The sequence below is a fragment of the Pseudomonas sp. 51_B genome (assembly GCF_017491595.1).
Lineage (GTDB): Bacteria > Pseudomonadota > Gammaproteobacteria > Pseudomonadales > Pseudomonadaceae > Aquipseudomonas > Aquipseudomonas promysalinigenes.
On the sequence record NZ_JAFGYW010000006.1, the window covers coordinates 171,778 to 225,219 of the forward strand.

General features: G+C 59.7%; 54 protein-coding genes and 1 pseudogene (1 of these 55 only partly in view). 20 read left to right on the forward strand and 35 right to left on the reverse strand.

Features of this window, described 5'->3' with window-relative positions; all coding sequences use genetic code 11:
- From atpG to rpmH, 16 genes are all read right to left on the reverse strand, one after another.
- A protein-coding gene (gene atpG / locus J5M56_RS10155) for a F0F1 ATP synthase subunit gamma (protein ID WP_054893005.1) crosses the window boundary here: on the reverse strand, window positions 1–30 show its 5' end (the start). It extends 831 nt beyond the left edge of the window; only the first 30 of its 861 coding nucleotides appear in the window; the start codon lies at window positions 28–30; its stop codon lies off the left edge, out of view.
- Window positions 31–78: 48 nt separating this feature from the next.
- Window positions 79–1,623, reverse strand: a complete 1,545-nt coding sequence (gene atpA / locus J5M56_RS10160; protein WP_060477642.1) for a F0F1 ATP synthase subunit alpha — start codon at window positions 1,621–1,623, stop codon at window positions 79–81.
- Window positions 1,624–1,644: 21 nt separating this feature from the next.
- A complete protein-coding gene (locus J5M56_RS10165) occupies window positions 1,645–2,181 on the reverse strand; it encodes a F0F1 ATP synthase subunit delta (protein WP_060477643.1) in 537 nt (178 codons plus the stop codon).
- Window positions 2,182–2,193: 12 nt separating this feature from the next.
- A complete protein-coding gene (locus J5M56_RS10170; protein ID WP_003253189.1) occupies window positions 2,194–2,664 on the reverse strand; it encodes a F0F1 ATP synthase subunit B in 471 nt (156 codons plus the stop codon).
- 56 nt (window positions 2,665–2,720) lie between these two features.
- Window positions 2,721–2,978: a F0F1 ATP synthase subunit C gene (gene atpE / locus J5M56_RS10175; RefSeq protein WP_003097235.1), complete on the reverse strand. Its 258-nt coding sequence runs from the start codon at window positions 2,976–2,978 to the stop codon at window positions 2,721–2,723.
- 144 nt (window positions 2,979–3,122) lie between these two features.
- The gene (atpB, locus tag J5M56_RS10180; protein ID WP_060477644.1) at window positions 3,123–3,992 is read right to left on the reverse strand and encodes a F0F1 ATP synthase subunit A; all 870 of its coding nucleotides are present in this window, start codon (window positions 3,990–3,992) and stop codon (window positions 3,123–3,125) included.
- A gap of 16 nt (window positions 3,993–4,008) precedes the next feature.
- On the reverse strand, window positions 4,009–4,416 hold the full coding sequence (locus J5M56_RS10185; RefSeq protein ID WP_207936722.1) for a F0F1 ATP synthase subunit I: 408 nt from the start codon (window positions 4,414–4,416) through the stop codon (window positions 4,009–4,011).
- Between the two features lie 149 nt (window positions 4,417–4,565).
- Window positions 4,566–5,438, reverse strand: a complete 873-nt coding sequence (locus J5M56_RS10190; RefSeq protein WP_186476115.1) for a ParB/RepB/Spo0J family partition protein — start codon at window positions 5,436–5,438, stop codon at window positions 4,566–4,568.
- Window positions 5,439–5,447: 9 nt separating this feature from the next.
- Window positions 5,448–6,239, reverse strand: coding sequence for a ParA family protein (locus J5M56_RS10195; protein WP_060477646.1), 792 nt, complete (start codon window positions 6,237–6,239; stop codon window positions 5,448–5,450).
- Window positions 6,240–6,257: 18 nt separating this feature from the next.
- Entirely contained in the window at window positions 6,258–6,908 is a 651-nt protein-coding gene (rsmG, locus tag J5M56_RS10200) for a 16S rRNA (guanine(527)-N(7))-methyltransferase RsmG (protein ID WP_207936724.1), read from the reverse strand.
- Window positions 6,905–8,797: a tRNA uridine-5-carboxymethylaminomethyl(34) synthesis enzyme MnmG gene (mnmG, locus tag J5M56_RS10205; RefSeq protein ID WP_207936726.1), complete on the reverse strand. Its 1,893-nt coding sequence runs from the start codon at window positions 8,795–8,797 to the stop codon at window positions 6,905–6,907. The genes rsmG and mnmG overlap by 4 nt, the downstream gene beginning before the upstream one ends.
- Window positions 8,798–9,353: 556 nt before the next feature.
- Window positions 9,354–10,724: a tRNA uridine-5-carboxymethylaminomethyl(34) synthesis GTPase MnmE gene (gene mnmE / locus J5M56_RS10210; RefSeq protein WP_207936728.1), complete on the reverse strand. Its 1,371-nt coding sequence runs from the start codon at window positions 10,722–10,724 to the stop codon at window positions 9,354–9,356.
- A gap of 86 nt (window positions 10,725–10,810) precedes the next feature.
- Window positions 10,811–12,487 (reverse strand): membrane protein insertase YidC, encoded by a 1,677-nt coding sequence (gene yidC, locus J5M56_RS10215; RefSeq protein ID WP_060477650.1) that lies wholly within the window; start codon window positions 12,485–12,487, stop codon window positions 10,811–10,813.
- Between the two features lie 2 nt (window positions 12,488–12,489).
- Window positions 12,490–12,735, reverse strand: coding sequence for a membrane protein insertion efficiency factor YidD (gene yidD / locus J5M56_RS10220; RefSeq protein WP_081016618.1), 246 nt, complete (start codon window positions 12,733–12,735; stop codon window positions 12,490–12,492).
- Window positions 12,728–13,132 carry a ribonuclease P protein component gene (gene rnpA / locus J5M56_RS10225; protein WP_207936763.1) on the reverse strand — a complete coding sequence of 135 codons (405 nt, stop codon included), beginning with the start codon at window positions 13,130–13,132 and terminating at the stop codon, window positions 12,728–12,730. Before rnpA ends, yidD begins: the two co-directional genes overlap by 8 nt.
- 13 nt (window positions 13,133–13,145) lie before the next feature.
- Window positions 13,146–13,280 carry a 50S ribosomal protein L34 gene (rpmH, locus tag J5M56_RS10230; protein WP_003253163.1) on the reverse strand — a complete coding sequence of 45 codons (135 nt, stop codon included), beginning with the start codon at window positions 13,278–13,280 and terminating at the stop codon, window positions 13,146–13,148.
- A gap of 582 nt (window positions 13,281–13,862) precedes the next feature.
- Between rpmH and dnaA the strand changes: the two genes are divergently transcribed.
- The 4 genes from dnaA to gyrB are packed head-to-tail and all read left to right on the forward strand — an operon-like array spanning window position 13,863 to window position 20,089.
- A complete protein-coding gene (dnaA, locus tag J5M56_RS10235; protein ID WP_186476111.1) occupies window positions 13,863–15,401 on the forward strand; it encodes a chromosomal replication initiator protein DnaA in 1,539 nt (512 codons plus the stop codon).
- 40 nt (window positions 15,402–15,441) lie between these two features.
- On the forward strand, window positions 15,442–16,545 hold the full coding sequence (gene dnaN / locus J5M56_RS10240) for a DNA polymerase III subunit beta (protein WP_060477653.1): 1,104 nt from the start codon (window positions 15,442–15,444) through the stop codon (window positions 16,543–16,545).
- A gap of 15 nt (window positions 16,546–16,560) precedes the next feature.
- Window positions 16,561–17,664, forward strand: coding sequence for a DNA replication/repair protein RecF (recF, locus tag J5M56_RS10245; protein WP_060477654.1), 1,104 nt, complete (start codon window positions 16,561–16,563; stop codon window positions 17,662–17,664).
- Window positions 17,665–17,668: 4 nt separating this feature from the next.
- Window positions 17,669–20,089 carry a DNA topoisomerase (ATP-hydrolyzing) subunit B gene (gene gyrB, locus J5M56_RS10250; protein WP_060477655.1) on the forward strand — a complete coding sequence of 807 codons (2,421 nt, stop codon included), beginning with the start codon at window positions 17,669–17,671 and terminating at the stop codon, window positions 20,087–20,089.
- Window positions 20,090–20,146: 57 nt separating this feature from the next.
- Here gyrB and J5M56_RS10255 read toward each other — a convergent pair whose 3' ends face one another.
- Both J5M56_RS10255 and J5M56_RS10260 read right to left on the reverse strand, forming a co-directional pair.
- The gene (locus J5M56_RS10255; RefSeq protein ID WP_207936730.1) at window positions 20,147–20,557 is read right to left on the reverse strand and encodes an RcnB family protein; all 411 of its coding nucleotides are present in this window, start codon (window positions 20,555–20,557) and stop codon (window positions 20,147–20,149) included.
- Between the two features lie 130 nt (window positions 20,558–20,687).
- Window positions 20,688–21,983, reverse strand: coding sequence for a sigma 54-interacting transcriptional regulator (locus J5M56_RS10260; protein WP_207936732.1), 1,296 nt, complete (start codon window positions 21,981–21,983; stop codon window positions 20,688–20,690).
- 222 nt (window positions 21,984–22,205) lie between these two features.
- Here J5M56_RS10260 and J5M56_RS10265 point away from each other — a divergent pair, with 222 nt between their 5' ends.
- From J5M56_RS10265 to J5M56_RS10275, 3 genes are read left to right on the forward strand one after another with little or no spacing between them, the layout of a single operon-like run.
- Entirely contained in the window at window positions 22,206–23,090 is an 885-nt protein-coding gene (locus tag J5M56_RS10265; protein ID WP_186476109.1) for an MBL fold metallo-hydrolase, read from the forward strand.
- Between the two features lie 31 nt (window positions 23,091–23,121).
- Window positions 23,122–24,387, forward strand: coding sequence for an FAD/NAD(P)-binding oxidoreductase (locus J5M56_RS10270; RefSeq protein WP_207936734.1), 1,266 nt, complete (start codon window positions 23,122–23,124; stop codon window positions 24,385–24,387).
- On the forward strand, window positions 24,384–25,202 hold the full coding sequence (locus J5M56_RS10275) for a sulfite exporter TauE/SafE family protein (RefSeq protein WP_207936736.1): 819 nt from the start codon (window positions 24,384–24,386) through the stop codon (window positions 25,200–25,202). The genes J5M56_RS10270 and J5M56_RS10275 overlap by 4 nt, the downstream gene beginning before the upstream one ends.
- Here J5M56_RS10275 and J5M56_RS10280 read toward each other — a convergent pair.
- Complete coding sequence (locus J5M56_RS10280) at window positions 25,191–26,078, reverse strand: LysR family transcriptional regulator (protein WP_060480538.1); 888 nt, start codon at window positions 26,076–26,078, stop codon at window positions 25,191–25,193. The genes J5M56_RS10275 and J5M56_RS10280 overlap by 12 nt on opposite strands.
- Window positions 26,079–26,197: 119 nt before the next feature.
- Here J5M56_RS10280 and J5M56_RS10285 point away from each other — a divergent pair, with 119 nt between their 5' ends.
- Together J5M56_RS10285 and J5M56_RS10290 are read left to right on the forward strand one after the other, a co-directional pair.
- Window positions 26,198–27,844 carry a GMC family oxidoreductase N-terminal domain-containing protein gene (locus J5M56_RS10285; protein ID WP_207936738.1) on the forward strand — a complete coding sequence of 549 codons (1,647 nt, stop codon included), beginning with the start codon at window positions 26,198–26,200 and terminating at the stop codon, window positions 27,842–27,844.
- Window positions 27,845–27,941: 97 nt separating this feature from the next.
- Window positions 27,942–29,561 carry an MFS transporter gene (locus tag J5M56_RS10290; RefSeq protein ID WP_207936740.1) on the forward strand — a complete coding sequence of 540 codons (1,620 nt, stop codon included), beginning with the start codon at window positions 27,942–27,944 and terminating at the stop codon, window positions 29,559–29,561.
- A 167-nt stretch (window positions 29,562–29,728) separates the two neighbouring features.
- On the opposite strand, the gene J5M56_RS10295 is transcribed toward J5M56_RS10290, so the two are convergent.
- The 4 genes from J5M56_RS10295 to glyQ form a co-directional block, all read right to left on the reverse strand.
- On the reverse strand, window positions 29,729–30,499 hold the full coding sequence (locus J5M56_RS10295; RefSeq protein ID WP_207936742.1) for a lysophospholipid acyltransferase family protein: 771 nt from the start codon (window positions 30,497–30,499) through the stop codon (window positions 29,729–29,731).
- 63 nt (window positions 30,500–30,562) lie between these two features.
- Window positions 30,563–31,090, reverse strand: a complete 528-nt coding sequence (gmhB, locus tag J5M56_RS10300; protein WP_060479094.1) for a D-glycero-beta-D-manno-heptose 1,7-bisphosphate 7-phosphatase — start codon at window positions 31,088–31,090, stop codon at window positions 30,563–30,565.
- 3 nt (window positions 31,091–31,093) lie between these two features.
- Window positions 31,094–33,145 carry a glycine--tRNA ligase subunit beta gene (gene glyS / locus J5M56_RS10305; protein WP_207936743.1) on the reverse strand — a complete coding sequence of 684 codons (2,052 nt, stop codon included), beginning with the start codon at window positions 33,143–33,145 and terminating at the stop codon, window positions 31,094–31,096.
- Entirely contained in the window at window positions 33,142–34,089 is a 948-nt protein-coding gene (gene glyQ / locus J5M56_RS10310) for a glycine--tRNA ligase subunit alpha (RefSeq protein WP_060479092.1), read from the reverse strand. The genes glyS and glyQ overlap by 4 nt, the downstream gene beginning before the upstream one ends.
- Before the next feature lie 83 nt (window positions 34,090–34,172).
- Between glyQ and J5M56_RS10315 the strand changes: the two genes are divergently transcribed.
- Together J5M56_RS10315 and J5M56_RS10320 are read left to right on the forward strand one after the other, a co-directional pair.
- Window positions 34,173–34,724: a DNA-3-methyladenine glycosylase I gene (locus J5M56_RS10315; protein WP_060479091.1), complete on the forward strand. Its 552-nt coding sequence runs from the start codon at window positions 34,173–34,175 to the stop codon at window positions 34,722–34,724.
- 40 nt (window positions 34,725–34,764) lie between these two features.
- Complete coding sequence (locus tag J5M56_RS10320) at window positions 34,765–35,652, forward strand: lysophospholipid acyltransferase (protein ID WP_186476102.1); 888 nt, start codon at window positions 34,765–34,767, stop codon at window positions 35,650–35,652.
- An 85-nt stretch (window positions 35,653–35,737) separates the two neighbouring features.
- Here J5M56_RS10320 and J5M56_RS10325 read toward each other — a convergent pair whose 3' ends face one another.
- The 5 genes from J5M56_RS10325 to def are packed head-to-tail and all read right to left on the reverse strand — an operon-like array spanning window position 35,738 to window position 40,265.
- Complete coding sequence (locus J5M56_RS10325) at window positions 35,738–36,052, reverse strand: hypothetical protein (protein WP_186476101.1); 315 nt, start codon at window positions 36,050–36,052, stop codon at window positions 35,738–35,740.
- Between the two features lie 9 nt (window positions 36,053–36,061).
- On the reverse strand, window positions 36,062–37,435 hold the full coding sequence (gene trkA, locus J5M56_RS10330) for a Trk system potassium transporter TrkA (RefSeq protein ID WP_060479088.1): 1,374 nt from the start codon (window positions 37,433–37,435) through the stop codon (window positions 36,062–36,064).
- A 23-nt stretch (window positions 37,436–37,458) separates the two neighbouring features.
- On the reverse strand, window positions 37,459–38,769 hold the full coding sequence (gene rsmB / locus J5M56_RS10335) for a 16S rRNA (cytosine(967)-C(5))-methyltransferase RsmB (RefSeq protein ID WP_186476100.1): 1,311 nt from the start codon (window positions 38,767–38,769) through the stop codon (window positions 37,459–37,461).
- Complete coding sequence (gene fmt, locus J5M56_RS10340; protein ID WP_186476099.1) at window positions 38,766–39,698, reverse strand: methionyl-tRNA formyltransferase; 933 nt, start codon at window positions 39,696–39,698, stop codon at window positions 38,766–38,768. The genes rsmB and fmt overlap by 4 nt, the downstream gene beginning before the upstream one ends.
- A gap of 60 nt (window positions 39,699–39,758) precedes the next feature.
- Window positions 39,759–40,265, reverse strand: a complete 507-nt coding sequence (gene def, locus J5M56_RS10345) for a peptide deformylase (protein ID WP_003260000.1) — start codon at window positions 40,263–40,265, stop codon at window positions 39,759–39,761.
- A 206-nt stretch (window positions 40,266–40,471) separates the two neighbouring features.
- Here def and dprA point away from each other — a divergent pair, with 206 nt between their 5' ends.
- Entirely contained in the window at window positions 40,472–41,569 is a 1,098-nt protein-coding gene (dprA, locus tag J5M56_RS10350; RefSeq protein ID WP_207936750.1) for a DNA-processing protein DprA, read from the forward strand.
- A gap of 44 nt (window positions 41,570–41,613) precedes the next feature.
- The gene (locus J5M56_RS10355) at window positions 41,614–42,171 is read left to right on the forward strand and encodes an L-threonylcarbamoyladenylate synthase (protein WP_060479098.1); all 558 of its coding nucleotides are present in this window, start codon (window positions 41,614–41,616) and stop codon (window positions 42,169–42,171) included.
- A gap of 115 nt (window positions 42,172–42,286) precedes the next feature.
- Here J5M56_RS10355 and J5M56_RS10360 read toward each other — a convergent pair whose 3' ends face one another.
- The gene (locus tag J5M56_RS10360) at window positions 42,287–43,264 is read right to left on the reverse strand and encodes an NADPH:quinone reductase (RefSeq protein WP_207936751.1); all 978 of its coding nucleotides are present in this window, start codon (window positions 43,262–43,264) and stop codon (window positions 42,287–42,289) included.
- 135 nt (window positions 43,265–43,399) lie between these two features.
- Here J5M56_RS10360 and hemF point away from each other — a divergent pair, with 135 nt between their 5' ends.
- A complete protein-coding gene (gene hemF, locus J5M56_RS10365; protein ID WP_060479083.1) occupies window positions 43,400–44,311 on the forward strand; it encodes an oxygen-dependent coproporphyrinogen oxidase in 912 nt (303 codons plus the stop codon).
- Between the two features lie 25 nt (window positions 44,312–44,336).
- On the forward strand, window positions 44,337–45,161 hold the full coding sequence (gene aroE / locus J5M56_RS10370; protein WP_207936752.1) for a shikimate dehydrogenase: 825 nt from the start codon (window positions 44,337–44,339) through the stop codon (window positions 45,159–45,161).
- 117 nt (window positions 45,162–45,278) lie between these two features.
- On the opposite strand, the gene choX is transcribed toward aroE, so the two are convergent.
- Together choX and betC are read right to left on the reverse strand one after the other, a co-directional pair.
- The gene (gene choX, locus J5M56_RS10375) at window positions 45,279–46,202 is read right to left on the reverse strand and encodes a choline ABC transporter substrate-binding protein (protein WP_207936753.1); all 924 of its coding nucleotides are present in this window, start codon (window positions 46,200–46,202) and stop codon (window positions 45,279–45,281) included.
- Window positions 46,203–46,216: 14 nt separating this feature from the next.
- Window positions 46,217–47,734 (reverse strand): choline-sulfatase, encoded by a 1,518-nt coding sequence (gene betC / locus J5M56_RS10380; RefSeq protein ID WP_207936754.1) that lies wholly within the window; start codon window positions 47,732–47,734, stop codon window positions 46,217–46,219.
- Between the two features lie 108 nt (window positions 47,735–47,842).
- Between betC and J5M56_RS10385 the strand changes: the two genes are divergently transcribed.
- Complete coding sequence (locus J5M56_RS10385) at window positions 47,843–48,742, forward strand: LysR family transcriptional regulator (protein WP_207936755.1); 900 nt, start codon at window positions 47,843–47,845, stop codon at window positions 48,740–48,742.
- Window positions 48,743–48,765: 23 nt separating this feature from the next.
- Window positions 48,766–49,098 (forward strand): DOPA 4,5-dioxygenase family protein, encoded by a 333-nt coding sequence (locus J5M56_RS10390; RefSeq protein WP_186476092.1) that lies wholly within the window; start codon window positions 48,766–48,768, stop codon window positions 49,096–49,098.
- Window positions 49,099–49,180: 82 nt separating this feature from the next.
- Here the strand turns inward: J5M56_RS10390 and trpA are convergent, their stop codons facing one another.
- Together trpA and trpB are read right to left on the reverse strand one after the other, a co-directional pair.
- On the reverse strand, window positions 49,181–49,990 hold the full coding sequence (trpA, locus tag J5M56_RS10395) for a tryptophan synthase subunit alpha (protein ID WP_207936757.1): 810 nt from the start codon (window positions 49,988–49,990) through the stop codon (window positions 49,181–49,183).
- Window positions 49,987–51,204: a tryptophan synthase subunit beta gene (trpB, locus tag J5M56_RS10400; RefSeq protein ID WP_186476090.1), complete on the reverse strand. Its 1,218-nt coding sequence runs from the start codon at window positions 51,202–51,204 to the stop codon at window positions 49,987–49,989. The genes trpA and trpB overlap by 4 nt, the downstream gene beginning before the upstream one ends.
- A gap of 110 nt (window positions 51,205–51,314) precedes the next feature.
- Between trpB and J5M56_RS10405 the strand changes: the two genes are divergently transcribed.
- Window positions 51,315–52,211, forward strand: a complete 897-nt coding sequence (locus tag J5M56_RS10405; RefSeq protein WP_186476089.1) for a LysR family transcriptional regulator — start codon at window positions 51,315–51,317, stop codon at window positions 52,209–52,211.
- Here J5M56_RS10405 and J5M56_RS10410 read toward each other — a convergent pair.
- A complete protein-coding gene (locus J5M56_RS10410; protein WP_060479074.1) occupies window positions 52,208–52,531 on the reverse strand; it encodes a DUF883 family protein in 324 nt (107 codons plus the stop codon). The two genes, J5M56_RS10405 and J5M56_RS10410, sit on opposite strands and share 4 nt — an antisense overlap.
- A 149-nt stretch (window positions 52,532–52,680) precedes the next feature.
- On the opposite strand from J5M56_RS10410, the gene J5M56_RS10415 reads away from it, so the two are divergent.
- Together J5M56_RS10415 and J5M56_RS10420 are read left to right on the forward strand one after the other, a co-directional pair.
- On the forward strand, window positions 52,681–52,896 hold the full coding sequence (locus J5M56_RS10415) for a dodecin (protein ID WP_060479073.1): 216 nt from the start codon (window positions 52,681–52,683) through the stop codon (window positions 52,894–52,896).
- Window positions 52,897–52,999: 103 nt separating this feature from the next.
- Window positions 53,000–53,221 carry a DUF1161 domain-containing protein gene (locus tag J5M56_RS10420; protein WP_186476088.1) on the forward strand — a complete coding sequence of 74 codons (222 nt, stop codon included), beginning with the start codon at window positions 53,000–53,002 and terminating at the stop codon, window positions 53,219–53,221.
- 36 nt (window positions 53,222–53,257) lie between these two features.
- On the opposite strand, the pseudogene J5M56_RS10425 reads toward J5M56_RS10420, so the two are convergent.
- Window positions 53,258–53,442: pseudogene (locus J5M56_RS10425) on the reverse strand (LLM class flavin-dependent oxidoreductase); the annotation flags it as partial.

The window sequence follows — 53,442 nt, forward strand, 5'->3', positions numbered from 1 at the left end:
CTTACTGCGAATCTCTTTTGCGCCTGCCATGTATCACCTATCAGGTTAGCAAGCGGGGGCCGGAGCCCCCGCTGCGGCTTACCAGGTCTGGGTGGCCTTGAACTTCTCGATACCGGCTTTCAGGCCTGCGTCGATTTCGTCGTTGAAGTCACCCTTCACGTTGATCTTCGCCATCAGTTCGGCGTGATCACGGTTGAAGTAGGCGATCAGTGCTTGCTCGAAGCTGCCGATCTTGGAGACTTCCACGTCAGTCAGGAAACCACGCTCAGCGGCGTACAGCGACAGAGCCATGTCCGCGATGGACATTGGCGCGTACTGCTTCTGCTTCATCAGCTCGGTTACGCGCTGACCATGCTCCAGCTGCTTGCGGGTCGCTTCGTCCAGATCGGAAGCGAACTGGGCGAATGCAGCCAGTTCACGGTACTGAGCCAGTGCGGTACGAATACCACCGGACAGCTTCTTGATGATCTTGGTCTGAGCGGCACCACCTACGCGGGATACCGAAACACCGGCGTTCACTGCAGGGCGGATGCCCGAGTTGAACATGGCCGATTCCAGGAAGATCTGACCGTCGGTGATGGAAATCACGTTGGTCGGAACGAACGCGGAAACGTCGCCAGCCTGGGTTTCGATGATCGGCAGGGCAGTCAGGGAACCGGTTTTGCCAGTCACTGCGCCGTTGGTGAACTTCTCGACGTACTCTTCGGAAACGCGCGACGCACGCTCCAGCAGACGGGAGTGGAGATAGAACACGTCACCTGGGTACGCTTCACGTCCTGGTGGACGGCGCAGCAGCAGGGAGATCTGACGGTACGCAACGGCCTGCTTGGACAGGTCATCGTAAACGATCAGGGCATCTTCACCGCGGTCACGGAAGAACTCGCCCATGGTGCAGCCGGCGTATGGCGCCAGGAACTGCAGCGCGGCGGATTCCGAAGCACTGGCAACGACCACGATGGTGTTGGCCAGGGCGCCGGTTTCTTCCAGCTTGCGAACGATGTTGGCAACGGTGGAGCGCTTCTGGCCGACAGCAACATAAACGCAGAAAATACCGGAGTCTTTCTGGTTGATGATGGCGTCGATGGCCATGGCGGTCTTGCCGATCTGACGGTCACCGATGATCAGCTCACGCTGGCCACGGCCGACAGGGATCATGGCGTCGACGGACTTGTAGCCAGTCTGTACAGGCTGGTCTACCGACTTACGCCAGATCACGCCTGGAGCCACTTTCTCGACTGCGTCGGTCTGGGTGTTGCCCAGAGGACCTTTGCCGTCGATCGGGTTGCCCAGGGCGTCAACGACGCGACCCAGCAGTTCCTTACCAACCGGAACTTCCAGGATGCGACCGGTGCACTTGGCGCTCATGCCTTCGGCCAGGGTGTCATAGGCACCCAGGATCACTGCACCTACGGAGTCTTGCTCCAGGTTCAGGGCCATGCCGAATACGCTGCCAGGGAACTCGATCATTTCGCCGTACATGACGTCGGCCAGACCGTGGATGCGCACGATACCGTCGGAAACCGAAACGACGGTACCTTCGTTACGGGCTTGGGAGCTCACATCGAGGTTGTCGATGCGGCCCTTGATGATTTCACTAATTTCGGAAGGATTGAGTTGCTGCATTGCTCTGCTGCCCCTTCAAACTCAAGATTTCAATGCTTCGGCCAGTTTCGCGATTTTGCCGCGAACAGAGCCATCGATTACCAGGTCACCTGCGCGGATGACGACGCCGCCAATAAGGCTGGCATCCTCCGACGCGTGCAGGCGCACTTCCTGGCCTAACCGTGCACTGAGAACCTTGGCGAGTTTGTCTTGCTGTTCTTGGTCCAACGCGAAGGCACTGGTGACTTCCACGTCCACGGATTTCTCTTGCTCGGCCTTGTACAGGTCGAACAGAGCGGCAATCTCCGGCAGAAGCAGGAGACGGTCGTTTTCCGCGGCAACATGAATGAAATTCTGTGCCTGTGCATTGAACTTGTCACCGCACACGTCAATGAACGTGGCGGCCTTTTCTGCGCTCGTCAGTCGCGGGGCCTTGAGCAGGCGCTGCATGGTCTCGTCTTGCGAAACCGCAGCAGCCAGGCCGAGCATGGCTGACCAATTGGCCAGTTGCTGATGGGCCTGGGCATGCTCAAAGGCAGCCTTAGCGTAAGGTCGGGCCAACGTGGTCAGTTCTGCCATGATCGCCCTCGCTTAAATTTCAGCGGCCAGTTTGTTAACCAGCTCCGCATGCGCGTTTTGATCGATTGTGGCGCCAAGGATCTTTTCGGCACCGCCAACGGCCAGGGCACCCACTTGGGCACGCAGGGCGTCTTTAGCGCTGTTAAGTTCCTGTTCGATCTCGGCCAGAGCCTGAGCCTTCACACGGTCAGCTTCGACGCGGGCCTGTTCACGGGCTTCCTCGACAAGCTGAGCAGCGCGTTTCTTGCTTTGCTCAATGATTTCGGCTGCCTGGGCTTTAGCTTCACGCAGTTGCTGACCCGCTTTCTCTTGGGCCAGCTCCAGGTCGCGAGCTGCGCGGTTGGCAGCGTCCAAACCGTCGGCAATCTTCTTTTGGCGCTCTTGCAGGGCAGTGATGACCGGAGGCCATACATACTTCATGCAGAAGAGTACAAAAATCAGAAAAGCAACGGATTGGCCAATCAGGGTTGCATTAATGTTCACGCCAACACCTCGCTCGGTCTTAATTCATACAGCCATCAACTCGTAGTGACGAGTGATTAGCCGGCGATCTGACCAACGAACGGATTCGCGAAGGTGAAGAACAGAGCGATACCAACACCGATCATGGTTACGGCGTCGAGCAGACCGGCAACGATGAACATTTTGACCTGCAGCATCGGAACCATCTCAGGCTGACGAGCAGCGCCTTCCAGGAATTTGCCGCCCAGCAGGCCGAAACCAATGGCGGTACCCAGAGCACCCAGGCCGATCAGCAGAGCAACAGCGATAGCGGTCAGACCAACTACAGTTTCCATCTTTCCTCCCGACTTTTACGTCGTATTGGTTAGGTTTTTAGTTTGAAGCGGTAAAACAAATCGTTTGGTACAGCATGCCCTTGCGGACTTTTTAAGCCCTCCCCCCAAACAGGCGGGGAAGGCTATCAGACACGCCAGGCGGTCTTAATGGTTATCTTCGTGAGCCATCGACAGGTAGACGATGGTGAGCATCATGAAGATGAAAGCTTGCAGGGTGATGATCAGGATGTGGAACACAGCCCACGCCCACTGCAGCACGATACCCAGGCCGCTCAGCCAGAGGATGCCGGCGCCGAACATCACCGCGATCAGGATGAACACCAGCTCGCCGGCGTACATGTTGCCGAACAGACGCAGTGCCAGGGATATCGGCTTGGCGATCAGGGTGACGAATTCCAGCAGGAAGTTGACCGGGATCAGCAGGATCTGCACGAAGATGTTCTTGCTGCCGAACGGGTGCAGGGTCAGCTCACCGATGAAGCCGCCCAGGCCCTTGACCTTGATGCTGTAGAAAATGATCAGCGCAAAGACGCAGAAGGCCATGGCCAAGGTCGCGTTCGGGTCGGTGGTCGACACGGCGCGGAACGGAATGTGCGGATCACCGGAGATCAGGATGGCCAGCTGAGGAATCCAGTCGACCGGAACCAGGTCGATGGCGTTCATCAGGAATACCCAGACGAAAATGGTCAGCGCCAGCGGGGCAATCACTGGGCTACGGCCGTGGAAGGAGTCCTTCACGCTGCCGTTGACGAAGTCCACCAGTACTTCCACGAAGTTCTGCAGGCCGCCTGGTTGGCCGGAAGTCGCCTTCTTGGCCGCCATGCGGAAGATGAACAGGAAGATCAGACCCAGCGCGACGGACCAACCCAGGGTGTCCAGGTGGAACGCCCAGAAGCCCATTGCCTTGGCTTCTGCAGCCGAATGGGCGAAGCCCCAGCTGCCGTCTGGTAGTTGACCGTAGGTCAGGTTCTGCAAGTGGTGCTGGATATAGCCCGAAGCGGTTTCTGCTGCCATGGTTGCCTCAAACGCCCTAAGGTCTCGAAAGTCTTTTATTCATCAGCAGGGGCGCGAACCAGCTGACCAAAAGGGTCAACACGAAGACGCCGAATACTGCTAACGGCGCCAGTGGCTTCACTCCTGCGAAGGTCAGTGCAAATAGCACTGCCGTCAAAATCATCTTGCCCGCCTCGCCCGCGTAAAACGACTTGACGATGGCTTGTGCCGCCCGAGCTCCGCTAAAGCGAAAAGCCTTCCAGGCGAAATACACATTGGGTAGCCAGGCAATCAAACCTCCGCAAAGGCCTGAATATCCACTGACCGCCCCTTTCCACTGCCACAACACCACGGTTGCCAGCAGTAGTACGACGAATTGAGCCAGCAGTACCGGAAAAACCGCCCAGCGATGGAAAGGCAGGCGGTTTGGCGTGCGGATTTCCATCACAACTGCTCCTCGGAAGTCGACCAACAAGTCAGTAACGACTTGGCATAATTTGTGCCGACAAAATGCGCGCAGAGTATAGGGGTGGATTAACCCCTATTCAACTCTTGGGTAGTGATTTCCGACTGTTCGCTACAATTGCAATTGTTTCAGCGGATGTGTGCGAGCACACCTTGCAACTCGTCAAGCGAGTTATAGCGAATAACCAACTGGCCTTTGCCCTTGTTGCCATGCCGTATCTGCACGGCAGAGCCCAGGCGCTCTGCAAGCCGTTGTTCAAGGCGTGCGATGTCCGGATCAGGTTTACCCGGCTCTACCGGTTCAGGCTTGCCATTGAGCCATTGACGCACCAGTGCCTCAGTTTGGCGCACGGTGAGGCCACGTGCGACAACATGACGCGCCCCCTCTTCCTGACGATCTTCCTCAAGCCCGAGCAAAGCACGGGCATGGCCCATCTCCAGATCACCGTGGGCGAGCATGGTCTTGATCGCTTCCGGCAGCGAAATAAGCCGCAGCAGGTTGGCCACGGTCACTCGCGATTTGCCCACGGCATCAGCGACCTGTTGCTGGGTCAGTTCGAATTCCTGTTGCAGGCGCTGCAAAGCCAAGGCTTCTTCCAGCGGGTTGAGATCTTCGCGTTGAATGTTCTCGATGAGCGCCATGGCAATGGCGGCCTCGTCCGGTACTTCGCGCACCATGGCCGGGATAGTGTCCAGGCCTGCCTGCTGTGTGGCACGCCAACGGCGCTCACCAGCAATGATCTCATAGCGGCTACCGTCGATCGGGCGCACCACGATCGGCTGCATCACCCCGTGGTTGCGGATCGAGTGGGCGAGTTCTTCCAGTGCCTCGGGGTCCATGTCACGGCGTGGCTGGTACTTGCCACGCTGAATCAGTTCCACAGGCAGGTGTTGCAATTCTTTCTGGTCGATCTTCACAGCCTGCTCTTCGAGCGCGCTGACGGACGGACCACTGAGCAGTGCATCCAACCCACGTCCGAGACCTCGTTTCTTAACGGCCATGCGGATTCCTTAAGTTGTCTGTGCAGTGCGTGACTGACGGCGTTGACGGCGTACCAGTTCTCCGGCCAGGGCCAGGTAGGCCAGTGCGCCACGCGATTGCTTGTCGTAGGCCAGCGCCGGCATGCCAAAACTCGGCGCCTCGGCCAGGCGGATGTTGCGCGGAATGACAGTGTCGTACAACTGCTCGCCAAAGTGTTCCTTGAGCTGCGCCGAAACATCGTTATTCAGGCTCAGACGCGGGTCGTACATGGTCCGCAGCAGACCCTCGATCTTCAATTGCGGGTTCAACCGTGCCGCAATGCGCTTGATGTTATCCACAAGGTCGCTAAGACCTTCCAGCGCGTAATACTCGCACTGCATCGGGATGATCACGCCATCGGATGCCACCAGCGCGTTCAGCGTCAGCATCGACAGCGACGGTGGGCAGTCGATGAGAATGTAATCGTAGTTGTCACGGATAGGCGCCAGCGCGTTACGCAGACGGCTTTCTTTGACCTGCATTTCCAGCAGCACTACTTCCGCAGCGGTCAGGTCCCGGTTGGCCGGCAGCAGCTGAAAGCCACCATGCTCGGAGTAGTGCATGGCCTGGGCAAGGTCGCATTCCCCGATCAGCAGGTCATAGACCGAATGCTCGAGTTCGTGTTTGTCCACACCGCTGCCCATGGTCGCATTGCCCTGCGGATCGAGGTCGATCAGCAGCACACGACGCTTGGTCGCGGCCAGCGATGCTGCGAGATTGATACAGGTGGTGGTCTTACCGACACCACCTTTCTGGTTCGCGATTGCGAATACCTTAGCCATTGTTGCGTGTGTTCCCAATCAAGCCTTGCGGCGCAGTATCAGCAGATGGCGCTGGCCCTGGCAACCTGGAACGGTCAGGGCCTGCTCGCTTTCCACTGTGAAGTCTGCGGGCAATGCTACCAGTTCGTCGGCAGGATGCAGCCCCTTCATTGCAAGCCATTGCGTCCCGGTGTCGCCTAGATGGCGGGTCCAGTTGGTGAAGTTCTCCATACTGCTGAAGGCGCGCGAGATGATTCCGCTGAATGGAGAGGACGGCGTAAAGGCCTCCACTCGGCTGTGGATAACCGTAAGGTTGTCCAACTTGAGCTCCATTTTGACCTGAGTCAGGAAGCGGGTCTTCTTGCCGTTGGCGTCCAGTACCGTCACACGCTTTTGCGGATGCAGGATAGCCAAGGGGATGCCAGGCATACCACCGCCACTGCCCACGTCCAGCCAGCTGTCACGTTCGCTGTGGATAAACGACATCACGCTGAGGCTGTCCAGCAGATGACGGGAAACCATCTCGTCAGGATCGCGCACGGCGGTAAGGTTGTAGGCTTTGTTCCACTTGATCAACAGGGCCAGGTAACCCAGCAGCTTTTCCTGCTGCTCGGCGCTCAACTCGACACCAAGCTGATGCGCACCTGTGGACAACTCTTCGGCATGTTGCGGGGTGACCAAGGAACTCAAGCGCTTTGCTCCAATTCGCGGCCAGCGCCGCGTTTTTTCAGATGAATCAGCAGCAGGGAAATCGCCGCCGGGGTTACCCCAGGGATGCGCGAGGCCTGGCCCAGAGTTTCAGGACGGGTCTGGCCAAGCTTGCTCTGGATCTCCTTCGACAGGCCGGAAATGCTTGTGTAGTCGATATCCACAGGCAGCCGGGTATCTTCGCTGGCGCGCAAGCGGGCGATTTCGTCCTGCTGACGGTCGATGTAACCGGCGTACTTGGTCTTGATCTCGACCTGCTCGGCCACTTGTGGATCGATAGCATCACCACCAGTAGCCTCGATCAGGCCGGCATAGTCGATCTCGGGCCGCGCCAACAGATTCAGCAGGCTGTATTCGTGAGCCAGCGGGGTACCGAACTTATCCACAATGGCTTGACCCTGTTCGGTATTCGGGCGCACCCAAGTCGATTTCAGACGTTGTTCTTCACGCTCGATGCCATCGCGCTTGGCGCAGAATGCAGCCCAACGATCATCGTCGATCAGGCCTAGCTCACGGCCTTTCTCGGTCAGACGAAGGTCAGCGTTGTCTTCGCGCAGGATCAGCCGGTACTCGGCACGCGAAGTGAACATGCGGTACGGCTCCTGGGTGCCGAGCGTAATCAGGTCGTCCACCAGTACCCCGATGTACGCCTCGTCGCGGCGCGGGCACCAGCTTTCGCGGCCCTGCGCACGTAGTGCTGCGTTGGTACCGGCCAGCAAGCCCTGGGCACCGGCTTCTTCGTAACCGGTGGTGCCATTGATCTGGCCAGCAAAGAACAGCCCACCGATGACTTTGGTTTCGAGGCTGTACTTGAGGTCGCGGGGATCGAAGTAGTCGTACTCGATCGCGTAACCAGGGCGCACGATGTGCGCGTTTTCCATGCCGCGGATCGAGCGCACCAGCTCCAGTTGCACGTCGAATGGCAACGAGGTGGAAATGCCGTTCGGGTACAGCTCATGGGTGTTCAGGCCTTCGGGCTCGATGAACACCTGGTGGCTTTCTTTATCGGCGAAGCGGTGGATCTTGTCTTCGATCGATGGGCAATAGCGTGGGCCCACGCCCTCGATCACCCCGGAATACATTGGCGAACGGTCAAGGTTCGAGGCAATTATTTCGTGGGTGCGGCTGTTGGTGTGAGTGATCCAGCAGCTGACTTGGCGCGGATGCATCTGCGCGTTGCCCATGAAGGACATTACCGGGATCGGCGTGTCGCCCGGCTGTTCGGTCATCACCGAGAAATCCACCGAACGCCCGTCGATACGTGGAGGCGTACCGGTTTTGAGCCGGCCCACGCGCAGCGGCAGCTCGCGCATACGGTGAGCCAGGGCAATCGAAGGCGGGTCGCCGGCGCGTCCGCCGGAATGGTTCTGCAGACCAATGTGGATGAGGCCGCCCAGGAAAGTACCTGTGGTCAGCACTACGGACTCCGCGAAGAAGCGCAGGCCCATCTGTGTGACCACGCCCTTGACCTGATCCTGTTCGACGATCAGGTCATCGCAGGACTGCTGGAATATCCACAGGTTGGGCTGGTTTTCCAGAATCTCGCGTACCACCGCCTTGTAAATGGCGCGGTCGGCTTGGGCGCGGGTTGCGCGCACGGCCGGCCCTTTGCGGTTGTTCAGGATACGGAACTGGATGCCGCTCTTGTCGGTGGCCAGCGCCATGGCGCCGCCGAGCGCATCGATTTCTTTGACCAGGTGACTCTTGCCAATGCCACCGATCGCTGGGTTGCAGCTCATGTGACCGAGGGTTTCCACGTTATGGGTCAACAGCAGGGTTTTCACACCCATGCGTGCTGACGCAAGCGCAGCCTCGGTACCGGCATGGCCGCCGCCGATGACGATCACTTCAAAACGGGAAGGGAAATCCACCACGCACCTCGTGCCTGTTTTTGCGAATAGAGAAGGTAAGCAGACAAGTATAGGGACTTACCCCCCTTTAAAGAAACCGTCTGAGCAAATTTTGACCAGCCTGTGGATGAGTGGCAGACAACAGAAATTAGAGAGAGAAATTTAAAAAAGCTTTGTTTTTATGTTTATTCTTATGCACAGCCTTATCTGTGGATAAAGTTCTGTAGGGCACAATCCATGTGGTTTACAGCGAAATTGAACTCTGTGGCTTACCCACCTTAAGGCCTATGGATAACGTTCAGCAGCCTGTGGATTAAATGGCTCTTTACCCACAGGCGGATTTGTCACCATGAAAAAAGCCCGTTTATCAAAAGGGCTTATGATGGGTTTTCCACAGGGCTCCTGTCATAAAACTTCTGCCTGTGGATGAATATCAGTGCACTGGACTCGCCATCTCTGACGGTCGGATCAGTTGTGCACAGCCCGCTGCTACCCGCAACGATCCGACGAGTGGCCAAATCTCAGGCAAAAAAAAGCCGCTCCATGGGGAGCGGCATTGAGCTTGTCTAGCTGTGGACTATTTGCCGATGCAGAAACTGGAAAATATCCTCCCCAGCAGGTCGTCAGAACTGAACGCGCCGGTGATTTCACCCAGTGCCTGCTGCGCCTGACGCAGGTCCTCGGCCAACAGCTCACCGGCACCTGCCAGAGTCAGCTGTGCACGGCCATGCTCTAGATGCGAACTGGCTTGGCGCAGGGCATCGAGGTGGCGGCGGCGAGCGCTGAAGCCGCTTTCGGCAGTCTGTTCATAACCCATGCAGGCTTTGAGGTGGTCACGCAGCAGTTGCAGCCCCTGGTTGTCCCCCTTGGCGCTCAGGGTGATTGTCACATGGCCATCGTCAGACTGTTCCAGCCCTACTTGCTCGCCACTGAGGTCTGCCTTGTTGCGTATCAACGTGACCTTGGCCGGTTCGGGGCGCTGGTCGAGAAACTCAGGCCACAAGGCGAACGGGTCGCTGGCCTCGGGCGCGGTGGAATCAACCACTAAGAGTACTCGATCGGCCTCGCCAATAGCCTTCAACGCCCGCTCTACACCGATCTTTTCCACATGGTCATCGGTGTCGCGCAGGCCTGCCGTGTCGACCACGTGCAGCGGCATGCCGTCGATGTGGATATGTTCACGCAGAATGTCCCGTGTAGTACCGGCGATATCCGTCACGATGGCGGCCTCCCGGCCAGCCAGCTGATTGAGCAAGCTCGATTTCCCGGCGTTGGGCCGGCCGGCGATGACTACCGTCATGCCATCGCGCAGCAAGGCGCCCTGCCCAGCCTCTCGTTGTACGGTAGACAACTGGTCACGCACAGCATCGAGCATCGAAAGCACATGGCCATCGGCAAGGAAGTCGATTTCTTCCTCAGGAAAATCGATGGCAGCCTCGACGTAGATGCGCAAAGCAATTAACGCTTCGGTCAGGCCGTGCACACGTTTGGAGAACTCCCCCTGCAACGAGCGCAGCGCGTTGCGTGCAGCCTGGCTTGAGCTAGCTTCGATCAGGTCGGCAATGGCTTCAGCCTGGGCCAGGTCAAGTTTGTCATTGAGGAACGCTCGCTCGCTGAACTCCCCCGGACGCGCCAGGCGGCAACCCACTTGTACACAGCGCTGCAGCAGCATATCCAGTACCACTGGCCCACCATGGCCCTGCAGTTCGAGCACATCTTCGCCAGTGAAGGAGTTGGGCCCAGGAAAGAACAGGGCAATGCCTTCATCCAGCACCAGGCCCTCTTCATCGCGGAAAGGGCCGTAGTGTGCATGGCGTGGTGTCAGCGTGCGGCCGGTGATCAGCTGCCCGGCCTTGCCTGCCAATGGCCCGGACAGCCTGACGATCCCGACGCCTCCGCGGCCTTGGGCGGTGGCGATGGCAGCGATGGTTTCACGCACAGTGTTCATGGTCGAAAGCCTCTACGACAAATACGACAGATAGCAAAAACGCCCCCGAAGGGGCGTTTTTATTCACAGGCTAGCGCAGTAGCCCGTCAAGCAGCCGCTTTTTTGGTAGCTGCTTCGATACGGCGGGTGATGTACCACTGCTGAGTGATCGACAGGCAGTTGTTCACAACCCAGTACAGCACCAGACCAGCCGGGAACCACAGGAAGAAGAAGGTGAAGATGATCGGCATCATTTTCATCACCTTGGCCTGCATCGGATCCGGTGGAGTCGGGTTCAGACGCTGCTGGATGAACATGGTAGCGCCCATGATGATCGGCAGGATGAAGAACGGATCCTTGATCGACAGGTCGGTGATCCACAGCATCCACGGGGCCTGGCGCATTTCCACGCTTTCCAGCAGTACCCAGTACAAGGACAGGAAGACCGGCATCTGCACCAGGATCGGCAAGCAGCCGCCCAGTGGGTTGATCTTCTCTTTCTTGTACAGCTCCATCATCGCCTGGGACATCTTCTGGCGATCGTCACCGAAGCGTTCCTTCAGTGCGGCGAGCTTGGGCGCCACGGCACGCATGCGCGCCATCGAGCGGTAGCTGGCAGCCGACAGCGGGAAGAACAGGCCTTTGATGAGCATGGTCAGCACGATGATCGACCAGCCCCAGTTACCCAGCAGGCTGTGGATATGTTGCAGCAGCCAGAAGATCGGCTGGGCAATGAACCACAGGAAGCCGTAGTCGACGGTCAGTTCCAGGCCTGGGGACAACTCCTTGAGCTTGGACTGAATCTTCGGGCCGGCGTACAGCATGGCGCTGGTTTCGGCCTTGCCGCCAGCAGGAACGCTCAGAGCCGGGCCGGTGTAGCCGATGATGTAGTTGCCCTGGCTGTCCTTGCGAGTCTGGACAACGTTGTTATCCGATTTTTCAGGAATCCACGCGGTGACGAAGTAGTGCTGCAGCCAGGCGACCCAGCCACCGGACACATTTTCTTTCAAACTACCCTTGTCGATGTCCTTCATCGAAACCTTTTTGTAAGGCTCCGAGGCAGTCCACATGGCGGCGCCCAGATAGGTCGCGGTGCCGGTGGCCGTGCTCGACGACGGGTCGGAACTGGCGTCACGCTTAAGTTGGGCGAAGAAATTGCCGTTCCACGGCTGACCGCTCTGGTTGTCGATCAGGTAGCTGACGTTCAGGTCGTACTCACCGCGCTTGAAGCTGAAGCGCTTGATGTAATTGACGCCGTTATCGCTGAACTTGAGGTCGACCACCAGTTGTTGCTGGCCGTCAGCCAATTGGTAGCTCTTCTGCTCGGCCGCGTATAGCGGGCGACCGGACGAGCGAGCATCCGGACCATTGGCACCAGTCAGGCCACTTTGTGCCAGGTAGACACGCTCACCGCCGTTGTCGAACAGCTGGAACGGAATATCCGGGTGATCCTGGCGGCGTGGGTACTTGGGCAGGTTCAGCTGGACGATGTCACCACCGACCGGATCGATAGCCAGGTCCAGGACATCGGTCTTGACCCGAATCAGGTCTTTACTGACCGCGGCCGGTGCCAGTTCGGCAGGGCTGGATTCGGCATTGGCGCTTGGCACATCGGCGCTGGCGTTACCGGCCGGTACGCCGTCGGGCAACGCCGGGGCAGTAGTGCTGGCAGCAGTATTCTGAGTCGGCAGGGCAGCCTGGCCGTAGTCCTCGTTCCACTTGAGGACCATGACGTAGGACACGATTGCCAGGGCGACGATCAGGATCGTGCGTTTAATATCCATGATTACTCGGCTATCGAAGAAGTTCGGGAGGAAGGAGCGGGAGGAACGGGATCGAAACCGCCGTCGTTCCACGGATGACAACGCCCCAGGCGACGAACGGCTAGCCACCCGCCACGCAAGAGGCCATGGTTTTCAATGGCTTCCAGAGCGTAACAGGAGCAACTGGGGTAGAAACGACAGTGATTGGCCATCAGGGGGCTGATGGCGTAACGGTAAAACTGGATCGGGACGATGGCCAGTTTACGCATGTTGACTGTCTACCCCTGCGGAATTGGCATCTGCCGCTGGATTGGGCCGGCTGCGTGCCAGACGTTTCCAGAGCTTGCCAAAGTGTTGGTGCAATTCCGGGTTTTCCATCTCACCCAATCCCTTGCGCGCGACGATCACTATATCCATGCCACCCAGTGCTTGCTGGTTGAGCCGGAAGGAATCGCGCATCAAGCGCTTGAGGCGATTGCGTTGAACGGCGAGCTTGACGCTCTTCTTGCCGATCACCAGGCCGAGGCGCGGGTGATCCAGGCCGTTCTCGCGAGCAAGGATCAGCAGGTTTTTCCCTGGAACCTTGCCGGTTGGGGAGTCGAAGACCGCTTTGAAGTGCCGGGGTGTAAGCAGTCGCTTTTCCCGACTGAAGTCCTGACTCACCACCTGTGCCGAAAAATCAAATGGCCAGACGCTTACGGCCTTTGGCACGACGACGCGACAGAACAGCGCGGCCGTTCTTGGTAGCCATACGGGCACGGAAGCCGTGGGTGCGAGCGCGCTTGATGGTGCTTGGTTGGAAAGTACGTTTCATGGCGTTGTTACCTGGGTTTGTCGACTACGGGCCGGAATGGCCCCCTTTTTAAGAGATCGGCGATTCTAGAGAAAGCAAGCCCATAGGTCAATTTCCAACCAGTCTTTCCTTATAGAAGGCACTTCTGAGAACGGGGCACCGCGAGGTTGCTCGGTAGGACGGGCGGGGACAAAATTAGAAAAAAGAAGAGAGATATAAAAAGCTTTTCTAAAGAACTTATAAATCTTAGGTGGACAACCTTCTGTGGATAACTAGCTCCACGTCAATAATCAAGAGGCTTCCAGAGATTTGAAACTTTGTCGGTAACAGGTGCTGCGCCTGTGGCAGCCATGGGTAAAGGCTGTGGATAGAATTGCCCATTATCCACAGAGGTTTTATCCACAGGTCTTAGGTCAGGGTTGTGCATAGACCTCAAGCCCGGTTATCCACAGAGCTTATTCACAACTCCGTGAAGGCGTTTTGGCCGCTAACTGACTGTTTTGTCATGGCTTGGAATGTTTCCACATGTGGATAACTGAGCGCTCGAGCGGTACAATGGCGGTTTGTTTTGGCCTTATCCGGCTTTCAACTCAGGGGATATCCGTGTCAGTGGAACTTTGGCAGCAGTGCGTGGAGCTTCTGCGCGACGAACTGCCTGCCCAGCAATTCAACACCTGGATCCGTCCGCTACAGGTCGAAGCCGAAGGCGACGAGTTGCGCGTGTATGCGCCCAACCGTTTCGTGCTCGATTGGGTGAATGAAAAGTACCTTGGCCGTTTGCTCGAGCTGTTGGGTGAAAACGGTAGCGGCATGGCGCCTTCCCTCTCCTTATTAATAGGCAGCCGCCGGAGTTCTGCTCCTCGTGCTGCACCCAATGCACCGGTCAGCGCTGCTGTGGCAGCATCTCTGGCCAACACCCAGGCGCAACAGGCTGCAGCACCTACAGTGGTTGCGCTTGCCGAACCTGTAGAGGCTTCGGTGGGTGAGCAGGTGCAAGTCAATGAGGTGAATGACTCGCCTTCGCGTGATAGCTTCGACGGCATGGCTGACAGTGGCTCAGCGCCTGCTCCCGGCAGCCGCACTGAGCAACGCACGGTTCAGGTGGAAGGTGCGCTCAAGCACACCAGTTATCTGAACCGTACCTTCACCTTCGAAACCTTCGTCGAAGGTAAGTCGAACCAGTTGGCCCGTGCTGCTGCCTGGCAGGTAGCCGACAACCCCAAGCATGGCTATAACCCACTGTTCCTCTACGGTGGGGTGGGCCTGGGTAAAACTCACCTGATGCATGCCGTGGGTAACCATCTGCTGAAGAAAAACCCGAATGCCAAGGTTGTTTACCTGCATTCGGAGCGCTTCGTCGCGGATATGGTCAAGGCTCTGCAGCTCAACGCGATCAATGAGTTCAAACGTTTCTATCGTTCGGTGGATGCGCTACTGATCGACGACATTCAGTTCTTCGCCCGCAAAGAGCGTTCTCAAGAAGAGTTTTTCCACACCTTCAACGCCTTGCTCGAGGGTGGTCAGCAGGTGATCCTCACCAGCGACCGCTACCCCAAGGAGATCGAAGGCCTGGAAGAACGTCTGAAGTCGCGCTTCGGCTGGGGCCTGACGGTGGCCGTAGAACCACCGGAGCTGGAAACCCGCGTGGCGATCTTGATGAAGAAGGCCGACCAGGCCAAGGTTGAGCTGCCTCACGATGCTGCCTTCTTCATTGCCCAACGCATCCGCTCCAACGTACGTGAACTCGAAGGTGCCTTGAAGCGCGTGATCGCTCACTCGCATTTCATGGGCCGGGATATCACCATCGAGCTGATTCGCGAGTCGCTCAAAGACTTGCTGGCACTGCAAGATAAACTCGTGAGTGTGGATAACATCCAGCGCACGGTGGCCGAGTACTACAAGATCAAGATCGCCGATCTGTTGTCCAAACGCCGCTCGCGCTCGGTTGCACGCCCCCGTCAGGTAGCCATGGCTCTGTCGAAGGAACTCACCAACCACAGCTTGCCTGAGATAGGTGACATGTTTGGTGGTCGCGACCACACCACAGTGCTGCACGCGTGCCGCAAGATCAACGAATTGAAGGAATCCGACGCGGACATCCGCGAGGACTACAAGAACCTGCTGCGTACGCTGACAACGTGATGCATTCCAGCGCAGCTAATTGAAGGCAAGGGACTAGACCATGCATTTCACCATTCAACGCGAAGCCCTGTTGAAACCCCTGCAACTGGTCGCCGGTGTCGTCGAGCGCCGCCAGACCTTGCCGGTGCTGTCCAATGTGCTGCTGGTCGTGCAAGGCCAGCAGCTGTCGTTGACCGGTACCGACCTGGAAGTCGAATTGGTTGGCCGTGTGCAGCTCGAAGAGCCTGCCGAGCCTGGCGAAATCACTGTCCCGGCACGTAAGCTGATGGACATCTGCAAAAGCCTGCCAAACGATGTGCTGATCGATATCAAGGTCGATGAGCAGAAGCTGTTGGTCAAAGCTGGCCGCAGTCGCTTTACCCTGTCGACCCTGCCGGCCAATGACTTCCCTACCGTTGAAGAAGGCCCGGGCTCGCTGACCTGCAACCTCGAGCAGAGCAAACTCCGCCGCTTGATCGAGCGCACCAGTTTCGCCATGGCTCAGCAAGACGTGCGCTACTACCTCAACGGCATGTTGCTGGAAGTTTCGCGCAATACCTTGCGCGCCGTATCCACCGATGGTCATCGTTTGGCACTGTGCTCGATGAGCGCGCCGATCGAGCAGGATGATCGTCACCAAGTCATCGTTCCACGTAAGGGTATTCTCGAATTGGCTCGCCTGCTGACCGACCCGGAAGGCATGGTTAGCATCGTCCTGGGCCAGCACCATATCCGTGCCACCACCGGTGAGTTCACCTTCACCTCCAAGCTGGTCGATGGCAAGTTCCCGGACTACGAGCGTGTGCTGCCTAAAGGCGGTGACAAAGTAGTAGTCGGCGATCGTCAGGCGCTGCGCGAAGCTTTCAGCCGTACCGCGATTCTCTCCAACGAGAAATATCGGGGTATCCGTTTGCAGCTGGCGGCCGGCCAATTGAAAATCCAGGCCAACAACCCTGAGCAGGAAGAAGCGGAAGAAGAAATCAGCGTGGACTACGAAGGTAGTTCGCTGGAAATCGGCTTCAACGTGAGTTACCTGTTGGATGTGTTGGGCGTCATGACCACTGAGCAAGTTCGTCTGATCCTGTCTGACTCCAACAGCAGTGCCCTGCTGCAGGAAGCGGGCAATGACGACTCTTCCTATGTTGTCATGCCGATGCGTCTGTAATACGAAGCAGGCGAAATGTCCCTTCGACGGATCATGGTCACCGCGGTGCGCAACCTGCACCCGGTGACACTCTCACCTTCCCCCCGCATCAATATCCTTTACGGCGCCAATGGCAGCGGCAAGACCAGTGTGCTTGAAGCTGTGCACCTGCTTGGGCTTGCACGTTCATTCCGCAGTACCCGGTTGAACCCTGTAATTCAGTACGAGCAGGCGGCTTGTACAGTGTTTGGCGAGGTGCAGTTGGCTGAAGGGGGCACCAGCAATTTGGGCGTCTCTAGGGAGCGGGCGGGCGAATTTACCATCAGGATTGACGGACAGAATGCCAAGAGCGCTGCTCAGCTGGCAGAGTTGTTACCGCTGCAGTTGATCAACCCAGATAGTTTCAGATTACTGGAAGGCGCTCCGAAAATTCGCCGGCAGTTTCTAGATTGGGGAGTGTTCCACGTGGAACCTCGTTTTCTTCCGGCTTGGCAGCGCCTGCAGAAGGCACTGCGGCAGCGGAACTCGTGGTTGCGGCATGGTACACTTGACCCAGCTTCGCAAGCCGCCTGGGACCGGGAATTATGCCTGGCCAGCGCAGAAATAGATGAATACCGTCGCAACTACATCAAGGCCTTGAAGCCTGTCTTCGAGCAAACCCTGAGTGAGCTGGTCGAGCTGGACGGGTTGACCCTGAGCTACTACAGAGGCTGGGACAAGGACCGAGAACTGCAAGAAGTACTTGCCTCGTCTCTCCTTCGCGATCAGCAGATGGGCCACACCCAAGCGGGCCCCCAGCGTGCTGATCTGCGTCTTCGTCTAGCTGCTAATAACGCAGCGGACATCCTGTCACGTGGTCAGCAAAAGCTGGTCGTTTGCGCATTGCGTATCGCCCAGGGCCACCTCGTTAATCAGGCTCGCCGCGGTCACTGTATTTATCTTGTAGACGACCTGCCGTCCGAGCTGGATGACCAGCATCGCCGCGCCCTGTGCCGCTTGCTTGAAGAATTACGCTGCCAGGTGTTCATCACCTGTGTAGATCACGAATTACTGAGGGAAGGCTGGCAGACGGAAACGCCAGTTGCCATGTTCCACGTGGAACATGGCCGTATCACCCAGACCCACGACCATCGGGAGTGAAGGCATGAGCGAAAATCAAACGTACGACTCCTCCAGCATCAAGGTGCTGAAAGGTTTGGATGCCGTACGCAAGCGTCCCGGCATGTACATTGGCGACACCGATGATGGTAGCGGCCTGCACCACATGGTCTTCGAGGTGGTCGACAACTCGATCGACGAAGCCCTTGCCGGCCATTGCGATGACATTACCGTCATCATCCACCCTGACGAATCGATCAGCGTGCGTGACAACGGCCGTGGTATTCCGGTCGATGTGCATAAAGAGGAAGGCGTATCTGCAGCCGAGGTCATCATGACCGTACTGCACGCTGGCGGTAAGTTCGATGACAACTCCTACAAGGTATCCGGCGGTTTGCACGGTGTAGGTGTTTCGGTGGTGAACGCGCTGTCTGAAAAGCTAGTGCTGACCGTGCGCCGCAGCGGCAAGATCTGGGAACAGACTTACGTTCATGGTGTTCCACAGGCGCCAATGGCCATCGTCGGCGATAGCGAAACCACCGGTACCCACATTCACTTCAAGCCTTCGGCAGAAACCTTCAAGAACATCCACTTCAGCTGGGACATCCTGGCCAAGCGGATCCGCGAGCTTTCGTTCCTCAACTCGGGTGTCGGCATCCTGTTGAAGGATGAGCGCTCGGGTAAGGAGGAGTTCTTCAAGTATGAAGGCGGTTTGAGCGCGTTCGTTGAGTACCTCAACACCAACAAGAACCCGATCAACTCTCAGGTCTTCCACTTCAATGTCCAGCGCGATGACGGTGTGGGTGTCGAGATTGCCCTGCAATGGAACGACAGCTTCAACGAAAACCTGCTGTGCTTCACCAACAACATTCCGCAGCGTGACGGTGGAACGCACTTGGTCGGCTTCCGCTCCTCGCTGACCCGTAGCCTTAATAGCTACATCGAGCAGGAAGGTCTGGCCAAGAAGAACAAGGTCGCCACTACGGGTGATGACGCTCGTGAAGGCTTGACCGCGATCATCTCGGTGAAAGTGCCTGATCCTAAGTTCAGCTCGCAGACCAAAGACAAGCTGGTTTCTTCGGAGGTGAAAACCGCCGTTGAACAAGAGATGAACAAGTACTTCGCCGACTTCCTCCTGGAAAACCCGAACGAAGCCAAGGCCGTCGTCGGCAAGATGATCGACGCTGCCCGTGCTCGTGAAGCGGCTCGTAAAGCACGTGAAATGACCCGACGTAAAGGCGCGCTGGATATCGCTGGCCTGCCGGGCAAACTTGCCGACTGCCAAGAGAAGGACCCTGCCCTTTCCGAACTGTACCTGGTGGAGGGTGACTCCGCAGGTGGTTCGGCCAAGCAAGGCCGCAACCGCCGCACCCAGGCGATCCTGCCGCTCAAAGGCAAGATCCTCAATGTCGAGAAAGCGCGCTTCGACAAAATGATCTCGTCCCAGGAAGTGGGCACTTTGATCACTGCGCTGGGCTGTGGCATTGGCCGCGATGAGTACAACATCGACAAGCTGCGCTATCACAACATCATCATCATGACCGATGCTGACGTCGACGGTTCGCACATCCGTACTCTGCTGCTGACCTTCTTCTTCCGCCAGTTGCCGGAGTTGGTCGAGCGCGGCTACATCTACATTGCCCAGCCGCCGCTGTATAAGGTGAAAAAGGGCAAGCAGGAACAGTACATCAAGGACGACGAGGCCATGGAAGAGTACATGACCCAATCGGCCCTCGAAGACGCCAGCCTGCACCTGGATGAATCGGCACCAGCCGTTTCTGGCGTACCGCTCGAAACCTTGGTTAATGAGTTCCGTGCTGTGATGAAAACGCTCAAGCGTCTGTCACGCTTGTATCCGGAAGACATCACCGAGCACTTCATCTACCTGCCGGAAGTCACCCTCGAGCAACTGGGCGACCATGCCGTGATGCAAGCCTGGCTTGAGAAGTTTCAGGGTCGCCTGAACAACAGCCAGAAATCGGGCCTGGTCTACAAGTCCAGCCTGCGCGAAGACAAGGAGCGCAATGTTTGGCTGCCAGAGGTGGAAATCACCTCCCATGGCTTGGCCAGTTACGTCACTTTCAACCGCGACTTCTTTGGCAGCAACGACTATCGCTCGGTGGTCAACCTAGGTGCAAAGCTCTCTACCCTGTTGGGTGAAGGCGCCTATGTACAGCGCGGTGAGCGCCGCAAGGCAATCACCGAGTTCAAGGAAGGCCTCGACTGGCTGATGAACGAGAGCACCAAGCGTCACACCATCCAGCGATACAAAGGACTTGGTGAGATGAACCCAGAGCAGCTGTGGGAAACCACCATGGATCCAACCGTGCGCCGTATGCTCAAGGTCACCATCGAAGACGCCATTGCTGCTGACCAGATCTTCAACACCCTTATGGGTGATGCGGTCGAGCCCCGCCGCGACTTCATCGAAAGCAACGCGCTGTCGGTGTCGAACTTGGACTTCTGATCCACTTTGCGCCCAATAAAAACGCCCGCTTCTGCGGGCTTTTTTATTGGTTGAGCCTCAGTAACCAGCGAGCACGCTGACTACTACCCCCGTGGCAATGGCGACCAACACGTAATCACCATTCACATACAACCAACGGTGATCGCGTGGCGGTGCATAGAGGTGGCGGGCACGCCAGTCGGTTACCCAATAGCGGTCGGCGCGGTAGCGTGGTTCTACCACATAGCCACGGTGCCATTGCTGATGGGGCATCGGCATGCCAGCTTCAGGTCGGAAATTGGGATTGTGATAGGGCGCATGACGACCATTGTCATGACGGTCGTGCCGTTCCGGTGGCCCAGGGGGGCGGTGATCCTGATGGCCTGGGCCGGGACCGCCTTCGTGACGGTCAGGGCCTGGTTGCGCGAAGCTCGCCAACGGGGTGCTGAGCACAAGCGCGGCGCAGAGCACGGTCATAGTCTTTTTCATGGGTAATCCTCTGCATGTTGAACACTGGGCGAGTGTCAATTCATGGCTGGTGCGGTTAACCCATAAGACCACAGCATTTGTCGTTCAATGTCAGGGCACAGGTAAAGGTCAGGTAAAGACGCTCATACCGTTATTTGAGGCCTAGGGATTTCAAGCGGCGATACAAGGTTCGTTCACTCAAGCCAAGATGGCGTGCCAGCTCGCTACGTGAACCCTGGAACTGTTCGAGTGCTCGAGCCAGATCGCCTAGATCGTGCCGCTTACCTACGGTTTGGGCGGACACCCGTGGTGACCCAATGTCCTCAGGCAGATGCTCTGGGCGAATCAGCCCGTCATCGGCAAATAGGCTCGCCCTCTCGAGGATGTTACGCAGCTCCCGAATGTTGCCCGCAAACCCATGCAGCTTGAGATGCTGAAGAGCGGCTTCTGTCAGACGAGGTGTGGTTTTACCACCCGTGCGTTGCAACAAGGTTTCTGCCAGCAGCTCTAGATCCTCCAAGCGCTCGCGCAATGCTGGCAAGCGAATGGGAAAGCCGCTGATGCGATAATACAGGTCTTCCCGGAACCTGCCTTCGGCAACCATCTGCTTCAGCGGTTTATGGGTTGCTGATACCAGACGAAAATCGGAATGGACGATACGCAAGCTGCCCACTGGGCGGAAGCTGCCGGACTCGATCAGACGCAGCAATTTAACTTGCATGGCCAGCGGCACCTCGCCGATCTCGTCGAGAAACAAAGTACCGCCATGGGCAGCTTCGGCCAGCCCGATCTTGCGTTGATTGGCACCAGTGAAAGCCCCCTTCTCATAGCCGAACAATTCGCTCTCGAACAGCGACTCGTTAAGGCCCGTGCAGTCGACAACCACAAGCGGGCCATTGGCCCGTGGGCTCCCCATGTGAATGGCGCGGGCGAACAGCTCTTTACCGGTGCCCGACTCACCCTGAAGCAACACGGGGATCTGTGCCGGGGCAGCGCGCTGCAAACTGGCCAGTGCTGCCTTGAAGGCGGGGGCGCGGCCGACCAATCCCTGCTGTTGCGGCTGTGCTGAAGCTAACGTGATGCTGGTGAGCCGCTCGACGAAGGCCACCACCCTACCCTGCTCATCGAGGATTGGTCGTAACTCCACATCCACATGCTCGGGGCCGCGTGGCGTGTGATGAATATGCAGTACCCGTTCAGGGGTTTTGCTTTCCCACGCTTTGCGCATCGGGCAGTGCTCACCGGCCTGGTCACATGGCACGGCGTAGTGATGCGATACCCGATGACATTTCTCACCTAGCGGGGCCTGCTCGTCCTGGCCGAACTGTCGGCGATAGGCTGCATTGGCCGCGAGGATGTTGTAGTCGGTATCCAGCACGATGGTGGGCAATGCATCGTGCTCAAGGAAAGACACCAAAGCTAGGATGTGTGGATGAAATTCAGGCATCACAGCACCATTGGATTGATCGGCGCAGGGTAGCAAGGACTGCCAAACACTGCCATTGGCTGACAGTCTACTGCCAAAGCGGCTGCCATCCTTCGATGCATCCCTGCTAAGCCGCCCGTATTCACTGGCTTGCTCATCGGCGAACGTCTGGCATGTATCTTGATAAACCTCCTTCAACTGTTTTGGCGTGTACAGCGCCTGACAGACTACCTGGAGAGCGTGATGATCATCGGCAACAACCTTCACGTGGACGCCTTCTACGACGAGGCGACTTCGACTATCAGTTACTTGGTCATGGACCGGGCAACCCAGCAATGCGCACTGATCGACAGTGTGCTGGACTACGACCCCAAGTCAGGGCGCACCAGCACTGCTTCGGCGGATCGTCTGATCGAACGTGTGCAACAGCTCAATGCTAAGGTGCAGTGGGTTTTGGACACCCATGTGCATGCCGATCACCTCTCGGCAGCGGCTTATCTCAAGGGCAAGCTGGGAGGGCATACGGCCATCGGTGCACACATTACTCAGGTTCAGAAAGTCTTCGGCACGCTGTTCAATGCAGAGCCAGGCTTTGCCCGAGATGGCAGCCAGTTCGATGTGCTGTTCGAAGACGAAGAAGGGTTCTGCATCGGTAATCTGCAGGCCCGTGCGCTGCACACACCGGGGCATACTCCGGCCTGCATGAGCTTCATGGTGGCGGACGCTGGCGAGTGTGCGTTGTTCGTTGGCGATACGCTCTTCATGCCTGACTATGGCACCGCCCGCTGCGACTTCCCCGGCGCCGACGCCCGTACCTTGTACCGCTCGATCCGCCGCTTGCTAGCTTTTCCTGATCAGACGCGCTTGTTCATGTGCCATGACTACCTGCCGGGCGGGCGTGCGATGCAGTACGTCACCACCGTGGCCGAACAACGCGCCAGCAACATCCACGTTCACCAGGGTATCGATGAGGACAGCTTCGTCGTCATGCGTGAGGCGCGCGACAAAACCCTCGAGATGCCGGTACTGATCCTGCCATCGGTGCAGGTGAACATGCGCGCAGGTCAGCTCCCCGAACCTGAACCAAACGGCGTGAGCTATCTGAAGATCCCGCTGAACACGCTGTGACCGCCCTGCCCCATACCAAGAATTCTCAGGATTGACTGCCATGCCTGCCAATGCAGACCACCATAAAGTGGTCATCGTCGGTGCCGGTGCCGCCGGTATCGCTACCGCCTCAAGCTTGATCGCCCGTGACCCGTCACTGGACATCGCCCTGATCGACCCTGCCGATGTGCATTACTACCAGCCGGGCTGGACCATGGTTGGCGCTGGTGTATTCACCGCGCCGAGCACTGCCCGGACCATGGCTTCAGCTATCCCGAGCGGCGTGCGCTGGATCAAGGCGCGGGTTCAGGGCTTTGACCCCAAGCGCCAGCTGGTCAGCCTTGAAACGGGTCGTGCCATCAGTTATGAACAACTGGTGGTCTGCCCAGGCCTGAAGCTGGACTGGGACGCCATTGAGGGGCTCAGCGAAACCCTTGGCCGCAACGGCGTCACTTCCAACTACCGCTACGACCTCGCTCCCTATACGTGGGAGCTGGTGCAAACGCTCAAGCAAGGGCGCGCTCTGTTCACCCAACCACCGATGCCCATCAAGTGTGCAGGGGCACCACAAAAGGCGCTGTATCTGTCCTGCGACCACTGGCTGCGCAACGGACGGCTCGGCCATGTTAAAGCGAGCTTTTTCAATGCTGGAGGCGTGCTGTTCGGCGTGCCGGACTATGTCCCAGCCTTGATGGCCTATATCGACAAGTATGGCGTTGACCTCAATTACAGCCATCGCCTGGTAGCCGTGGATGGCTCCAACCGGCGTGCCACCTTCATGCGTACGCTTGCCGACGGCACCAGCGAAACCCGTAGCGAAACCTTCGACATGCTACACGTGGTTCCTCCACAAGTTGCCCCAGACTTCATTCGCCAAAGCCCCCTGGCCGACGCTGCCGGCTGGGTCGATGTCGACCCCCATACTCTGCGCCATCGCCAGTTCGGCAATATCCACGCTTTGGGTGACGTGGCCAGCACCAGCAATGCTAAAACCGCCGCGGCCGCCCGTAAGCAGGCACCCGTGGTGGCCAACAACGTGCTGGTGGCCCTCGGCCGGTTGCCTGCCCTGGCCCAGTACGACGGCTACGGCTCCTGCCCGTTGACCGTAGAACGCGGCAAGATCGTGCTGGCTGAATTCACGTATGGTGGCAAGCTTGCGCCGAGTTTCCCCCGCTGGTTGCTCGATGGACGCCAGCCATCACGCTTGGCCTGGCTACTCAAGGCGCGGGTCTTGCCGCCCTTGTACTGGCAGGCGATGCTCAGAGGCCGTGAGTGGTTGGCCCGCCCGCAACCGTTGAAAGCCGAGGCTGAGCAGTGATCGAACAGCAACTGCTGGGCGCAGGCCTGGGCGCGATCATTGGTGCCGTGCTGGCGCTTACCGGTGCTGGGGGTGGCATCCTGGCAGTGCCGCTGCTGGTATTCGGCCTGGGCTTGTCGATGGTGGAGGCCGCACCCATCGGCCTACTGGCCGTCGGATTGGCGGCAACAGTGGGGGCGCTTCTGGGTTTACGCGAGGGGTTGGTGCGTTATCGCGCGGCGCTGTTCATCGCCGTGATCGGTATTGCGGCAGCGCCATTGGGCCTGATGCTGGCCCACCGTTTGCCCAATACACCCTTGGCGTTGGTGTTCGCCGCCGTATTGGTCTATGCCTGCCTACGCATATGGCGCAAGGCGGCCGGCGCCCTGCGCGGCCAGGGCAATGAAGCCCATCGCTACATTGAGCCTTGCGTGCTGAACCCATTGCAGGGTCGCCTGCGCTGGACGCTACCCTGCGCGCGCGCCCTGGCATTGACCGGGGCGACGTCCGGCTTGCTTTCTGGCCTGCTGGGAGTGGGTGGAGGCTTCGTGATCATTCCGGCATTGAACCGCTATACCAACTTGCGCATGAAAAGCATCGTCTCGACATCCCTTGCCGTTATCGCACTGGTATCGATCGGCGGCGTGGTCAGCGCCAGCCTGGCCGGGGTCATGCACTGGGGTATCGGCGCACCTTTCGCTGTCGGTGCCGTGGTCGGGCTGCTGCTGGCCAGGCCCTTGGCCACTCGCATTGCTGGGCCGCGCCTGCAACAAATGTTCGCCGTTGCCGGCTGGCTGGCCGCCCTGCTGTTGGCCGTCAAGGCGCTATGGGGCTAGCAGTTCATGCTGTTGCGCCGCACACAGTGCCAACAGGTAGTCCCAAACCACGCGCAGGCGCACCGACTTGTGCAACTCTCGGCGGGTACAGATCCAATAGCTGCGCTGGATGGTTTCGCTGGGCAGAACGCGCACCAGCGTTGGGTCTTGGCGCGCCATGTAGTTGGGTAGCACGGCGATGCCCAGCCCTGCGCGGGCAGCGCTTTGCTGGGCTATTACGCTGGTGCTGCGAAATACCACGTGCGGTGAGCGACAGAAGCTGTTGAGAAACAGCAGTTCCTGGCTGAACAGCAGGTCGTCGACGTAGCCGATCCAGCTATGCCGGGCCAGGTCCTCGCGGTTACGCAGGGGTGGCGCCCGGTCCAGATAGGCTTGGCTTGCATACAGCGCCAGGCGGTAGTCGGTGAGCTTGCGGGTGATCAGCAAGTCGGCGTTGGGCCGCTCCAGATGGATGCTGATTTCGGCCTCGCGGTTGAGGATGCTGACGAAACGCGGTACTGCCACCAACTCCACTTCCAACCCTGGGTAACGGGCGAATAGTTCGTTCATACGCGGGGTGAAGAACATGATGCCGATGCCTTCGGTCACCCCCAGACGAATCTTGCCCAGGGGCGCGATGGCCTGGGTGATTTCTTCCTGCGCCAGCAGAGCAACGTTCTCCATGGCCTCGGCATGCTTGAGCAGCGCCTGCCCCGCCGGGGTAAGCTCGTAGCCTTGCGCGTGCTGCACAAACAGGGGTGTGCCCAGGCTCCTCTCGATGCTCTCGATATGCCGCGCAACAGTGCTGTGAGTGGTGTTGAGACGCTTGGCCGCGGTAAGCAGGCGGCCGCTGCGCTGCAACTCGAGGAAAAACCGCAGATCGTTCCAGTCGAACATGCTGATCCTTATGGCTGTGCTAAAACGCACAACGGCTGCGCGAAATCTCGTGTTCCCAAGACGAAATTACTCACTAAGATGATTCGGAACAAGAATAAAAATCAGGCGCGAGGTTACAGATGCCATCAGCCGATTCTGTCTTCGACTACGTGGTCGTAGGTGCTGGTCCTGCCGGCTGCCTGCTGGCCAACCGATTGTCTGCCGACCCTTCCTGCCGCGTGCTGCTGCTCGAAGCGGGTGGGCGCGATAACTATCCATGGATCCACATCCCCGTCGGGTACCTCTACTGCATCGGTAACCCACGCACCGATTGGTGCTTCAAGACCGAAGCACAAACTGGTCTGGGCGGCCGTGCCCTGGGCTACCCACGGGGCAAAGTGCTCGGCGGCTGCTCTTCGATCAACGGCATGATCTACATGCGTGGCCAGGCCGCCGACTACGATCATTGGGCCGACCAAGGCAACGACGGCTGGGCGTGGAACGATGTGCTGCCGTTGTTCAAAGCCTTTGAAAACCATCATGCCGGCGCCAGCGAGCACCATGGTGCAGAGGGTGAGTGGCGGGTCGAGCGTCAGCGCTACAGCTGGCCCATCCTGGACGCGTTTCGCGATGCTGCCGAGCAAAGCGGCATCGGCAAGATCGACGATTTCAACACCGGCGACAACCAAGGCTGTGGATACTTTCAGGTCAACCAGCGTAGCGGTGTGCGCTGGAACGCCGCCAAAGCGTTTCTGCGGCCCATCAAAGATCGCCCGAACGTTACGGTGCTCACTGGGGTGCAGGTAGACCAAGTGTTGTTGGGCAATACCCGCGCACGTGCGGTCAAGGCATTCTGGCAAGGCGCCTGGCATGAATTTGCTGCGCGTCGCGAGATCATTCTTTGTGCAGGTGCTGTGGGCTCACCCGGCATTCTTCAGCGCTCCGGTATCGGCCCGCGTAAATTGCTCGAGCAGTTGGGCATCGCTGTGCGCCACGATATGCCTGGCGTAGGGGGCAATCTGCAGGATCATCTGCAACTGCGCTTGATCTACCAGATCCGCAACACGCGTACCCTGAATCAGATGGCCAATAGCCTGTGGGGCAAGTTGGGCATGGGTCTACGCTACCTCTATGACCGCAGTGGCCCGCTGGCCATGGCACCGAGCCAGTTGGGCGCATTCGTGCGCTCCAGCCAGGAGCAGGCCACGCCGAACCTGCAGTATCACGTGCAGCCGCTGTCGCTGGAGCGTTTCGGCGAGCCGCTGCATGCGTTCCCGGCGTTTACCGCCTCGGTGTGCAACCTGCGCCCAGTCAGCCGCGGGCGCATCGATATCGGCGGTGCAGACATGAACAGCGCGCCTGTGATCAACCCTAACTACTTGAGTGCGCCCGAGGATCTGCGGGTTGCTGCCGACGCTATCCGCCTGACTCGGCGCATCGTCCAGGCCCCTGCCCTGGCCATGTTCGACCCCAAGGAATATTTGCCCGGGCCAGACCTGCAAAGCGATGAAGCGCTGTTCGAAGCGGCTGGCAAAATCGGTACTACCATCTTCCATCCGGTAGGCACCTGCCGAATGGGCAGCGGCGCACTGGACGTTGTGGATAACCAACTGCGGGTGCACGGCATTCCGGGTTTGCGTGTAGCCGATGCTTCGATCATGCCGTACATCACGTCGGGTAATACCTGTTCCCCCACCTTGATGATCGCTGAAAAGGCGGCACAACTGATCCTTAAAGGAGCGGCCACCCAAACCAACCTGAACCAAGACGCAGTACCGACCCCTTGACCCAGGAGGGTGCAACAGCGGCAGCTCGCGGTCACAAGCTGCCGGCAGTGGAACAACAAGAATAATCACTGTGGCCTGCGGGCCGAGGACAGCAACGATGTCGGATTACATCCAAGAGCAGGGTACAGCGGCAGCTACTACCAGCCGCCGGGAAGAACGCAAGATCATATTCGCGTCATCCCTCGGGACGGTTTTCGAGTGGTATGACTTTTTTCTCTATGGGGCGTTGGCTGCCGTCATCAGCAAGCAGTTCTTTGCAGGGGTGAACGACACCACGGCCTTCATTTTTGCGCTCATGGCATTCGCCGCCGGGTTTTTGGTGCGGCCATTTGGTGCGCTGGTGTTTGGCCGGTTGGGCGACATGATCGGGCGCAAGTACACCTTTCTGGTAACCATCGTACTGATGGGGCTGTCCACCTTCGCCGTTGGCCTGCTGCCCACTTACGCCAGCATCGGCATCGCGGCGCCGATCATTCTGGTGTTGTTGCGCATGCTGCAAGGGCTGGCGCTGGGTGGTGAATACGGTGGTGCTGCCACTTATGTGGCTGAGCATGCGCCACCCGGTAAGCGTGGGTTCCACACAGGCTTCATCCAGTCCACGGCTACGCTGGGTCTGTTGCTATCACTACTGGTCGTGCTGGGCAGCCGCTATATCAGCGGTGACCAGTTTGAAACTTGGGGCTGGCGCCTGCCGTTCCTGCTGTCGATTATCTTGCTGGCGATTTCCACCTGGATCCGCATGAGCATGCATGAGTCGCCGGCGTTCGTGAAAATGAAGGCCCAGGGCAAGGTCAGCAAGTCGCCGATCCGCGAGTCGTTCACCTCCTGGCCCAACCTCAAAGTCGTACTCACAGCGTTATTCAGTATCAACGCTGGGCAGGCCGTAACGTTCTATACCGCTCAGTTCTACGTGCTGTTCTTCATGACCCAGATGCTCAAGATGGACCCGGCTCAGGCCAACACCTTGTTGATCATCAGCGTGGTGATCGGCGCGCCGTTCTTCGTGTTCTTTGGTTGGCTGTCCGACCGAATCGGGCGCAAACCGATCCTCATGCTCGGCCTGCTGCTGGCCACGGTGCTGTACTTCCCTATGTTCAAGGCGCTGAGCCATTACGCCAACCCGCAGATCGATGCGGCCAGCCGCCAGGCACCCATTGTGGTAACGGCTGACCCACAAGGCTGCACCTTCCAATTCGACCCGGTCGGTAAGGCCCGCTTCGACAGCCCCTGTGACAAGGTCAAGACCTTCTTGGTCAAACAGGGGCTGCCTTACAGCTCGGTAAGCGTAGCTGGCAGCGATGTTGTGGTGAACATCGGCGACAAGACCATCAATGGCTTCGATGAAACAGCCATGCGCGCCGCGATCGAGCAGGCAGGCTACCCGGCCAAGGCAGACCCAGCACAGGTCAACCAAGTGATGGTGGTGGTGCTGATCGTCGCCATGATCCTGATCGCGACCATGACTTATGGGCCTTTGGCGGCGGTGATGGTGGAGTTGTTTCCAACGCGGATCAGATACACCTCGATGTCGCTGCCCTACCATATCGGCAACGGTTGGTTCGGTGGCTTCCTGCCCACCGTTTCGTTCGCGTTGGTGGTGTATACCGGGGATATCTTCTATGGGCTCTGGTACCCGGTGCTGGTGACCGGTATCAGCTTGGTGGTGGGAATATTCTGTCTCAAGGAAACCAAGGACGTGGATATCGACAAGGTTTGATGAGGGATAAAAAAACCGGCTTTAAAAGCCGGTTTTTTCATGCCCTAAAAAACTTATGCACGTTCGAACTGAAATCATTAGCTCTGGAAATAAATAGTTAATTCAATCACTTAGCGTATAAAACAAGCATTTCACGAACAAACTGTACACAAGTTATCCACAGAAGGTCAGGCCATCTGTTGCTGCGGTTTTTCCTCAGCTGGCGGCAGGGAGCCCATGGCTCGCTGGGTGGCTTCGTTCCAAGCGGCAGCGCGGTCATTGAGCTCAGCGATGGCCCGTGGCCCTGTGCCTTCAGCGTACATCGGCTCGCCGATCACCACCTCAATGGTGCCAGAGCGCTTGCCCCAGCCTGTCTTGGGCCAGAACTTCCCAGCGTTGTGGGCAATTGGCAATACGGGTAGCCCAGCATTCACCGCCAGGGCGGTACCACCCCGGGAAAATTTGCCCACTGTGCCGAATGGCACTCGGGTCCCTTCCGGGAAGATCAGCACCCAGGTTTTCTGCTTGAGCAACTCGTCACCCTTGCTGGCAACATGGCGCAGGGCTTCTTTGGGGTTATCTCGGTCGATCGCGATGGGCCTTAGCATGGCCATGGCCCAACCAAAGAACGGCACATACAGCAGCTCGCGCTTGAGCACTTGGCTCAGCGGCGAAAAATGCTGGGAGAGAAAGAAGGTTTCCCAGGTGCTCTGGTGGTTGGAGAGGATCACGCAGGGCTCATCCGGCACGTTCTCGGCACCGCTGACCTTGTAGTTGATACCGAGGAAGGTGCGCGCCAGGAACAGTGCGCAGCGGCACCAGTACACATTGATGAACTTGTAGCGCTTGGGGAACGACAGAAACGGCGCGACGAAAAAGCTCAGGGTGCACCACAGCAGCGAACTGGTGCCCAGCAGCAGGTAAAAAAGAAAGATTCTGATCGCCTGCAGGATCGACATAGTGGCAAGTACCGTTGCGGGTCATGCCCGCCTGGGAAAATACGCCCAAAGGCGCATCATTGTTTAAATAAGTGCTCTGGCGATAGCTGCCAGATCGTCGAAAATCAGTGTGTTTTGCGGGACCCCTTTTTCCAGAGTCCGCTCACCCTTGCCGGTTTTGACCAGCACAGGTTGGGCACCGACAGCGAGGGCAGCCTGAAGGTCACCGCTGCTGTCGCCAACGAACCAGACGCCCTCAAGGTTCACCTGGTAATACTCAGCGATCGCCCGCAGCATGCCAGGCTTGGGCTTGCGGCAGTCGCAGCCCTCGTCTGGCCCATGCGGGCAATACACGATATGGCCCACTACACCGCCCTGCTCGGCCACCAGTTCGCGCAGTCGCGCGTGCATGGCTTCGAGCGTGGTCAGCGGGTAATAACCACGGGCGATGCCAGACTGGTTGGTGGCCACGGCCACCGTCCAGCCCGCCTTGCTCAACTGCGCGATGGCCTCGACCGAGCCAGGGATCGGAACCCACTCTTCCAGCGTCTTGATGTAGGCGTCGGAGTCGTAGTTGATCACCCCGTCACGGTCGAGAATCAGCAGTTTCAAGGCTTACCCCAGCAGCGAAATGTCGGCCACACCCAGGAACAGGCCGCGCAGGCGGCTGAGCAGGGCGTAACGGTTGGCACGTACCTTGGCGTCTTCTGCGTTGACCATCACCGCCTCGAAGAAGGCGTCAACCGGGTCGCGCAGAGCCGCCAAGCGGGCGAGCGATTCACTGTACTGGCGGGCCGCTGCCATCGGCTGCACGGCCTGGTCGGCTTGCTGAATGGCCGAGTACAGCGAGAACTCGTTGGCGTTGTCGAAATACTTGGGCTCGACCTGCTCGGCAATGGAGCCTTCGGCCTTGCTCAGCAGGTTCGACACCCGCTTGTTCACGGCAGCCAGTGCGTCGGCTTCAGGCAGCTTACGGAAGGCCTGTACGGCTTGTACGCGCTGGTCGAAGTCCAGGGCCGAAGCCGGCTTCAAAGCACGCACCGACAGGTAAGTTGCAACGTCGATGCCTTCGTCTTCGTAGCGTGCGCGCAGGCGGTCGAAGATGAACTCCAGCACTTGCTCGGCAAGGCCTGCAGCCTTGACCTTGGCACCGAACTGCTTGACCGCGAATTCCACTGCGGCGCTCAGGTTCAGGTCCAGCTGCTTCTCGATCAGGATGCGCAGTACGCCCAGTGCGGCGCGGCGCAGGGCATACGGGTCTTTGCTGCCGGTGGGCAGCATGCCGATGCCGAAAATGCCGACCAGGGTGTCGAGCTTGTCGGCGATGGCAACCGCTGCACCGGTGAGGGTCTGCGGCAGCTCGGCGCCAGCACCGCGCGGCATGTACTGCTCGTTCAGGGCCTGGGCAACGTCTTCGGGCTCACCGTCGTTGAGCGCGTAGTAATAGCCGGCAACGCCCTGCATTTCAGGGAACTCGCCGACCATCTCGGTGGCCAGGTCACACTTGGACAACAGGCCGGCACGGCCAGCGCGCTGAGCGTCGCCGCCAATCAGCGGGGCGATGAACGCTGCCAGTTTGGACACTCGCTCGGCCTTGTCGTAGACAGTGCCCAGTTGCGCCTGAAACACCACATTCTTCAGGCGCTCGTTGAAGCTTTCCAGCGGCTGCTTCTTGTCCTGCTTGAAGAAGAACTCGGCGTCGGTCAGGCGCGGGCGCACCACCTTCTCGTTCCCCTGCACGATCTGCTTGGGGTCACGGCTCTCGACGTTGGCCACGGTGATGAAGCGCGGCAGCAGCTTGCCTTCGCTGTCCAGCAGGCAGAAGTACTTCTGGTTGTCCTGCATGGTGGTGATCAGGGCTTCCTGGGGCACCTCAAGGAAACGCTCCTCGAACGAGCACACCAGCGGCACTGGCCACTCAACCAGGGCGGTCACTTCGTCCAGCAGCGCCGGCGGCACGATTGCGCTGCCTTCCTGCTGCATGGCCAGCTCAGCGGTGCGCTTGCTGATCAGCTCGCGGCGCTCGGCGAAGTCGGCCAGCACGTAGGCTTTGCGCAGGTCTTCAACGTAGTTGGCCGGGGCGCTGATGACCACATTCTGCGGGTGGTGGAAGCGGTGGCCACGGGATTCGCGGCCGGCCTTCTGCGACAGGATGGTGCAATCGACAACCTGGTCGCCGAACAGCATCACCAGCCATTGGGTGGGACGCACGAACTCTTCACGGCTGGCGGCCCAGCGCATGCGCTTGGGAATCGGCAGGTCGTTCAGCGAGTCCTCGACGATGGTCGGCAACAGGCTGGCGGTGGCCTTGCCCGGGATATGCTGAGAGAAGCGCAGTTTGGCACCGCTCTGGTCGATTTCGGCCAGCTCGACCCCACACTTCTTGGCAAAGCCCAAGGCAGCCTGAGTAGGCTCGCCGTCTTTGAAGGCCGCCTGCATGGGTGGGCCGTCGATGTTGATGCTGCGGTCAGGCTGCTGCACGTCGAGCTGGCGGATCAATACGGCCAGGCGGCGCGGTGCGGCATAAACCAGCTTGCCGGTGTAGTTCAGGCCAGCAGCCTGCAGGCCTTTCTCGATGCCTGCCAGGAAGGCATCGCCCAGGCTTGCCAGGGCTTTGGGTGGCAGCTCTTCGGTGCCCAGTTCTACCAGGAAATCTTGAGCACTCATTGTGCAGCCTCCAGCTTCGCCAACACTTCGTCACGCAGTTCAGGGGTAGCCATCGGGAAGCCCAGGCGTGCACGGGCTTGCAGATAGCTTTGCGCCACGTCCCGGGCCAGGGTACGAACACGCAGAATGTAACGCTGACGCTCGGTTACCGAGATGGCGCGGCGAGCGTCCAGCAGGTTGAAGGTGTGCGAGGCCTTCAGGACCATTTCATAGGTCGGCAGCGGCAGGTCCAGCTTGATCAGGCGGTTGGCTTCGCTTTCATAGAAATCGAACAGCTCGAACAGCTTCTCGACGTTGGCGTGCTCGAAGTTGTAGGTCGACTGCTCCACTTCGTTCTGGTGGAACACGTCGCCATAGGTGACCTTGCCGAACGGGCCATCGGCCCAAACCAGATCGTAGACCGAATCGACGCCTTGGATGTACATGGCCAGGCGCTCGAGGCCGTAGGTGATTTCACCGGTGACTGGGTAGCACTCGATGCCACCGACTTGCTGGAAGTAGGTGAACTGAGTGACTTCCATGCCGTTCAGCCAGATTTCCCAGCCCAGGCCCCAGGCGCCCAGTGTCGGCGATTCCCAGTTGTCTTCGACGAAGCGAATGTCGTGGACCAGCGGGTCCAGGCCGATGGCTTTCAGGGAGCCGAGGTACAGCTCCTGGAAGTTGGCAGGGTTGGGCTTGAGTACCACCTGGAACTGGTAATAGTGCTGCAGGCGGTTGGGGTTTTCGCCATACCGCCCGTCGCCAGGGCGACGGCTTGGCTGCACGTAGGCGGCGTTCCAGGTTTCTGGACCCACGGCGCGCAGGAAGGTAGCGGTGTGGAAAGTGCCGGCGCCTACTTCCATATCGTAGGGCTGAAGCACCACACAACCTTGCTCGGCCCAGTAGTTTTGCAGGGCGAGGATCAGGTCTTGGAAGGTACGCACGGCTGGCGTAGGCTGGCTCACGAAATTCACCTGTATCTGGGGATGCGGATGTAAAGAGCGGGAGTATAACCTGATTCGCTTCGCCCTCTACTCATTGGAGCCTTATGCCACGCTGCTTTTGGTGTACCGACGATCCGTTGTACCAGGCCTACCACGACCAGGAGTGGGGGACGCCCCAGCGTGACCCGGCGTTGCTGTTCGAGATGCTTTTGCTCGAAGGGTTCCAGGCAGGGCTTTCATGGATCACCGTTTTGCGCAAACGCGAGCGTTATCGCCAGGTGATGTATGGCTTCGATCCGGTGAAACTGGCCGCCATGAGCGATGAGCGTATCGAGGAGCTGATGCTGGATGCGGGCATCATCCGCAACCGCCTCAAGCTCAAAGCTGCCCGGCGCAACGCCCAGGCCTGGCTGGCTGTGGATAACCCTGCGCAGTGGCTCTGGTCGTTTGTCGGTGGCGAGCCGAAGATCAACCACTTTCAGGCCCGTAGTGATGTGCCGGCCGTTACCGACCAAGCCAAGGCCATGAGCAAGGCGCTGCAGAAAGCTGGCTTCACCTTCGTTGGCCCGACCATCTGCTATGCCTTCATGCAGGCCACCGGCATGGTCATGGACCACACCACCGATTGCGATCGCTACGCCGCCTTGGTGCGCTGAGGGGTTACAATGCGCGCCTTGCTGAAATAAGGAATTGCCTGTGGAAAAGTTCAAGGGCGCCCTGATGGTCGGGGTGCTGCGTCTGTTTGCCAAGCTGCCCTGGGGCGCTGTGCAGCGTGTGGGCGCCGGCATCGGCTGGCTGATGTGGAAAGTTCCCAACGGTTCGCGCAACGTCGTGCGCATCAACCTGGCCAAGTGCTTTCCGGAAATGGAACCGGCGCAACGCGAACAGCTGGTTGGCCGGGCGCTGAAGGACATCGGCAAGTCTTTCGTCGAGAGTGCCTGTGCCTGGATCTGGCCACCGCAGCGTTCGCTGGCACTGGTCAAGGAAGTGCATGGCCTGGAGGTGCTGGAGCAGGCCCTGGCCTCGGGCAAGGGTGTGGTCGGCATCACCAGCCACCTGGGCAACTGGGAAGTGCTCAACCACTTCTACTGCAACCAGTGCAAACCGATCATCTTCTACCGCCCGCCCAAGCTCAAGGCAGTGGATGATCTGTTGCGTGAACAGCGGGTGCAGATGGGCAACCGCGTGGCCCCGTCGACCAAGGAAGGCATCCTGAGCGTGATCAAGGAAGTTCGGCGCGGCGGGCAGGTCGGTATCCCTGCCGACCCGGAGCCGGCGGAATCAGCCGGAGTGTTCGTGCCGTTCCTGGGCACTCAGGCGCTGACCAGCAAGTTCGTGCCGAACATGCTGGCCGGTGGTAAGGCGGTGGGGGTATTCCTGCACGCGCTGCGCCTGCCGGACGGCTCAGGTTTCAAGGTGTTCCTCGAAGCGGCACCGCCTGAGATGTACAGCACCGACGTCAACGTATCGGCGGCAGCCATGAGCAAAGTCGTCGAGCGTTACGTGCGCGAGTATCCCAGCCAGTACATGTGGAGCATGAAGCGCTTCAAGAAGCGCCCGGCAGGCGAGCCGCGCTGGTATTAAGCATTTGTACAAGCGGATTCACCTGCGAATGCGATGTTGCCTTTACCGACGCATTCGCGGGTAAACCCGCTTCTACCGACGCGCTTCAACCAGACGTTTTGTTGAGCTTCTTCAGGAACACAGCCATCTCTTTCTCGGCCTGCTTATCGCCATGGGCCTGGGCCGCGAGGATGCCGTCCTCCCAGGCTTTGCGCGCAGCAGGCAGGTCCCCTTGCAACTGGTGGGCTTTGCCTAGCAGCTTCCAAGCAGCCGAGTACTTCGGGTCCTGCGCCACGCAGCATGCCAAGTGCAGCGCCGCCTGGGCGCCATTGCCCTCATCCAGCCAGGCTTTACCCAGGCCGAATCGCAGCAGCGGGTTATCCACACCCTTGGTCAGCATCTTCTCCAGCGATTCGCGCATGCTTGCCCCCTAGAAGAAACTCAAGCCAACGTGGAACAGCTTTTCCACATCCCGAATGTGCTTTTTATCCACAACGAACAGAATCACATGGTCGCCTGACTCGATAACGGTATCGTCGTGGGCGATCAACACGTGCTCGTCGCGGATGATCGCGCCAATGGTAGTGCCCGGTGGCAAGGTAATGTGTTCGATGGCTTTACCAACCACTTTGCTCGACTTGGCGTCACCATGGGCCACCGCCTCGATGGCCTCGGCCGCACCGCGGCGTAGCGAGTGCACACTGACGATATCGCCGCGCCGCACGTGGGCAAGCAATGTACCAATGGTGGCCAGCTGCGGGCTGATGGCGATGTCGATCTCACCGCCCTGCACGAGGTCGACATAGGCCGGGTTGTTGATGATGGTCATCACCTTGCGTGCGCCCAGGCGCTTGGCCAGCAGCGAGGACATGATGTTGGCCTCGTCGTCGTTGGTCAGGGCCAGAAATATATCGGCGTCGGCGATGTTCTCTTCGAGCATCAGGTCCTTGTCCGAAGCACTGCCCTGCAACACCACGGTGCTTTCCAAGGTGTCGGAAAGATAACGGCAACGAGCTTGGCTCATTTCGATGATCTTCACTTGGTAGCGGCTTTCGATGGCCTCGGCCAAGCGCTCGCCGATTTGCCCTCCGCCGGCGATGACCACGCGTTTGTTGGTTTCATCGAGGCGGCGCAGTTCGCCCATTACGGCGCGGATGTCCTTCTTTGCGGCGATGAAGAACACTTCGTCATCGGCTTCGATCACCGTATCGCCGCGTGGTGTAATTGGGCGGTCGCGGCGGAAGATGGCCGCAACGCGCGTATCCACATTGGGCATGTGGGCGCGGATCTGACGCAGTTGCTGGCCCACCAATGGGCCGCCGTAATAGGCCTTCACTGCCATCAGTTGCGCTTTGCCACCGGCAAAGTCGATCACCTGCAGGGCGCCTGGGTGCTCGATCAGGCGCTTGATATAGTTGGTCACTACCTGCTCAGGGCTGATCAGCACGTCGACCGGAATATGGTCATTGTCGAACAGCTCCTCACGGGTGAGGTAGGCTGACTCGCGCACTCGGGCGATCTTGGTCGGGGTGTGGAACAGCGTATAGGCCACCTGGCAGGCGACCATGTTGGTTTCGTCGCTGTTGGTCACCGCAATTAGCATGTCGGCATCGTCGGCACCGGCCTGGCGCAGCACCGTGGGCAGCGAACCGCGGCCCTGTACGGTACGGATGTCCAGGCGGTCGCCGAGGTCGCGCAGGCGGTCGCCATCGGTATCGACCACGGTGATATCGTTGGCTTCGCTGGCCAGGTGTTCGGCCAGCGTACCGCCTACCTGCCCTGCACCGAGGATGATGATCTTCATCCGCTACTCCCTACCCTTTGTGCTTAACCGCGCGAGGCGGCGATCTTGATCAGCTTGGCATAATAGAACCCGTCATGGCCGCCTTCCTGGGCCAGCAACTGGCGGCCATGGGGCTGGCGCAGGCCGGCCGCGGTGGCCAGGTCCAGCTCGCGGGCGCCCGGGGTGCGGGCAAGGAAGGCTTCGATCACCTCGGTGTTCTCGGTCGGCAGGCTCGAGCAGGTCGCGTACAGCAGCATGCCGCCCACCTCCAGGGTCGGCCACAACGCATCGAGCAGTTCGCCTTGCAGCGTGGCCAACGCCGGGATGTCCTCGGCCTGGCGCGTCAGCTTGATGTCCGGGTGGCGGCGGATCACTCCGGTGGCCGAGCATGGCGCATCGAGCAGAATCCGCTGGAACGGCTTGCCGTCCCACCAGCTGGCGGTTTCGCGGGCATCGCAGGCAATCAGCTCGGCATCGAGCTGTAGGCGGTCAAGGTTCTCACGCACGCGGGCCAGGCGTTTGGCCTCAAGGTCGATGGCCACCACCTGGCCCAGGCCAGCTTCGGCTTCCAGCAGGTGGCAGGTTTTGCCGCCGGGGGCGCAGCAGGCATCCAGCACACGCTGCCCAGGTGCCAGTTCGAGCAAGTCAGCTGCCAGTTGCGCGGCTTCATCCTGGACACTCACCCAGCCCTCGGCGAAACCAGGCAGGCTGCGCACGTCGCAGGCTTGGGCCAGTACGATACCGTCACGGCTGTACTGGCAGGCGCTGGCGCCAATGCCTGCTGCCGTCAGTAACGCCAGGTAAGCTTCGCGGCTATGGTGGCGGCGGTTGACTCGCAGGATCATTGGCGGGTGAGCATTGTTGGCGGCGCAGATGGCTTCCCATTGCTCTGGCCAGAACGCCTTGAGCGATTTTTGCAACCAGCGTGGGTGAGCGGTGCGCACCACTGGGTCGCGTTCCATGCTGGCAAGCAGTGCTTGGCCTTCGCGCTGGGCGCGGCGCAATACCGCATTGAGCAGGCCCTTGGCCCAAGGTTTCTTGAGCTTGTCGGCGCAGCCGACGGTCTCGCCAATCGCTGCATGGGCTGGGATGCGGGAATAGAACAACTGGTACAGGCCGACCAACAGCAGCGCCTGCACGTCGGCATCGGCGGCTTTGAACGGCTTCTGCAGCAATTGTGCTGCCAGCAGGTCCAGGCGTGGCTGCCAGCGGGCGGTGCCGAACGCCAAGTCTTGGGTCAGGCCACGGTCGCGCTCGTCGACCTTCTCCAGTTGCCCGGGCAGCGAACTGTTGAGCGAAGCCTTGCCGCTAAGTACAGCTGCGAGGGCACGGGCGGCAGCCAAGCGCGGGTTCATTGGCCAAGTACCTTGCCGGCGGCGAACTTCTCGCGACGGCTGTTGAACAGGTCACTGAAGTTCAGCGCCTTGCCACCTGGCAGTTGCAGCCGGGTCAGGCTCAACGCCTGATCACCACAGGCGACTACCAGGCCATCCTTGCTGGCGGAGATGATTTCACCCGGCGCACCCATACCGGTGCACAAGCTGGCGGCTAGAACTTTGACGCTCTCGCCGTCGAGCGTGCTGTGGCACACCGGCCAAGGGTTGAAAGCGCGGATCAGGCGCTCAAGCTCGACGGCCGGGCGGCTCCAGTCGATGCGTGCTTCGTCCTTGTTCAACTTGTGTGCATAGGTGGCCATGGCATCGTCCTGAGCTTCACCTTGCAATGAACCATCTGCCAGCCCGGCGACGGCCTGGATCACAGCCGCCGGGCCCATCTGAGCCAGACGATCGTGCAAGCTGCCGCCGGTATCGTCAGCGCTGATCGGGGTGGTCACTTTTAGCAGCATTGGCCCGGTGTCCAGGCCGGCCTCCATGCGCATCACCGTCACGCCGCTCTGAGCATCGCCCGCTTCCACGGCGCGCTGGATCGGTGCCGCGCCGCGCCAACGTGGCAGCAGCGAGGCGTGGCTGTTGATGCAACCCAGGCGCGGGATGTCGAGCACTGCCTGCGGCAGAATCAAGCCGTAGGCAACTACCACCATCAGGTCGGGCTCGAGCGCGGCGAGCTCGGCCTGGGCCTCGGGGTTGCGCAGGGTCTGCGGCTGCAACACTGGGATGTCATGGGCCAAAGCCAAAGCTTTGACCGCACTCGGCATGAGCTTCTGGCCGCGGCCGGCAGGGCGGTCGGGCTGGGTATAAACAGCCACGATCTGGTAGGGGCTGTCGAGCAGGGCCTTGAGGTGTTCGGCGGCAAACTCTGGAGTGCCTGCAAAGACGATGCGCATGGAGTTCTCGCTTGCAAAAAGAAGAAGGCTTGCCGGAGCAAGCCTTCTGGAAGGTCGGGATCAGGCTTGCTGACGGTGCTGTTTTTCCAGCTTTTTCTTGATCCGGTCGCGCTTGAGCTGTGACAGGTAGTCGACGAACAGCTTGCCATTGAGGTGATCGAACTCATGCTGCACGCACACTGCCAGCAAGCCTTCGCATTCCAGCTCGTATGGCTTGCCGTCGCGATCCTGGGCCTTGACCCGTACCCGCAGCGGGCGGTCGACGTTTTCGTAGAAGCCCGGTACCGAAAGGCAGCCTTCCTGATACTGGCCCATATCGTGGGTGAGCTCTTCGACCGTTGGGTTGATGAAGACACGCGGTTCACTGCGGTCTTCGCTCAGGTCCATGACCACGACTTGCTGGTGCACGTTGACCTGGGTCGCGGCCAAGCCGATGCCAGGGGCTTCGTACATGGTTTCAAACATGTCGTCGATCAGCTGACGCAGAGCGTCGTCGAACACCGTTACCGGTTTGGCAATGGTGCGCAGGCGCGGGTCGGGGAATTCGAGAATGTTCAAGATGGCCATAAGGTCAGGCAGTCACTGTCTGTCGGTTGAAAACTGAACACACATAATAAAGGCAAACGCTGATTTCAGCACCTGCGAAAGCTCGTCTACGGTCTCTATAGGCCTGATAGCCGGCAAATCATGGACAGCTTTTCAAACTGTTACTCACACACTTATCCACAGGTTGTGCCACGTAGATGGCCCTGTATCGATCAAGGATGATCAGTATGTTGAACGACCATTCGTCGTCTTGTGCGCCTGCAGAACTGGAAGCCCGACTACGCTTGCATCGCTTGCCTGAGACGGGGTTGCGACGCTTTCGAACCCTTATCCAAGCCTTTGGCAGCGCTTCATCCGCACTCAGTGCGCCGGGCTCTGCCTGGCGCGCGCTGGGTGTTGGCCAAGCCACCATCGATGCGCGGCGCAGCCCAGAAGTGCGCGATGGCGCGCTGGCTGCCATGGCCTGGCTAGAGCGGCCTGGCCAGCATTTACTGATGTGGGACGGCCCTGGCTACCCTGCTTTACTGAATGAAATCGACGATGCGCCGCCCTTGTTGTTCGTGGCGGGCGACCCTGCACTGCTCGACCGACCGCAGGTCGCAATCGTGGGCAGCAGGCGCGCCACCCCACCGGCACTGGACACCGCCAGGGCGTTCTCGCGCTACCTGGCGCAAGCAGGTTTCACCATCACCAGCGGCCTTGCCCTGGGTATAGATGGTGCCGCTCATCGGGCGGCACTGGAGGTCGGTGGAGGCACCATTGGTGTGCTAGGCACCGGCTTGCAAAAATTTTATCCACAGCGCCATCGCGACCTTGCACGGATGATGATCGACAGCGGCAACGCCCTGGTTTCCGAGTACCCACTCGATGCCGGGCCGCTGCCTGGCAACTTCCCGCGGCGCAATAGAATCATCAGTGGTTTGTCGCTTGGTGTGCTGGTGGTCGAGGCGAGCCTGGCCAGTGGCTCGTTGATTACCGCTCGTCTGGCCGCCGAGCAGGGCCGTGAGGTTTACGCAGTACCAGGTTCCATCCACCACCCTGCGGCCAAGGGCTGCCATCAGTTGATTCGCGACGGCGCATTGCTGGTGGAGAGCGTAGACCAGATCCTTGAAAGCCTGCGCGGCTGGCAGAACCTGCCCCCCGCTGTGGTGCAAAAGCCACTTCACCCGCTGCTTGCCCTGCTCCATGCTGCGCCACAGACTAGCGAGAACCTGGCCCACTTCACTGAACAGTCGCTGGCCGAGGTGCTGGCGCAGTTGACCGAGCTGGAACTTGAAGGCCGGGTCAGCAATGTCGGCGGGCGTTGGTTTGCCCGCGCCGGCTAAGTACACTGCGCGCAGGCAAGGTCAACAAGGCGGAGAAACGCAAAATGGTGAGCAGTTTTCGTGTGCAACAAGCCGCACGTGAGATCAGGGCGGGCGCAGTCATCGCCTACCCTACGGAAGCGGTCTGGGGCCTGGGCTGCGACCCGTGGAACGAGGACGCGGTATATCGTCTGCTGGCGCTTAAATCCCGACCTGTGGATAAAGGCCTGATCCTGATCGCCGACAACATCCGCCAGTTCGACTTTCTGTTCGAGGACTTCCCCGAGGACTGGATCGACCGCATGAGCAGCACCTGGCCCGGCCCGAACACCTGGCTGGTACCGCACCAGGATCTCTTGCCTGAGTGGGTGACCGGGCAGCACGATACCGTGGCGCTGCGGGTGAGCGATCATCCTCAGGTGCGCGAGCTGTGTGCGCTGGTGGGGCCGCTGATTTCCACTTCATGCAACCCGGGCGGGCGCCCGGCGGCGAAGAGCCGGTTGCGGGTGGAGCAGTACTTCCATGGCCAGCTCGACCTGGTACTGGGTGGGGCGCTGGGTGGGCGCAAGAATCCCAGTGTGATTCGAGATTTGGTTACGGGTGAGGTCGTTCGGCCGGGCTGAGACTGTGGCGGTTAGACTGCACGCGGCCGCAGAGGCTGAAAAGTAAGATCAGAGGGCTGACAGGTGCCTGCCTTTGGGTTTTAGCGCCTGACAGCCCTACCTCAGTCTCACCCTCTCAAGGCAACAAAACCGTAGACCCCACCGTCCTACGGGCCGACAGCGCCTCCTGCGCCTTGGCCGCCTCGCTCAGCGCATACCGCTGCTGAATATCCACAACCAGCTTGCCACTGCCGATCATCGCAAACAGGTCATCGGCCATCGCCTGGGTGTTCTCGGCATTGTTTGCATAGGTCGCCAGGGTCGGCCGGGTGACATACAGCGAGCCTTTCTGCGACAGGATGCCCAGGTTCACGCCGCTCACCGCGCCTGAAGCATTGCCGAAGCTCACCATCAGCCCGCGAGGTTGCAGGCAGTCCAGCGAGGTCAGCCAGGTGTCGGCGCCGACGCCGTCGTAAACCACCGGGCACTTTTTGCCATCGGTCAGCTCCAGCACGCGTTTGGCCACGTCTTCACGGCTGTAATCGATGGTTTCCCATGCCCCCAGCGCCTTGGCCCGCTCGGCCTTCTCGGCAGAGCTCACGGTACCGATCAGCTTGGCGCCCAGGGCCTTGGCCCACTGGCACGCCAGGGAACCCACACCGCCTGCTGCGGCGTGGAACAGGATCACGTCACCCGGTTTGACCTCATAGGTCTGTTTCAGCAGGTACTGCACGGTCAGCCCCTTGAGCATCACCGCTGCCGCCTGCTCGAAGCTGATATCGTCGGGCAGCTTGACCAGGTTGGCTTCCGGCAAGGTATGCACCTCGCTGTAAGCGCCAAGGGGGCCAGTGCCATAGGCCACCCGGTCACCAACATTCAGCCGGGTCACGCCCTCGCCCACGGCCTCGACGACACCAGCGGCCTCGGTGCCCACGCCGCTGGGAAGGGACGGCGGGGAGTACAGCCCGCTGCGAAAATACGTGTCGATGAAGTTCAGGCCGATCGCATGGTTACGCACGCGTACCTGCTGGGGCCCCGGTGCAGCAGGTTCGAACTCCACAAGCTGCAACACCTCTGGGCCGCCATGCTGGCTGAACTGAATACGCTTGGCCATCTCGCACTCCTGTTGTCGGGAACGGGGAAAGGCCTTCTATCGGACGCCTTTGCTTGACCGCCGTCAACTGCGGCGGGCGCGCCGGGGGTGGTATGCTACGCGGCGAATTCTTCCCTGCCCGTTCCTGGTGACCTGATGACTAGCCGCACCGAGGCCGTGAAAGCCTACCTGCTCGATCTGCAAGACCGCATCTGCTCTGCCCTCGAAGCCGAAGACGGCGGCGCCCGCTTCGTCGAGGATGCCTGGGTGCGCGAAGCTGGGGGCGGCGGTCGCACGCGGGTGATCGGTGACGGCAAGTTGATCGAAAAAGGTGGGGTCAACTTTTCCCATGTGTTCGGCGCAGGCTTGCCGCCTTCAGCCAGTGCCCACCGCCCCGAGCTGGCGGGCCGGGGTTTCGAGGCCCTGGGTGTGTCATTGGTGATTCACCCGCATAACCCTCATGTGCCGACGTCTCACGCCAACGTACGTTTTTTCATTGCCGAAAAGGAAGGTGAAGAAGCGGTCTGGTGGTTTGGCGGCGGTTTCGATCTCACCCCGTACTACGGCCATGACGAGGACTGCATTCATTGGCACCGCGTTGCCGAACAAGCCTGTGCGCCATTCGGTGCTGATGTATACCCGCGTTACAAGGCCTGGTGCGACCGCTACTTCCACATCAAACACCGTGGCGAGCCACGTGGTATCGGCGGGCTGTTCTTCGATGACCTCAACGAATGGGACTTCGATACCTGTTTCGCTTTCCTGCGTGCCATTGGCGATGCCTATGTCGAGGCCTACCTGCCGATCGTTCAGCGCCGCAAGCACACGCCCTTCACGCCCCAGCAGCGCGAGTTCCAGGAGTACCGCCGTGGGCGCTATGTGGAATTCAACCTGGTTTACGACCGTGGCACCTTGTTCGGCCTGCAGTCAGGTGGGCGCACCGAATCCATTTTGATGTCGCTACCGCCGCAGGTGCGCTGGGGCTACGACTGGAAGGCGGCGCCGGGCACTGAGGAGGCACGCCTGACTGACTACTTCCTTCAGGACCGCGACTGGCTTGGCCAGTAAGCCTGTAGATAAACAAGGAATCGAAATGGACCAGTATGTTGTCTTCGGTAACCCCATCGGTCATAGCAAGTCGCCGTTGATTCACCGCCTGTTCGCCGAACAGACCGGGCAGGACCTGGAATACGCCACGCTGCTGGCGCCACTGGACGAATTCAGCGATTGCGCACGTGGCTTCTTCAAGCAAGGCAGTGGCGCCAATGTGACCGTGCCGTTCAAGGAAGAAGCCTACCGCCTGTGCGACAGCCTCACCCCTCGTGCCCACCGCGCAGGTGCCGTGAACACACTGAGCAAGCTGCCTGATGGCACGCTGCAAGGCGACAACACCGACGGTGCTGGGCTGGTGCGCGATCTGACGGTGAACGCAGGGGTGGAGTTGGCCGGCAAGCGTATCCTCATTCTGGGTGCTGGCGGCGCCGTACGCGGCGTGCTCGAACCTATCCTGGCCCATCAGCCGCAGTCGTTGGTGATTGCCAACCGTACGGTCGAGAAGGCCGAGCAGCTGGCGCGGGAGTTCGATGAACTGGGCCCGGTGGCGGCCAGCGGATTTGCCTGGTTGCAGGAGCCGGTGGATGTGATCATCAATGCCACCTCTGCTAGCCTGGCCGGTGAATTGCCGCCGATCGCCGACAGCCTCGTCGAGGCGGGCCGCACGGTGTGCTACGACATGATGTATGGCAAAGAGCCGACCCCCTTCTGCCAATGGGCCGCGACGTTGGGAGCTGCCAAGGTTCTGGATGGTTTGGGCATGCTGGCCGAGCAGGCGGCTGAAGCGTTCTTCATCTGGCGTGGCGTGCGACCGGATACGGCGCCGGTCCTTGCAGAGCTCCGCCGGCAACTCGCTCGCGGCTGACAGTTCCGGGCTTTACTTAATCCTTGAGGGGGCGGATTCACCGACGTTGTGTCCAGCGCGGTAATTAGCACCGTTTGCGCCAGTGTTGCCCCCATGGAGGAATAGCTGGGTTGGGTATCACAGCTTGGCTTTTACAGCCTCCAGGGCATTGCCATCGGCTTTGGTGGTCACCCCCGATAACCACCCTTGCAACCGTGCGGGGTGTTGCTTCACCCAAGCCTTGGCCGCTTCATCGAAGCTGATTTTCTTGTCCACCACCTCGGCCATGATGGCGTTCTCCATGTCCAGGGTGAAGCTCAGATTCGCCAGCACTTTGGCCGCGTTCGGGCAGGCCTGTGAATAACCCTTGCGGGTCAGGGTGAACACCTCGCCTTTGCTGCCGAACCACTTCTCGCCGCCCGTCAGGTAATGCATCTTGAGCTTTACGTTCATCGGATGCGGAGTCCAGCCGAGGAAGGCGATGAACTTTTGTTTTTTCACAGCCCGGTCCACTTGGGCCAGCATTGCCTGTTCGCTGGATTCCACCAGCTTCCATTGGCCCAGATCGAATTCGTTCTTGTCGATGATTTCCTTGAGTGACAGGTTCGCCGGCGCGCCAGAGCCGATGCCATAGAGCTTCTTGTCGAACTGGTCGGCGTGCTTTTGCAGATCGGCGAAATCTTTCACCCCGGCATTCCACACGTAGTCCGGCACTGCCAGAGTGAACTCTGTGCCCTCCAGGTTGCGCGACAGTCGCTGCACATCACCATTGGCGATGAACTTGTCGTGAAAGCCCTGCTGTGCCGGCATCCAGTTGCCCAGGAAAGCGTCGACACGGCCATCCTTGAGGCCGCCATAGATGATCGGGACGGCCAGGCTGTCGATCTTCACCTGGTAACCCAGGCCTTCCAACAGCAGGCGAGCCACGGCGTTGGTCGAAGCGATGTCGCTCCAGCCGGGGTCGGCCAGTTTGACCGTGCTGCATTGCGCGTCGGGGTCAGCGGCTTGGGCCGCTGTGGTGGTCAGGGCTAGTGCGAATACGGCGGTAGCGATCTTGTGCATGGCGGCCTCTGTGTTCAATCCATGGGGGCGGGCTGTGGATAACGTGCCTTGCGCTCGAGGTCATCGAGATCGATATGGTTGCGCATGTACTGTTGGCTGGCGTCCACCCAGGGTTGATGATCCCAGCTGTTCAGCTTGCCGATGGCCAGCGCCTCGGCCACCAGGCGGCGGCGGCGTTGGCTGGCCAGCACTTGTTGGCGCAGGGTAGCGATATCCCAGCGTTGGCGTGCTTCATCGACGAATGCCTGCAGCAGTGCCTGGTGGTCAGGGCTGCCGGTGAGGTTCTCCCGTTCGTGCGGGTCGCGGCTCAGGTCACAGAGTAGGCAGGGGTCGTCTTCGCTGTACACGAATTTATGGGGCCCCCGGCGGATCATCATCAGCGGGCCGACGGTACCTTCGGCCATGTATTCACCGATCACCTCGTCGTGGCCGCCCTGCCCTTGAAGATGACCAAGCAATGAGCGGCCGTCCAAGTGCAGTTGGTTATCTACAGCGCCACCCGCCAGTTCGACCAAGGTTGGCAGCAGGTCGCAGGTCGAAACCGAGGCGCTGACGCGGCGGGCGGCAAAGCGTTTCGGCGCGTGTACCAGTAGCGGAACGCGGGCCGACATCTCGAACCAGTGCATCTTGTACCAGAGCCCACGCTCGCCAAGCATATCGCCATGGTCACCCGAGAAGACGATCAGGGTGTCCTCGGCAAGGTCGCACTCTTCCAGCGTTTGCAGCAGTTGGCCGATATTGTCATCGATGTAGCTGCAAGCGCCGAAGTAGGCACGCCGAGCATCGCGAATCTTTTCCACAGGCAGTGGTTTGTTCCAGAGGTCATAGACCTTGAGCAGGCGCTGAGAATGAGGGTCAAGTGCCTCCTGATTGAACTCCGCGCGGGGCATGGGGATATCCACATCTGCGTAGCGATCCCAATAGCGCTTGGGGATGGTGTATGGATCATGTGGATGGGTCATCGATACCGTCAGGCAGAACGGACGGCCATCATTCTCGCGCACATGGTCATACAGATACTGGCGGGCCTTGAACAGCACTTCCTCGTCGAAATCCAGCTGATTGGTGCGCACGCACGGCCCGGCCTGGAGCACCGAAGACATGTTGTGGTACCAAGTTGGGCGCACATCAGGCTCATCCCAGTTCACCGCCCAGCCATAGTCGGCTGGATAGATATCGCTGGTCAGACGTTCCTCGTAACCATGCAACTGGTCCGGCCCGCAGAAGTGCATCTTGCCCGACAGGGCTGTGCGATAGCCTAAGCGGCGCAGGTAGTGCGCATAGGTCGGCACGTCGGCGGGGAAGTCGGCCGCGTTGTCGTAGGCACCAATGCGGCTGGGCAGCTGGCCGCTGACCAGCGTGAAGCGTGATGGCGCGCATAATGGGCTGTTGCAATACGCCGAATCGAACACCACCGCATCTTGGGCCAGACGGCTCAGGTGCGGCATCTGGATGGCTGAAGGGCCATAGATCGGCAGTAATGGGGCGGCCATCTGGTCGGCCATGATGAACAGGATATTCGGGCGTGTCATGAAGGCTCCCATCGTAGAGAATTATGCGAAACGCTTGCCTATCACGATGCGACTGTGGGTAATTTGGGTAAAGCCCATGGCGGGCAATGACTGGGATTAGCCACACTTATGTTTGAGCGCCTTGCTGAACTGTCGCTGGATTCCCTGCGGGTATTTGAGGCTGCCGCACGCTTGCGCAGTTTCACCGCCGCCGCCCTGGCCCTAGGCACTACCCAACCGGCTGTGAGCCAGCAGATAAAGAGGCTGGAAGAACAACTGGGCGCCCGCCTGTTCGATCGCATTTACCGGGGTATCGAGCTGACCGAAGCCGGTCAGATGCTGTTCGAGCAGGTCCACCAAGGCTTACAGGCCATGGAGGATGGCATCGCCCAGGCCAGCGGTCGCGGGCAGCGCGAGGTGCTTCAGGTAGCCACTGACTTCGCCTTTGCGGCTTTCTGGCTGATGCCCCGGCTGCAGCGCTTTCACGAGGCTTATCCACAGGTGGACGTGAGCTTGGTGACCGGTGAGCGCAGCCAGGGGATGCTGCGCCCGGATATCGATGTGGCGATACTGTTCGGCGATGGGCGCTTTCACCAAGGTGAGAGCCGCTGGCTGTTCGACGAAGAGGTATTCCCGGTTTGCAGCCCTCGGCTGATTCATGGCAAACCCTTGTCAGCCGCGGCTTTGCAACGGCTGCCGCTGCTGCATTTGAAAGGTGAACAGGCCAGCCGCTGGTTCGACTGGGCCGGCGTCTTTCGGGGGCTGGGCGTCGAGGCGGCACCACCGCCCGGCCAATTGCGTTTCGATAACTACACGCTGCTGATCCAGGCGGCGATTGCGGGCCAAGGAGTAGCCATCGGTTGGCGGCACTTGGTCGATGGCTTGGTGGATCAGGGTTTGCTATGCCGGCCTATGGAGGGCAGCCTGAAGTCGCGGCGGGGCTATCATGTGGTATTGCCGCCGCGTAAACGGCGCGGGGTATTGATCGAGCGTTTCGTCGACTGGCTGGAGCATGAGCGCACTGGCTGATTGCAGGGTTTTCAGGAGTCAACGTGCAAAGAATCAAGGGCTATCACGCCCATATCTACTACGATGCGTCCACCTTCGAGCAGGCACGTGAGCTGTGCGAAGAGGCAGCGCGGCTGTTTCCCGTGAGCATGGGGCGCATGCATCAGAAACCGGTCGGGCCGCACCCGGACTGGAGCTGCCAGCTGGCTTTCGAGCCGGAATTCGTAGGGGTCGTGTTGCCCTGGCTGGCGCTGTATCGCAAGGGGCTTGTGGTATTTCTGCACCCGCTGACTGGCGATGAGCTGGCCGATCATCGCGATCATGCAATTTGGATGGGGGCCGTGCGGCCTTTGAATCTCTCGATATTCGGGGGTTAGCTTGTGCAGAGTTGTTGGCGAGTTAACCTGCGTAACCTCGCTGGCTGCTTCGCAGGTGAACCCGTGAAGCAGCCAGCGCGATTTAGCGGCGTGCGCCGCGCACGCCTTCGGCCAGTGCCGAGCAAAGGCTCAGTACATCACTCACTGCCTGATCGGCGTCTTTGGCCTGGGCAATCTTGTCGACCAGCGCCGAACCTACCACCACACCATCGGCCAGACGTGCGATTGCAGCAGCCTGCTCTGGCGTACGGATCCCGAAACCGACACTGATCGGCAGGTCGGTATGCCGACGCAGGCGGGCGATGGCCTCGGTCACGTGCTCGGTGGTTGCCGAGCCTGCACCCGTTACACCGGCCACCGAGACGTAATAGACGAACCCGGAGCTGCGCTCCAGTACCCGCGGCAGACGCGCGTCATCGGTGGTCGGGGTGGTCAGGCGGATGAAATCGATGCCCGCTGCCTGGGCCGGCGTGGCCAATTCGGCGTCGTGCTCAGGTGGCAGGTCGACGATGATCAAGCCATCGACACCCGCTTCTCTGGCTTGGGCGACGAAGTTATCCACACCGAAGCGGTGAATGGGGTTGTAGTAACCCATCAGCACGATAGGTGTGGTGTGGTTATCCACACGGAATTCGCGAACCATCTGCAGGGTTTTGGCCAGGGTCTGGCCAGCTTCCAGAGCACGCAGGGTGGCAAGCTGGATGGCAACGCCGTCGGCCATGGGGTCGGTGAACGGCATACCCAGTTCGATGACATCGGCGCCGGCTGCCGGCAGACCTTTGAGGATCTGCAGCGATGCCGCGTAGCCAGGGTCGCCAGCCGTGACGAAGGTGACCAGCGCGGAGCGGCCTTCGGCCTTCAGTTCGGCGAAGCGTTGTTCAAGACGGCTCATGCCTGTTTCTCCTGGGCTGCCATATGGTTCATCACGGTTTGCATGTCTTTGTCGCCGCGGCCGGACAGGCAGATCACCATCAGGTGGTCCTTAGGCAGGCCGGGTGCCCGCTTGATGGCTTCGGCCAGGGCGTGGGCGCTTTCCAGCGCTGGAATGATGCCTTCCAGGCGGCAGGTGGCGTGGAATGCATCCAGCGCTTCGTCGTCGGTGATGCTGACGTATTCCACGCGCTTTACTTCGTGCAGGTAGGCGTGCTCAGGGCCAATGCCTGGGTAGTCGAGGCCGGCGGAAATCGAGTGGGCGTCGGTGATCTGGCCGTCGTTGTCCTGCAACAGGTAGGTACGGTTGCCGTGCAATACGCCTGGGACGCCGCCGTTGAGGCTGGCTGCGTGTTTGTCGGTATCGACACCGTGGCCGCCAGCTTCCACGCCGATGATCTGCACGCTTGGCTCTTCAAGGAATTCATGGAACAGGCCCATGGCATTGGAGCCGCCGCCAACACAGGCGATCAGGCTATCTGGCAGGCGACCTTCCTTTTCTTGCAACTGGGCGCGGGTTTCCTTGCCGATGATCGACTGGAAGTCGCGGACCATGGCCGGATACGGGTGCGGGCCGGCTACGGTGCCAATCAGGTAGAAGGTGTCGTCGACATTGGTGACCCAGTCACGCAACGCCTCGTTCATGGCGTCCTTGAGAGTACCGGTGCCGGCGGTCACTGGCACGATTTCGGCACCCAGCAGCTTCATGCGGAACACGTTGGCCTGCTGGCGCTCGATGTCGGTGGCACCCATGTAAATCACACAAGGCAGGCCAAAACGCGCGGCCACGGTGGCAGTCGCCACGCCGTGCATGCCGGCGCCGGTTTCGGCGATCAGGCGCTTCTTGCCCATACGTTTGGCCAACAGCACCTGGCCAATGCAATTGTTCACCTTGTGCGCGCCGGTGTGGTTGAGCTCTTCACGTTTGAAGAAAATCTTGGCGCCGCCGCAGTGCTCGGTCAGGCGCTCAGCGAAGTACAAAGGGTTCGGGCGGCCGATGTAGTCGCGCTGAAAGTACGCCAGGTCTTCGAGGAACTTAGGGTCGGCCTTGGCTGCTTCGTATTCGCGGGCCAAGTCCAGCACCAGTGGCATCAGGGTTTCAGCCACATAGCGGCCGCCGAACGAGCCGAACAGGCCGTTGGCGTCGGGGCCGGGACGGTATTGGGACTGGGTCATGGGGCGCTCCAAGGCGTGATGAATGAGTGATGGGCTTTACTCTAACCACGCCAAGCCCGGTTGAAAACCGATAAGATTGCGCAAACTTGTCAGGAAAACTCACAGGTATCATGGCCCACGACCTTCCTCCCCTCAACGCCCTCAGGGCTTTCGAAGCCACTGCCAGGCTCAACAGCGTCAGCCAGGCGGCCGAAGCGCTGCATGTTACTCATGGGGCCGTGAGCCGGCAGATCAAAGTGCTTGAAGAGCATTTGGGCGTGGCCCTGTTCGTCAAGGACGGGCGGGGCATCAAACTCACAGATGCCGGGTTGCGTCTGCGAGACGCCAGCGCGGAGGCGTTCGACCGGCTGCGCAGTGTGTGTGCGCAGTTGAATCGCGATCTAAGCCAGGCACCGTTCGTTTTGGGTTGCTCCGGCAGCCTTCTGGCCCGCTGGTTCATACCCCGCTTGGGGCGGTTGAACGCTGAGTTGCCTGAATTACGCTTGCACCTTTCTGCGGGTGAAGGCGATCTGGATCCACGTCGGCCCGGTCTGGATGCGCTTTTGGTATATGCCGAACCGCCATGGCCGGCAGATATGCAAGTTCATGTGCTCGTTCAGGAGCGCATAGGCCCGGTGCTGAGCCCGCACTTTACTGGTTTTGAGCGCCTGCGCGCTGCGCCTGCCGAGGCGCTGCTCAGTGAGGCCTTGCTGCATACCACTTCCAGACCACAGGCGTGGCCGACATGGGCAGCTGATCAGGGGCTGGGGGCTGAGGCTTTGAATTACGGCCAGGGGTTCGAGCATCTGTATTACTTGCTCGAAGCCGCGGTTGCCGGCTTGGGCGTGGCGATAGCGCCGCAGCCATTGGTCGCTGATGACCTGCAAGCGGGGCGCCTGAGCGCACCTTGGGGCTTTTCGCCAACCCCTGCCGCGCTGGCGTTGTGGGTGCCCAGGCGCGCCGCTGACGGGCGCGCCGAGCAATTGGCGCAGTGGCTACGTGCCGAGCTTGCCAGGCAGAACGCTTAGTTGCGCTTGCACAGCAGGTACGCCGCCAGCAGGCCCAGTGCGCCGATGGCTACGCCTGCGGTGGTGTATGGGTGCTCTTGGGCATAGTCGCGGGTTGCGATGCCGGTCTGGCGGGTACGCTCCTTGACCTCCTCATAGGCATCGCTGATCAGGCTGCGCGAATGGCGCAGTGCACTTTCAGCGCTGCTGCGCATTGCCTTCACTGATTTTTGGGTTTCCTCAGAGGCGTCGTGCTTCAGGCTCTCCAGGCTTTTCAGGAGGCTTTCGATCTCCGCTTCCATGCTCTCCAGGGATTTTTTACGCAGCGAGTTGCGGTGCATGTTGACTCTCCTTCGCAGTATGGGCTCTAAGGAATGCGACTACTGGGCGTGGGGAAAGTGCGATCGAACTTTAGCGAGCAGTCACCGCTCGCAGGTAAACCAGGCCTGCGCTGCTAGGCTGAATTTCACCGTCCCCCAAGGAGAGTGCCATGTCCGATCATCACACCTACAAAAAGACCGAGCTGGTAGGTTCGTCCCAGACCAGCATCGAAGACGCGATCAACAATGCCCTGGCCGAAGCCGGCAAGAGCATCAAGCATATGGAGTGGTTCGAGGTCGTCGAAACCCGTGGCCATATCCGCGACAACAAGGTTGAGCATTTTCAGGTCACGCTGAAAGTCGGCTTCCGTATCGCCAATAGCTGAAACATGACCGCTCTGGCTCAGCCGGGCGTGATGGCGTTATAACTCTGGAGAGCGCCCAAGCGGCGTTCTTCAAGCTTTCTCATCTGTACAAGGAATGCAATCGATGAAGAAACTGATGTTTGCGGTAGGCTTGATGGCAGTGGCGAGCGGTACGATGGCGGCTGGTAAACCCTGTGAAGAGCTCAAGGCTGAGATTGCCCAAAAGCTCGACGCCAAGGGTGTTCAAGGCTACACCCTGGAGGTCGTGCAGAAGGGTGAGGTCAATGGCAAAGTGATTGGCAGCTGCGAAGGCGGTAGTAAGGAAATTGTCTACCGCCGTAATTGATGCGGGCCTTCTTCGCGGGGCCACCCGCGAAGAGCGTCACTGCGCCTTGAGCGCTTGCGCTAGCAGCTCATAGGACCGAACACGGTCTGCATGTTCGTACAGATCACAGGTGAAGATCAGCTCGTCCGCGCCCGTCTGCTCTAGCAGTACCTCCACCTTGGCTCTGACCTTCTGCGGGCTGCCGATCATCGCAAGGCCCAGGAAGCTCCCCACGGCATCGC

Bases quoted from the DNA above. Each gene is read 5' to 3' on its own strand.
- atpA (WP_060477642.1), bottom strand. From the start codon at position 1,623: ATGCAGCAACTCAATCCTTCCGAAATTAGTGAAATCATCAAGGGCCGC.
- J5M56_RS10165 (WP_060477643.1), bottom strand. From the start codon at position 2,181: ATGGCAGAACTGACCACGTTGGCCCGACCTTACGCTAAGGCTGCCTTT.
- atpE (WP_003097235.1), bottom strand. From the start codon at position 2,978: ATGGAAACTGTAGTTGGTCTGACCGCTATCGCTGTTGCTCTGCTGATC.
- atpB (WP_060477644.1), bottom strand. From the start codon at position 3,992: ATGGCAGCAGAAACCGCTTCGGGCTATATCCAGCACCACTTGCAGAAC.
- J5M56_RS10185 (WP_207936722.1), bottom strand. From the start codon at position 4,416: ATGGAAATCCGCACGCCAAACCGCCTGCCTTTCCATCGCTGGGCGGTT.
- J5M56_RS10190 (WP_186476115.1), bottom strand. From the start codon at position 5,438: ATGGCCGTTAAGAAACGAGGTCTCGGACGTGGGTTGGATGCACTGCTC.
- J5M56_RS10195 (WP_060477646.1), bottom strand. From the start codon at position 6,239: ATGGCTAAGGTATTCGCAATCGCGAACCAGAAAGGTGGTGTCGGTAAG.
- mnmE (WP_207936728.1), bottom strand. From the start codon at position 10,724: ATGAACACTGTGCGTGAAACCATCGCTGCCATCGCCACCGCCCAAGGC.
- yidC (WP_060477650.1), bottom strand. From the start codon at position 12,487: ATGGATATTAAACGCACGATCCTGATCGTCGCCCTGGCAATCGTGTCC.
- yidD (WP_081016618.1), bottom strand. From the start codon at position 12,735: ATGCGTAAACTGGCCATCGTCCCGATCCAGTTTTACCGTTACGCCATC.
- rpmH (WP_003253163.1), bottom strand. From the start codon at position 13,280: ATGAAACGTACTTTCCAACCAAGCACCATCAAGCGCGCTCGCACCCAC.
- dnaN (WP_060477653.1), top strand. From the start codon at position 15,442: ATGCATTTCACCATTCAACGCGAAGCCCTGTTGAAACCCCTGCAACTG.
- recF (WP_060477654.1), top strand. From the start codon at position 16,561: ATGTCCCTTCGACGGATCATGGTCACCGCGGTGCGCAACCTGCACCCG.
- gyrB (WP_060477655.1), top strand. From the start codon at position 17,669: ATGAGCGAAAATCAAACGTACGACTCCTCCAGCATCAAGGTGCTGAAA.
- J5M56_RS10255 (WP_207936730.1), bottom strand. From the start codon at position 20,557: ATGAAAAAGACTATGACCGTGCTCTGCGCCGCGCTTGTGCTCAGCACC.
- J5M56_RS10260 (WP_207936732.1), bottom strand. From the start codon at position 21,983: ATGCCTGAATTTCATCCACACATCCTAGCTTTGGTGTCTTTCCTTGAG.
- J5M56_RS10265 (WP_186476109.1), top strand. From the start codon at position 22,206: ATGATCATCGGCAACAACCTTCACGTGGACGCCTTCTACGACGAGGCG.
- J5M56_RS10280 (WP_060480538.1), bottom strand. From the start codon at position 26,078: ATGTTCGACTGGAACGATCTGCGGTTTTTCCTCGAGTTGCAGCGCAGC.
- J5M56_RS10285 (WP_207936738.1), top strand. From the start codon at position 26,198: ATGCCATCAGCCGATTCTGTCTTCGACTACGTGGTCGTAGGTGCTGGT.
- J5M56_RS10290 (WP_207936740.1), top strand. From the start codon at position 27,942: ATGTCGGATTACATCCAAGAGCAGGGTACAGCGGCAGCTACTACCAGC.
- J5M56_RS10295 (WP_207936742.1), bottom strand. From the start codon at position 30,499: ATGTCGATCCTGCAGGCGATCAGAATCTTTCTTTTTTACCTGCTGCTG.
- glyS (WP_207936743.1), bottom strand. From the start codon at position 33,145: ATGAGTGCTCAAGATTTCCTGGTAGAACTGGGCACCGAAGAGCTGCCA.
- J5M56_RS10315 (WP_060479091.1), top strand. From the start codon at position 34,173: ATGCCACGCTGCTTTTGGTGTACCGACGATCCGTTGTACCAGGCCTAC.
- J5M56_RS10325 (WP_186476101.1), bottom strand. From the start codon at position 36,052: ATGCGCGAATCGCTGGAGAAGATGCTGACCAAGGGTGTGGATAACCCG.
- trkA (WP_060479088.1), bottom strand. From the start codon at position 37,435: ATGAAGATCATCATCCTCGGTGCAGGGCAGGTAGGCGGTACGCTGGCC.
- rsmB (WP_186476100.1), bottom strand. From the start codon at position 38,769: ATGAACCCGCGCTTGGCTGCCGCCCGTGCCCTCGCAGCTGTACTTAGC.
- fmt (WP_186476099.1), bottom strand. From the start codon at position 39,698: ATGCGCATCGTCTTTGCAGGCACTCCAGAGTTTGCCGCCGAACACCTC.
- def (WP_003260000.1), bottom strand. From the start codon at position 40,265: ATGGCCATCTTGAACATTCTCGAATTCCCCGACCCGCGCCTGCGCACC.
- dprA (WP_207936750.1), top strand. From the start codon at position 40,472: ATGTTGAACGACCATTCGTCGTCTTGTGCGCCTGCAGAACTGGAAGCC.
- J5M56_RS10355 (WP_060479098.1), top strand. From the start codon at position 41,614: ATGGTGAGCAGTTTTCGTGTGCAACAAGCCGCACGTGAGATCAGGGCG.
- J5M56_RS10360 (WP_207936751.1), bottom strand. From the start codon at position 43,264: ATGGCCAAGCGTATTCAGTTCAGCCAGCATGGCGGCCCAGAGGTGTTG.
- hemF (WP_060479083.1), top strand. From the start codon at position 43,400: ATGACTAGCCGCACCGAGGCCGTGAAAGCCTACCTGCTCGATCTGCAA.
- aroE (WP_207936752.1), top strand. From the start codon at position 44,337: ATGGACCAGTATGTTGTCTTCGGTAACCCCATCGGTCATAGCAAGTCG.
- choX (WP_207936753.1), bottom strand. From the start codon at position 46,202: ATGCACAAGATCGCTACCGCCGTATTCGCACTAGCCCTGACCACCACA.
- betC (WP_207936754.1), bottom strand. From the start codon at position 47,734: ATGACACGCCCGAATATCCTGTTCATCATGGCCGACCAGATGGCCGCC.
- J5M56_RS10385 (WP_207936755.1), top strand. From the start codon at position 47,843: ATGTTTGAGCGCCTTGCTGAACTGTCGCTGGATTCCCTGCGGGTATTT.
- trpA (WP_207936757.1), bottom strand. From the start codon at position 49,990: ATGAGCCGTCTTGAACAACGCTTCGCCGAACTGAAGGCCGAAGGCCGC.
- trpB (WP_186476090.1), bottom strand. From the start codon at position 51,204: ATGACCCAGTCCCAATACCGTCCCGGCCCCGACGCCAACGGCCTGTTC.
- J5M56_RS10405 (WP_186476089.1), top strand. From the start codon at position 51,315: ATGGCCCACGACCTTCCTCCCCTCAACGCCCTCAGGGCTTTCGAAGCC.
- J5M56_RS10410 (WP_060479074.1), bottom strand. From the start codon at position 52,531: ATGCACCGCAACTCGCTGCGTAAAAAATCCCTGGAGAGCATGGAAGCG.
- J5M56_RS10415 (WP_060479073.1), top strand. From the start codon at position 52,681: ATGTCCGATCATCACACCTACAAAAAGACCGAGCTGGTAGGTTCGTCC.
- J5M56_RS10420 (WP_186476088.1), top strand. From the start codon at position 53,000: ATGAAGAAACTGATGTTTGCGGTAGGCTTGATGGCAGTGGCGAGCGGT.